This window comes from Pontibacter burrus, from assembly GCF_010686685.1.
GTDB lineage: Bacteria > Bacteroidota > Bacteroidia > Cytophagales > Hymenobacteraceae > Pontibacter > Pontibacter burrus.
The window spans coordinates 976,756-1,033,415 of record NZ_JAAGWD010000001.1 but is presented as its reverse complement, the minus strand read 5'-3'; the positions used below and the strand labels follow the sequence as shown (position 1 = coordinate 1,033,415).

The 56,660-nt window shown below is 45.9% G+C and carries 46 protein-coding genes and 1 other RNA gene (1 of these 47 running past the window's edge); 22 read left to right on the top strand and 25 right to left on the bottom strand.

Annotated features, from left to right (window positions below):
- Positions 1-1,131: hypothetical protein (locus tag GXP69_RS04710; protein ID WP_163912852.1), on the top strand; the 1,131-nt coding region annotated here is incomplete at its 5' end.
- A gap of 2 nt (positions 1,132-1,133) precedes the next feature.
- Positions 1,134-1,631, top strand: a complete 498-nt coding sequence (locus GXP69_RS04705) for a hypothetical protein (protein WP_163912849.1) — start codon at positions 1,134-1,136, stop codon at positions 1,629-1,631.
- Positions 1,632-1,713: 82 nt separating this feature from the next.
- Here GXP69_RS04705 and GXP69_RS04700 read toward each other — a convergent pair whose 3' ends face one another.
- The 7 genes from GXP69_RS04700 to GXP69_RS04670 form a co-directional block, all read right to left on the bottom strand.
- Positions 1,714-2,922: a site-specific integrase gene (locus GXP69_RS04700; protein ID WP_163912848.1), complete on the bottom strand. Its 1,209-nt coding sequence runs from the start codon at positions 2,920-2,922 to the stop codon at positions 1,714-1,716.
- 479 nt (positions 2,923-3,401) lie between these two features.
- The gene (locus tag GXP69_RS04695) at positions 3,402-3,908 is read right to left on the bottom strand and encodes a cupin domain-containing protein (RefSeq protein WP_394367350.1); all 507 of its coding nucleotides are present in this window, start codon (positions 3,906-3,908) and stop codon (positions 3,402-3,404) included.
- Between the two features lie 256 nt (positions 3,909-4,164).
- Positions 4,165-4,410, bottom strand: coding sequence for a DEAD/DEAH box helicase family protein (locus GXP69_RS04690; RefSeq protein WP_204281896.1), 246 nt, complete (start codon positions 4,408-4,410; stop codon positions 4,165-4,167).
- Between the two features lie 313 nt (positions 4,411-4,723).
- Positions 4,724-5,094, bottom strand: a transfer-messenger RNA (tmRNA) gene (ssrA, locus tag GXP69_RS04685).
- Between the two features lie 213 nt (positions 5,095-5,307).
- On the bottom strand, positions 5,308-6,444 hold the full coding sequence (locus tag GXP69_RS04680) for a transglutaminase-like domain-containing protein (protein ID WP_163912844.1): 1,137 nt from the start codon (positions 6,442-6,444) through the stop codon (positions 5,308-5,310).
- Between the two features lie 45 nt (positions 6,445-6,489).
- Positions 6,490-7,875, bottom strand: a complete 1,386-nt coding sequence (locus GXP69_RS04675; RefSeq protein WP_163912842.1) for a S41 family peptidase — start codon at positions 7,873-7,875, stop codon at positions 6,490-6,492.
- Positions 7,876-7,896: 21 nt separating this feature from the next.
- The gene (locus GXP69_RS04670) at positions 7,897-10,266 is read right to left on the bottom strand and encodes an ABC transporter permease (protein WP_163912840.1); all 2,370 of its coding nucleotides are present in this window, start codon (positions 10,264-10,266) and stop codon (positions 7,897-7,899) included.
- Between the two features lie 350 nt (positions 10,267-10,616).
- Here GXP69_RS04670 and GXP69_RS04665 point away from each other — a divergent pair, with 350 nt between their 5' ends.
- The 8 genes from GXP69_RS04665 to GXP69_RS04630 all read left to right on the top strand — a co-directional run bounded on the left by GXP69_RS04665 (position 10,617) and on the right by GXP69_RS04630 (position 24,474).
- Positions 10,617-11,987: a sigma-54-dependent transcriptional regulator gene (locus GXP69_RS04665; protein WP_163912838.1), complete on the top strand. Its 1,371-nt coding sequence runs from the start codon at positions 10,617-10,619 to the stop codon at positions 11,985-11,987.
- Positions 11,977-13,332, top strand: a complete 1,356-nt coding sequence (locus GXP69_RS04660) for a sensor histidine kinase (RefSeq protein WP_163912836.1) — start codon at positions 11,977-11,979, stop codon at positions 13,330-13,332. The genes GXP69_RS04665 and GXP69_RS04660 overlap by 11 nt, the downstream gene beginning before the upstream one ends.
- A 177-nt stretch (positions 13,333-13,509) precedes the next feature.
- On the top strand, positions 13,510-15,147 hold the full coding sequence (locus GXP69_RS04655; RefSeq protein WP_163912835.1) for a catalase: 1,638 nt from the start codon (positions 13,510-13,512) through the stop codon (positions 15,145-15,147).
- 228 nt (positions 15,148-15,375) lie between these two features.
- Positions 15,376-16,365, top strand: a complete 990-nt coding sequence (locus GXP69_RS04650; RefSeq protein WP_163912833.1) for a DUF3667 domain-containing protein — start codon at positions 15,376-15,378, stop codon at positions 16,363-16,365.
- A gap of 164 nt (positions 16,366-16,529) precedes the next feature.
- Complete coding sequence (gene cfa / locus GXP69_RS04645) at positions 16,530-17,651, top strand: cyclopropane fatty acyl phospholipid synthase (RefSeq protein WP_163912830.1); 1,122 nt, start codon at positions 16,530-16,532, stop codon at positions 17,649-17,651.
- A 252-nt stretch (positions 17,652-17,903) separates the two neighbouring features.
- Positions 17,904-19,751, top strand: a complete 1,848-nt coding sequence (locus tag GXP69_RS04640; RefSeq protein ID WP_163912828.1) for a DNA polymerase III subunit gamma/tau — start codon at positions 17,904-17,906, stop codon at positions 19,749-19,751.
- A gap of 48 nt (positions 19,752-19,799) precedes the next feature.
- The gene (locus GXP69_RS04635; RefSeq protein WP_163912826.1) at positions 19,800-22,763 is read left to right on the top strand and encodes a M16 family metallopeptidase; all 2,964 of its coding nucleotides are present in this window, start codon (positions 19,800-19,802) and stop codon (positions 22,761-22,763) included.
- A gap of 223 nt (positions 22,764-22,986) precedes the next feature.
- Positions 22,987-24,474, top strand: coding sequence for an ArnT family glycosyltransferase (locus GXP69_RS04630; protein WP_163912824.1), 1,488 nt, complete (start codon positions 22,987-22,989; stop codon positions 24,472-24,474).
- A gap of 171 nt (positions 24,475-24,645) precedes the next feature.
- On the opposite strand, the gene GXP69_RS04625 is transcribed toward GXP69_RS04630, so the two are convergent.
- The 3 genes from GXP69_RS04625 to GXP69_RS04615 all read right to left on the bottom strand — a co-directional run bounded on the left by GXP69_RS04625 (position 24,646) and on the right by GXP69_RS04615 (position 28,722).
- Positions 24,646-25,563, bottom strand: coding sequence for an NmrA family NAD(P)-binding protein (locus tag GXP69_RS04625; RefSeq protein ID WP_163912821.1), 918 nt, complete (start codon positions 25,561-25,563; stop codon positions 24,646-24,648).
- Positions 25,564-25,633: 70 nt separating this feature from the next.
- Entirely contained in the window at positions 25,634-26,311 is a 678-nt protein-coding gene (locus tag GXP69_RS04620; protein ID WP_163912819.1) for a potassium channel family protein, read from the bottom strand.
- Between the two features lie 182 nt (positions 26,312-26,493).
- Positions 26,494-28,722: an NADP-dependent isocitrate dehydrogenase gene (locus GXP69_RS04615; protein WP_163912817.1), complete on the bottom strand. Its 2,229-nt coding sequence runs from the start codon at positions 28,720-28,722 to the stop codon at positions 26,494-26,496.
- Between the two features lie 474 nt (positions 28,723-29,196).
- On the opposite strand from GXP69_RS04615, the gene GXP69_RS04610 reads away from it, so the two are divergent.
- A complete protein-coding gene (locus tag GXP69_RS04610; protein ID WP_163912815.1) occupies positions 29,197-30,522 on the top strand; it encodes an SGNH/GDSL hydrolase family protein in 1,326 nt (441 codons plus the stop codon).
- 8 nt (positions 30,523-30,530) lie between these two features.
- On the opposite strand, the gene GXP69_RS04605 is transcribed toward GXP69_RS04610, so the two are convergent.
- Complete coding sequence (locus GXP69_RS04605; RefSeq protein WP_163912813.1) at positions 30,531-31,154, bottom strand: phosphoribosyltransferase; 624 nt, start codon at positions 31,152-31,154, stop codon at positions 30,531-30,533.
- Positions 31,155-31,318: 164 nt separating this feature from the next.
- A complete protein-coding gene (locus GXP69_RS04600) occupies positions 31,319-32,002 on the bottom strand; it encodes a dienelactone hydrolase family protein (RefSeq protein ID WP_163912811.1) in 684 nt (227 codons plus the stop codon).
- Positions 32,003-32,130: 128 nt separating this feature from the next.
- Here GXP69_RS04600 and GXP69_RS04595 point away from each other — a divergent pair, with 128 nt between their 5' ends.
- From GXP69_RS04595 to GXP69_RS04575, 5 genes are all read left to right on the top strand, one after another.
- Positions 32,131-32,802 carry a hypothetical protein gene (locus GXP69_RS04595; RefSeq protein WP_163912809.1) on the top strand — a complete coding sequence of 224 codons (672 nt, stop codon included), beginning with the start codon at positions 32,131-32,133 and terminating at the stop codon, positions 32,800-32,802.
- 189 nt (positions 32,803-32,991) lie between these two features.
- The gene (gene nfi, locus GXP69_RS04590) at positions 32,992-33,678 is read left to right on the top strand and encodes a deoxyribonuclease V (protein WP_163912807.1); all 687 of its coding nucleotides are present in this window, start codon (positions 32,992-32,994) and stop codon (positions 33,676-33,678) included.
- A 360-nt stretch (positions 33,679-34,038) separates the two neighbouring features.
- Positions 34,039-34,638 (top strand): YceI family protein, encoded by a 600-nt coding sequence (locus tag GXP69_RS04585; protein WP_163912805.1) that lies wholly within the window; start codon positions 34,039-34,041, stop codon positions 34,636-34,638.
- A gap of 32 nt (positions 34,639-34,670) precedes the next feature.
- Complete coding sequence (locus GXP69_RS04580) at positions 34,671-36,026, top strand: hypothetical protein (protein ID WP_163912803.1); 1,356 nt, start codon at positions 34,671-34,673, stop codon at positions 36,024-36,026.
- A gap of 12 nt (positions 36,027-36,038) precedes the next feature.
- Positions 36,039-36,641 (top strand): hypothetical protein, encoded by a 603-nt coding sequence (locus GXP69_RS04575; RefSeq protein WP_163912801.1) that lies wholly within the window; start codon positions 36,039-36,041, stop codon positions 36,639-36,641.
- A 122-nt stretch (positions 36,642-36,763) separates the two neighbouring features.
- Here the strand turns inward: GXP69_RS04575 and GXP69_RS04570 are convergent, their stop codons facing one another.
- Positions 36,764-37,123: a cupin domain-containing protein gene (locus GXP69_RS04570; RefSeq protein ID WP_163912799.1), complete on the bottom strand. Its 360-nt coding sequence runs from the start codon at positions 37,121-37,123 to the stop codon at positions 36,764-36,766.
- 448 nt (positions 37,124-37,571) lie between these two features.
- Between GXP69_RS04570 and clpB the strand changes: the two genes are divergently transcribed.
- Both clpB and GXP69_RS04560 read left to right on the top strand, forming a co-directional pair.
- The gene (gene clpB, locus GXP69_RS04565; protein ID WP_163912797.1) at positions 37,572-40,190 is read left to right on the top strand and encodes an ATP-dependent chaperone ClpB; all 2,619 of its coding nucleotides are present in this window, start codon (positions 37,572-37,574) and stop codon (positions 40,188-40,190) included.
- Positions 40,191-40,409: 219 nt separating this feature from the next.
- Positions 40,410-41,033, top strand: coding sequence for a DUF4142 domain-containing protein (locus GXP69_RS04560; protein WP_163912795.1), 624 nt, complete (start codon positions 40,410-40,412; stop codon positions 41,031-41,033).
- Positions 41,034-41,093: 60 nt separating this feature from the next.
- Here GXP69_RS04560 and GXP69_RS04555 read toward each other — a convergent pair whose 3' ends face one another.
- Complete coding sequence (locus GXP69_RS04555; RefSeq protein WP_163912793.1) at positions 41,094-41,828, bottom strand: YoaK family protein; 735 nt, start codon at positions 41,826-41,828, stop codon at positions 41,094-41,096.
- Positions 41,829-41,985: 157 nt separating this feature from the next.
- Here GXP69_RS04555 and GXP69_RS04550 point away from each other — a divergent pair, with 157 nt between their 5' ends.
- Positions 41,986-42,582, top strand: coding sequence for a HupE/UreJ family protein (locus GXP69_RS04550; protein ID WP_163912791.1), 597 nt, complete (start codon positions 41,986-41,988; stop codon positions 42,580-42,582).
- 179 nt (positions 42,583-42,761) lie between these two features.
- Here GXP69_RS04550 and GXP69_RS04545 read toward each other — a convergent pair whose 3' ends face one another.
- Entirely contained in the window at positions 42,762-44,108 is a 1,347-nt protein-coding gene (locus GXP69_RS04545) for an NAD(P)/FAD-dependent oxidoreductase (RefSeq protein ID WP_163912789.1), read from the bottom strand.
- A 201-nt stretch (positions 44,109-44,309) separates the two neighbouring features.
- Entirely contained in the window at positions 44,310-44,966 is a 657-nt protein-coding gene (locus tag GXP69_RS04540; protein ID WP_204281895.1) for a carboxypeptidase-like regulatory domain-containing protein, read from the bottom strand.
- A 74-nt stretch (positions 44,967-45,040) separates the two neighbouring features.
- Between GXP69_RS04540 and GXP69_RS04535 the strand changes: the two genes are divergently transcribed.
- A complete protein-coding gene (locus tag GXP69_RS04535; RefSeq protein ID WP_163912787.1) occupies positions 45,041-45,427 on the top strand; it encodes an ArsR/SmtB family transcription factor in 387 nt (128 codons plus the stop codon).
- A gap of 130 nt (positions 45,428-45,557) precedes the next feature.
- Positions 45,558-46,259, top strand: a complete 702-nt coding sequence (locus GXP69_RS04530; RefSeq protein ID WP_163912785.1) for a YjjG family noncanonical pyrimidine nucleotidase — start codon at positions 45,558-45,560, stop codon at positions 46,257-46,259.
- A gap of 50 nt (positions 46,260-46,309) precedes the next feature.
- Here the strand turns inward: GXP69_RS04530 and GXP69_RS04525 are convergent, their stop codons facing one another.
- The 5 genes from GXP69_RS04525 to nuoK all read right to left on the bottom strand — a co-directional run bounded on the left by GXP69_RS04525 (position 46,310) and on the right by nuoK (position 52,222).
- Entirely contained in the window at positions 46,310-46,729 is a 420-nt protein-coding gene (locus GXP69_RS04525) for a hypothetical protein (protein WP_163912783.1), read from the bottom strand.
- A 253-nt stretch (positions 46,730-46,982) separates the two neighbouring features.
- A complete protein-coding gene (locus GXP69_RS04520; RefSeq protein WP_163912781.1) occupies positions 46,983-48,368 on the bottom strand; it encodes an NADH-quinone oxidoreductase subunit N in 1,386 nt (461 codons plus the stop codon).
- Between the two features lie 36 nt (positions 48,369-48,404).
- Positions 48,405-49,868: a complex I subunit 4 family protein gene (locus GXP69_RS04515; RefSeq protein ID WP_163912779.1), complete on the bottom strand. Its 1,464-nt coding sequence runs from the start codon at positions 49,866-49,868 to the stop codon at positions 48,405-48,407.
- A 12-nt stretch (positions 49,869-49,880) separates the two neighbouring features.
- The gene (gene nuoL / locus GXP69_RS04510) at positions 49,881-51,845 is read right to left on the bottom strand and encodes an NADH-quinone oxidoreductase subunit L (protein WP_235925553.1); all 1,965 of its coding nucleotides are present in this window, start codon (positions 51,843-51,845) and stop codon (positions 49,881-49,883) included.
- Between the two features lie 47 nt (positions 51,846-51,892).
- Positions 51,893-52,222, bottom strand: coding sequence for an NADH-quinone oxidoreductase subunit NuoK (gene nuoK / locus GXP69_RS04505; RefSeq protein WP_163912777.1), 330 nt, complete (start codon positions 52,220-52,222; stop codon positions 51,893-51,895).
- Positions 52,223-52,546: 324 nt separating this feature from the next.
- Here nuoK and GXP69_RS04500 point away from each other — a divergent pair, with 324 nt between their 5' ends.
- Positions 52,547-53,632 carry a DUF6929 family protein gene (locus GXP69_RS04500; RefSeq protein ID WP_163912775.1) on the top strand — a complete coding sequence of 362 codons (1,086 nt, stop codon included), beginning with the start codon at positions 52,547-52,549 and terminating at the stop codon, positions 53,630-53,632.
- 790 nt (positions 53,633-54,422) lie between these two features.
- Here the strand turns inward: GXP69_RS04500 and GXP69_RS04495 are convergent.
- The 4 genes from GXP69_RS04495 to GXP69_RS04480 form a co-directional block, all read right to left on the bottom strand.
- A complete protein-coding gene (locus tag GXP69_RS04495) occupies positions 54,423-54,935 on the bottom strand; it encodes an NADH-quinone oxidoreductase subunit J family protein (RefSeq protein ID WP_163912773.1) in 513 nt (170 codons plus the stop codon).
- Positions 54,936-54,942: 7 nt separating this feature from the next.
- The gene (locus GXP69_RS04490; RefSeq protein ID WP_235925552.1) at positions 54,943-55,452 is read right to left on the bottom strand and encodes a NuoI/complex I 23 kDa subunit family protein; all 510 of its coding nucleotides are present in this window, start codon (positions 55,450-55,452) and stop codon (positions 54,943-54,945) included.
- Positions 55,453-55,513: 61 nt separating this feature from the next.
- Complete coding sequence (nuoH, locus tag GXP69_RS04485; protein WP_163912771.1) at positions 55,514-56,569, bottom strand: NADH-quinone oxidoreductase subunit NuoH; 1,056 nt, start codon at positions 56,567-56,569, stop codon at positions 55,514-55,516.
- A gap of 3 nt (positions 56,570-56,572) precedes the next feature.
- Positions 56,573-56,660, bottom strand: the 3' portion of a protein-coding gene (locus GXP69_RS04480; RefSeq protein ID WP_163912769.1) for a 2Fe-2S iron-sulfur cluster-binding protein. It continues 893 nt past the right edge of the window; only the last 88 of its 981 coding nucleotides appear in the window; its start codon lies off the right edge, out of view; its stop codon occupies positions 56,573-56,575.

Below are 56,660 nucleotides of genomic sequence, written 5' to 3'. Positions count from 1 at the left end.
AAGAACCTTTCTATTCTCAATACAGAAATACAAGAAAGCCAAAACATAAAAAACCCAGTCCCTACTACGCTTCCGGGCCCAGAGTATGTGGAGCAAATGTTGAACGATAACATTTGCTATATCTGTGAAAGAGCAGTTGAAGAAGGTACTGATGCTTATGCTGCGCTAAAGAGAAGAATGAATGATTTTGAAGTTAATGCACATAACAAATTACTTCAAGAGAATTATACAGACTTAAATAAATATAAGAGGAGATTACTAAGTGAACTTCCATCTATCAATGATGAGATAACTGAAAATAATAGAAAAAAGAGTAATCTAATCAAGAAACGTAACAAATTAAGTAAAGAGATAAACGATATTTTTACCGACCTAGGTTCTGATCAGAGATCTGATCTAGAAACAGGTGCAACAACTGCTCAACAAAATATAAACAAATTAAAGTCTTATCGAGCTGAAGTAAAAATAAAGACTACTAGACTTCATGCAGTAGAGAATGATTTAAGTAAAGCTAAAACAGCTTTAAATGAAAATAAAGCTATTAGAGATAGCTTTGTAAAAAAGACTGATACTACGATAGTTGAAAGTGTTGCATCTCATTATATACAGATGTTTGTTGATAGCATTGGTAAGTTGAAGGATATCGCCTATAAAAACCTAATTAATGAGCTGCAGTCAGAAAGCAATAGACTTTACGCCTTATATCTAGGCAACAAACAACAGGGAAAAATTGTGTTTGATAAAGGTGCCCGCATTGTGGATGAGAAAACAGGTCAGCAGCTTATAGACCTAAATACAGGTGAACTAGTTGCTGAAAAGCTTTCTGTCGCAAATTCGTTTTTATCATTAAGTGCTAAGAAAATGAATAGGTCTTACCCACTTATTGCTGATGCCCCCTCCTCTGATTTAGATAGCGATAATACTTACAACTTGACTGTTAACATTGGTAAATCTTTCGACCAAATTATTATCATGTCTAAGGATTATTCTCAGTTTACAGATGGTCAGCTAAATAATTTAATTGAGGAAGCAGACATCAAGAACTTCTACAAAATTGAGAATGTAATGATAGATTCAAATGGCCCTAATTCCAGAACCAATAAAAAGTCTGTTACCATAAAAGTAAAATAAGGATGAAGGATAAATTGATATTAGACGTAAACAAAAAGAAGGTTTGGTATGGGGCTGAAGTCTTAAAGGTGAGAGATTTGTTTAGCCGGAAAGAAGAGAAGGGATCGAATATCACAAAAAGTGATGATAAATTCTTCTCTAACTATTGGCAGGTTTATGCTTGGGCTGCAATTATTGGCTTTATAAATAATAAAAGAGTAACAGGTGCAACCCTAGATAATAGGACTTCATTTGAGTATCAAGTAATCTCCAATGCTTCAGAAAGTATTTCTTACGCATTGATTCTGATGGCTATCGGAAAAATTGAAGCTCAGACTTCTGCAGAAATATTAGATGCAAGAGAAATATTAACTATCATTAGTGAATACGCTGAAGGAGGAGCCAAACATGTACTCGAATTAAGAGAAACTCCAGGGTTAGAGTCTAAGTTTAATTATGCTGATGATTACTTTCTAGAAATTTTTGAACGGGTTGCTTCCCCTAAAGAGGTAGAAGCTTAAACTATTGTAAATAATGGTGTTTTAAAACGAGAACTTGTGTGGTAAACAGGGTTCTCGTTTTTTTCTCACCTATTGTATCTTTTTAGTCTTCAAATACATCCATTGCCTTATCAAGCTCTTCTGAAACTATCTTTGCATAAATTTGGGTAGTCTTTATTGATGCATGTCCCATCAGTTTAGAGACGTACTCTATACGCATTCCTTTCTTTAAGGCTCTAGTTGCCCAAGTATGTCTGCTCGAATGAAAACTTAAATTTCCAATTATCCCAATTTGAAGACCTATCGCTCTTATATCTTTGTTAGTGTAAGCAGTAGCAGATGATATTGCTCGGTATAAAACTCTAGGGTTTGTATAATCTTTATGTGGCTTTAAGACAGGAAAAATAAAGTCTTCTTGCCCTCTTCCCTCCTGCCTATACCTATCCAAAACTCCTACTGCTTTACTTGGTAGTTTAATAGAAACAGTGCTCCCCGTTTTATGTGTATCTATAATGATGCGCTCTCCATCGAAGTGCTTCCATTTCAATTGCAGGATATCAGATATGCGAAGACCGCCAGCATAGGCTGCAAACACATACATATTCCTATGGTGATACTTTCTGGTACCAGCTTTTAAAGGTAACTCCTCAATTTTCAGAAGTTGCTCCTCGGTAAGATAAATTTTAGTTGTTTTCTCAAGCTTAAGCTTGAACTTCAAAAATGGGTTCTGCTCATATGGGACGATGTCTTCGCTTACAGCTTCGTTAATGATGCGGCGAAACACTTTCAGGTTAGCGTGAATTGTGTTCGTGGAGTTTCCTACTTTGTCCTTTAAATGGCGTTCATAGGACTTCAGAAAGGTAACGCTCAGCTGGTCGAACAACAGGTCTTTCTTACCTAGAAACTCCCACAGCTTCGAGAAGATAGCTTTTGCTTTTGCAGCGGTGCTTACCTGATTGTTCTTCTCTAGGCCATCGATAAAGGCATCTGCGTATTTTAGGAAGCTTTCAGATTTCTTGCCTAGAACTGCTTCTTTGATCTTTACAGAGGAAACCGCCTTCTCACCTGTTTCCATGGACAGGGCTACACCTTCCGCTTCAGCGATCTTTACTGCCAGATAATTATTCAGTCTCTGTGAATTAGGGTGGGACTTCTTTACCTTTTTCTCCTTTTCGTTCCAGTGCTTGGGGTGCAGCTTGATGCCAAGAGATATATACTTGGCTGCGCGGTTCTTGATGATGCGAAGGTATAACGGGACCTCCCCCTGCGCATTTGCTTTTTCTGTTTTTAGTAAGATTTTTACGGTTGCCATAAGCGATAAATGATAGGTTGTAAAATTAGATTACCCTGTCATCATACCTCTTCACTGGAAAACCTTGAAAAGCGCCGGGATGCGCTTATATAAGGTCTAGTCGTAAAATAGGTAAAACAACAGGTAAAACATTACCTTCATTTACCTGCGTGGTCATGCATTAAACTGCTCCTTTTAAAAGCAAGAAAGCCTCACGATACTGCATTAGAACGCGTTTAAGCTATAGCAAAGGAAATCTCTTTGCTCCCTTCGCGACCACCGACAAAGCCACTTAGAGTAATCTGAGTGGCTTTTTTATTTTATCCTCTAAACTGGGGTGGTCTTCTTGATAAGAATTGATTTGTTTGAAATGTACTTTCAGTTCATACATTTACTACGCCTTACAATTACAGTTTTTAAACCAACACTCCGAAAGCAGATAGGTAGACCATCTATACACCATAAAAAAGCCTCTGTATCAGAGGCTTTCAATGTTGAGTTTATCTTCCAAAATCATCCTGTACCCGCACAATATCATCTTCATCAGACGGGTTGTTAGCATCAGTATGACGCCAGATTTCGGCCAGCACGCCCCAGTTATCTAAACCAACCAGGCGATGGCGTTCACCTTGTTGCAGTGTTATAGTTGTATCCGGGAGCAATCTTTGTAGTTCACCCTCTTCGTCTGTGTTGCTGGTTATTACGCCTACTTCTCCTCGCAACACTTTCCATATCTCAGCACGCCGATAATGGTATTGCCAGGATAATCTTTTATCAGGTGCTACGATTAAGATCTTAGGACTGAGTTTTCCTGAAATTTTAAGGTCTTCCAGAGCCACATTCCCAAAATACTTCTCTGCAAAACGAGGTGCCTGCTCTTCGTTTATCACAAAAAAACCACCCCAGGGTCTGTTAAAGTCTTTACTTGCTATATGAAAGCCCTGGCCGGTAAGTTCTTTCTCAACTTCGCTAAAAAACGTCTCTTTATCTTCTAATAAGGTCATCATGGTAGGGTGCTCTTAAGGGTACTGAAATATTGCTTATGTACAGGACTGTACTTGCACACAGAACTTAAGGTTACTTTGAATATAGAATAATAATTATCCTGAAGTATTAATATGCTTAAAAAAACTTTCAACAGAAATATCACTAAAAGGCCCGCCATTTACAAAACGACGGGCCTCTATAACTACAAAGGTAATACTTCTGGAAGATATGATTATAGTTATCCAGAAAGAAATATTTAGACCACAGGCTGGCTTCCTAAAACTTACGCTTTCTGGCTTTTTTTAGCAGGTCTTTGCGATGTGCTTTAGCAAGGCGCTTTTTCCGATCAGCTTTTTTAAAGAAATCGCTGTGGAAATTTGCTTTAGCCGTTTTGAAAATACCAGTTCCAACTGCAATATCAGATTTATTGGTGCATGCCAATCCTGATTCTGCTGAAACAGTAAATGGGAGAGCAACTATAAACAGTACCGAAACAAAGAGGAATAACTTTAAGGGCTTCATAAGTTTAAGTATATATTGGTTTATATTAATAATCATATACTCAATTAAACTTCATCGCCACTTAAATGTTTCAATATTTATAATTTATTTTATTTTTTATTGGACATATGATATTGCAGTGCAAAATAAAGAGCCCCTTTACCAATATTAATCGCTAAACTAAAGCACAAAAATTATAAAAAGAGAAGGAGTAGCAGGATAGAGCAGAAAGTTTAACTGCTTCAGGGAAAGTGCATTTTCAACAATTAGGTCGGTACTGGATTTTAAACAAAAAAAGCCCGTAGCTTTACGCAAGCTGCGGGCTTTTAATAAATGGTGGAGTAGCAGGGATTCGAACCCTGGTCCAGACAAGGAAACCGTCGTGCCTTCTACATGCTTAGGTTTATTCGGATTGTAGGGAGCTTGCAAGTATAAACCAAACTTATGCGCACTCCTTAGGTGCTTTAGTTTCGCCTGTGCACCACACCTTTACACAAGCTAGTAAATCGGATCGAAGCCTCTGATGTGCAAGCAGATTTACGAAACCTGCACGAGACTATGGCTAGTGCTTAATACCTAGATTAAGCAGCCATGGCGTAGTTATATTCGCCAGTTATTGTTCGAACGGATTTTTAACAGGTGGTACGTTCATCACCCGACATGCTTACACGCAATCTGCACAAGCTGTCAATTCCGGTCTACCCCATAAGTTAAAGAACGAATTCTTGTTGATTTATACTTCAAGAAGTATGCCACAAACATACGCAATTTTCTCTGATCTTGATGCCTGTGCGCTGTAATTTAAACACTTCTATTGTTCGTATAGTTCATCAGTTGCAAATCCTAGACCCTTCCGAAGTACGCATTACACACACATCGGAAGGGTTCAGAATAAACTAAAAACACACTAAACTATAGTTACTTCCGGGCTGTTCCTGTTTTAGTGCTCATTTCCGGAGCTTGATAAAAATCTGCTACAGATGTGGTGTATTTGCAGTAATCCAGCGGATTCACAATCTGGAAAACCTTTGGCTCTTTGGCCCCAACCGGCAGCAGCATCAGCGATTGTTTGCCATCTATCTTTTTACGATCCAAAGCTATGCCTTCGCGGTTATCGAATTTCACATCGAAGTAGTACAAGTAAGGGTATATCCAGTTAATATATTGTGTTTTGCTTGTGCCAGACAGGCTTCTAATCTCTAGTTTGTTGTAGTTATTAGCAATCGCCTGCTGAAACTCTACGGCATTAAGCGGCACATTATTCAGAACAGGCATTACATCAAACTGGCCGTCCAGCATTACCCATTTCTTCAGGTCTGGCAGGTAAACTTCCAGCAGCACGTGACCAGCACCATACTGTGTTGTTTCCACTTCTTTCATCTTCAAGCCTAAGCGGCGTGCAGGCAACCCGATGGCGTTCAGGGCAGCAGCTGTAACGGTGCCATACTCCACACAACGGAACTGCTTCCCAGCTTTGGCCTCGGCAAGTATTGTTAGGGCATCAGGCTTCGAAGGCTCGTTCATACCGTTATGGTTCCATTGCTGGTGCACCCAGTTTACCATGCGCAGTGCCCTTTCGGTATCGTTAGCCGCTCCAGCAACTACAGCATCCAGGTTATAATGCTCACGCAGGGTGTTCAGAAACTCGTTATCCTGATTCTGCTCATATACAAAACTAAAGGCTGGCTTGGTGTTGGCTTTGCTAAACTTAAGCGCATCAAACCCGAAGCCTTGTATCTCGGTAAGGGCGTAATCATTCCCGTTCAGCAGCACATAAAACTTCTTGGAGTCGCCTGGCTTTATTGTGAAGTTGATGGAGTCAGAATCGGTTTGGAACGAGAACTTTACTTTATTATTCGGCACAGACACTTTCAGGATATCCACTTCAAGTTCAGGCATAATGTTCCAGCTGCCTCTCACCCACTCGGAGCCAATTCTATAGTCGGCTTTGTTTGTAGCTGCTTTTATTACAGGTAAGCCTTTGTAGGTATTCTGAGCTATGGCCGGCGCCAGCAGCAACAGCATAGCCAGTAATAAGCATAATGTTTTTTTCATGGTTTTATGTTGTAAATAGATTGGTTATAAATGCTTTGCTTGGTGTTATTTGGCAGCTAACTTCTGCCCTTTCAGGTGTTTCAGGGCGCGGTCCAGCGCAGGGTCTTTTTTCTGAATGTAGTCCTGAAGCGTCATCTTTACTTCGATATCAGGTTTCACGCCATAGCCTACAAACGCGCGGCCGTCGGGGTAAGTGTCTTTTTTAGTACAGATGCGCGCTGTACCTCCTCCTGGTAGCTCAAACATAAAAGGCTGGCCGGTGCTGCCATTCGAGTTCTCACCAATTTTGGTCATGTGCTTCTGGTTATCGGCATAGATCAGGAAATCTTCGGCAGCTGATGTGGTTTTATGCCCGATGAGCAGCACCGTTGGCACAATTACTTTATCACTTTGCTTTACCTTGTTTCGGCTTGGGGTGTAGTCAAACTCATACATCAGTCTGTCCTGAAAAGCATTCAGTGATTTAGCTGCCCAGGCATTGCCCACAGTGTCTTTTGGCTCGGTAAACACGCCCCATGCTTTAAAGCTGGCCAGGTGCTGGCGCGTAGAATTCTTGGAACCATATAGCAGCGTGTCCGGAGAAAGGTAATCCAGAATCTGGCGACCTATGCTTGTAGAACCACCACCGTTGGCACGCAGGTCAACTATAAGGGCTTTGGCTTTGCGAAGTTCCGGCAGTTTTTCCAGGAACAGTTCGTTTATCTTGGGGTCATGGAAGGCATTCAGAGCCAGGTAAGCTGTCTGGTTTGGGTACCACTTCAGCTCCAGCAACTCGCGTTTCTCCATAGTTGGGTAAACTTCCTGCTCTGCTGTTTTGGCATGCGTCAGGGCCAGGTTTTTCACTTTGCCTTTGGGCGTTCTGTAAGTAATGTTATAGCTCTCCCCAACCAGACCACGCAGCATATTTTGTATCGCCCAATCCATGCGCACATACTCCGTTGACGAAGCAATGTAAGGCAACACATTTTTTTTCAAATGTTCGGCAGTCGGCAAACCATTTACTTCAATTATCTCACTACCCACAGGCACTTCATCTTTCGCGCTCAGGTTGATGCTGGTAACTATAGCTTTGTTATCAATATTACTCAGAAAGATCCGGTACTTGCCAAACATGCTGGTATACACCAGCGAGTCTATGCTTTTAGGAAAGTAAACATTGGTGTGGCCATCGTTTAACAAAACACAAAACTTCTGCAGCTCACGGTAATATTCGTAGTCATCTTTAGTTTGCTGTACTTTTGTAATGGCTTCGCGGTAGGCGTTATCCCACATGGTGCGGTCCACTTTATCCAGGTACACAAAGTTATAGTTTACTTCCTGCCAGAATTTAGATAAACCGTACACTTTATCGGCAGCTGAAATGGTGTTGGGCACTTGTGCCTGTGCAACTATAGTTACCAGCAGCAACAAGGGCAATAAGAGCTTTTTCATAGATTGATTTTATACTATAAATTATTCAGTTCTCAGGGAAGTAACCGGGTTGGCTATAGCTGTTTTAATGGCATGGAAGCTGAGCGTAACAATAGCGATAACTATAGTTGACACTAAAGCCATCCCAAAAATCCACCAGCTCAGTTCTGTGCGGTCTACATAATTATTCAGCCAGACGCTCATAAAGTACCAGCCCAGCGGCAACGCGATCAGGTTCGCGATCAGCACCAGCTTTAGGAAATCCTTGCTCAGCATGTAAACTATACTGGCTACTGAGGCACCTAACACTTTGCGGATGCCGATCTCCTTGGTGCGTTGCTCTGCGGTAAACAAGGCCAGGCCAAACAAGCCCAGGCAGGAAATAAAGATGGCAATGGCGGCAAAATACTTGGTCAGCTGGCCCATCACGGCCTCACTTTTGTACATCTTCTCAAAGTCTTCGTCCAGGAAGTGGTACTCAAACGGGAAAGCCGGATTGTGGCGCTTCACTATTTTCTCAACAGCTGCCAGTGCTTCAGGAGTTTGGCCGGGAGCAATGCGGGCATACAAATAGCGCTGGTTGGCATCCTGCAATCTCATAATCAGTGGCTGCATGGTTTTGTGCATTGAGCGTGAATTAAAGTCTTTCACTACTCCTATAATGTGCCCTCTCAGGTTCCAGATGTGAATAGGTTGCCCTACTGGGTCCTGCAGCTGCATCAGGCGTGCCGCTTCTTCGTTTATGATGAAAGCAGATGTATCGGTGCCAAAATTTTTCGAAAAATCGCGGCCATCATGCATCTGAATACCTAATGCATCGGCATAGCTATAGTCTACAGCCATCATCCCGAAAAGCAGATTTGAATTCGGGTCTTTCCCTTTCCACTTCACATCGCCTGTTGAATTGCTGATATCGAGCGGAATCTGGTCAGAGGCGCTCAGACCAACGATGCCCGGTATATTCTGCAGTTCCCGTTTTAGCACTTCGTAGCGTTTATTCAGGTCACCTTCCAGCTCAAAGTAAAGCACGTTTTCCCGGTTTAGGCCAATGTTTTTGGTGCGGATATAATGCAGCTGCAGGTATACGACCAAAGTGCTAATAATCAGCAAACCTGAAAGTATGAATTGGAACACCACCAAGCCTTTACGGAATACAGAAATGCGCTTGCTTACTTTGCCTGTACCCTTCAATACCACCACCGGATCGAAAGATGACAGGAAGAAAGCTGGGTAACTACCCGAAAGCACCCCGGTAACTATAGCCACACCAATTAAAAGGGCAAGTAAAGTTGGGTCAGATAAATCCAGTTCTACAGACTTACCGGTCAGTTCGTTAAAATGTGGCAGCAGGATTCCGGTTAAATTAAGGGAAACAAACAAAGCCAGAAACGCCACCACCACCGACTCTATCATAAACTGGCGCACCAACGATGATTTGCTGGCCCCAATGGCTTTACGCACCCCTACTTCTTTAGCGCGCTTGGCAGAGCGGGCCGTTGCCAGGTTCATAAAGTTGATGCAGGCAATCACCAGGATAAACAAAGCTACTACTGAGAACAGACGCACGGTTTCAATTCTGCCACCATTAGCTGTTTTGGTACCTTTAAAATCGCCGTATAGGTACATTTCGCTAACAGGTTGCAGAAACAGCTCTATGTTTGTGTCGGGAGAGTATCTTTTTACAAATGGGGCTATCTTCTTATTAACAGCCTCCAGGTTGGTGCCAGGCTGTAGCTGCACAAACGTACGGATGCCGTTGTTGTCCCATCTCTTCAGCCAGTGCCCATCCGGGTGATTAACCACATCCATAAGGGGCATCACCCATTCAAACTGCATCGATGAGTTTTCGGGAACATCCTGCATTACACCGGTAACTTTGTAGCTATCCCTGTTATCGATTTTAAACACCTTGCCCATGGCCTCGTTAGGGCTCCCGAAGAACTGGCTAGCCAGTTTAGCTGAGATAACTATAGAATTTGGCTGATCGAGTACCTGTGTCGGGTCGCCGTGCAGGAGCTTGAAAGAGAACATCTCAAAGAATGCATCATCTGTATAGCGGCCATTTACCTTTAAGACCTTATCCTGGTAAGCCAGCAATTTTTTCCACTCCCAGGTAGAGCTACGCACGGCATGCTTAATTTCCGGAATATCTTTCTCCAGCGCTTCGGCCAGCGGACCAGGTGTAGCGTCGGTAGTCAGGTTGTCGGAGCCAGGGTAGCTCTGCACTTCCATCAGACGGTACAGGTTATCTGTATCAGCATGAAAGCGGTCAAAGCTTAGTTCGTCGCGTACCCACAACAATATTAGTATGCTGCAGGTCATACCCAGTGCCAAACCTGATATGTTGATCAGGGAGAAAAGCTTGTGGCGCATCAGGTTGCGGTAAGCCATTTTAAGGTAGTTCTTGATCATAGTCTTAGAATTTTAGCGGCACAGGTAAAAAATCTTTTTTGAACAGCTGCAGGTTATCACCCAACTGGAAGCAGGTTAATGGAAATTAAGATGCCAGTTTTACAAAACATTGATTTACAACATTTAGCACTACATCAACATGCAAAGAGTGTACGCTTCTGATACACTTTTCAAAAGGACACCTGTGCGGATGCGTTACAGCATTTTGAAGTATAAAATGCGTGAAATTGTACTGTAGCAATGCCGGTAGCGAAAACAAATGCTGAAAGTATAGAACCTATAGTTCAGGCTAGTATAAATCCCCGAAATATTTATTTAAATTCGGTATCAGAATAAGAAATGCTTGCACTATGGCCACAGGAAAAACCGGTAGCGTTTTAATAGTTGACGACGAAAGCGATGTGCTTTTTGCGCTGAAGATGCTGCTGAAAACAGAGGTAAAAGAAGTAGTTACAGAGAAAAACCCGGACAACCTGCTCAGCTTGCTTTCTAAACAGAAGTTCGATGCCATTTTCCTGGACATGAACTTTAAAAGCGCCCTGAATACCGGCAACGAAGGTATTTTCTGGCTCAGGCAAATTCTGGAAAAAGACAAAGATGCTACAGTTATCCTGATCACGGCCTATGGCGATGTGGAGTTGGCGGTAAAATCGTTAAAGCAAGGTGCTTATGATTTTATAGTGAAGCCCTGGCACAACGACAAACTGCTGGAAACGCTGCACAATGCCCTGCAGGCCAAAAACGGCAAGAAGAACGGTAAAGCTACTATAGCCACGCAGCATACCACTATACTGGGTCAATCTGAGGCCCTGCAGGAAACCTTGCACAAAATAGAGAAGATTGCCCCCACCGAAGCCAACGTGCTGATACTAGGTGAGAACGGAACAGGAAAGGAATTGGTGGCACGCGCCCTGCACGAGAAGTCGTTTAGAGCCAACAAACCTTTTATAAGTGTGGATATGGGCGCCCTGACAGATTCACTTTTCGAGAGCGAGTTGTTTGGTTACAAAAAAGGCGCCTTTACTGATGCCCGCGAAGACCGCCCCGGCCGTTTTGAAGCAGCCAACGGTGGTACGCTGTTCTTGGATGAGATCGGTAACATTTCGCCGGCCATGCAGGCAAAGCTTTTAACCGTTCTGCAAAACCGCCAGGTAACACCACTTGGCTCCAACACGCCTGTGCCGGTTGATATAAGGTTGATTTCCGCAACCAACGAACCCATCTATGAACTGGCTGCCAAGAATCTGTTCCGCAAAGACCTGATCTACCGCATTAACACTGTAGAAATAACGCTACCACCACTGCGCCAGCGGCACGGCGACATTGAATTGCTGGTAAAGCATTTTGCGGAGATCTACGCACAGAAAAACCACAAACCTGTACCGGAGCTTGCTCCTACTACGCTGCAAAAGCTCAACCAACACAGCTGGCCGGGCAATGTGCGCGAGCTGCAACACGCTGTTGAACGTGCCATCATACTTGCAGAAGGCAACGTACTGCAGCCACAGGATTTCAGCTTCTCACCGATGGAAATGGCAACTATAGCCGCGCCAACTATACCCGCATTTGCTGCAGATGCCGGCATGCCGCTTAGCGAGATCGAGCGCGAAACCATTCGCCGTGTGATCGAAAAGAACAAAGGCAACATTTCGAAAGCTGCCAAAGAACTTGGCCTTACCCGCACCGCCCTTTACCGCCGCCTGAACAAATATGATATCTAAACGTCTGGAGCTCGGGCTGCTTGTCCGTTTTATCCTTTTGCTGGGCATGATGTTCGTCACGCTTCAGTACCTGACACAGTACACTTGGCTGCAGGTAACATCGGGCATACTGATTATGCTGGCACAGGTGTGGGAAATGGCGCGTTACGTAACACGCAGCAACAACGAGCTGGCTAAGTTCCTGGAAGCGGTAAAACAACGCGACTTTACACAACGCTTTAATGAGCACAGTAATTCATCGCTGCAGCAACTGCACCAGGCTTTTAATACTATAAACGATACTTTTAAGCAGCTGCACATTGAGCGGGAGGCCCAGTTCCAGTACATGCAAACCATACTGCAACTGGTAGATACCGGTATTATAGCTGTGGACGCGGAAACCGGCGAAGTGGAATGGGTGAATGATGCCTTTAAGAAAATGCTGGGTGTGCCTTACTTAAAAAGCATCAGCAGCCTGGAGAACCGCTACCCTGCTCTACACGAGTCACTACAAACTATAGCATCCGGCGAAAGTGCTCAGGTTAAGTTGAAACTACCTGCCGGGCAAGCGCAGTTACTGGTATCGGCTACGGCGTTTACCATGCAGCACCGCGACCTGCTGCTTATAGTTCTGAAAAACGTGAGCGCCACCGTAGATGCTACCGAAACCGAAGCCTGGCAAAAGCTGCTCCGCGTGATGACGCACGAAATTATGAACTCTGTGGCCCCTATTGCCTCGCTGGCTGATACGCTGGGCAAACACCTGCACATGGAACGGGAACGCTATAGTTCTGAACCCGATTCACCAGCCGATGTGGAATTACTGGAAGACACAGAAGAAGGAATCGGGATCATTAAAAAACGCAGTGAAGGTTTGTTACGCTTCACGCAGTTTTACCGCAACCTGAACAAGCAACAACACCTGAACCTGACCACCATTTACGTGCAGGAACTCTTTAAAAGCATAGACGCCTTAATGCGGCCGCGGCTGGAAGAAGAAGGCATCAGCTATAGTTGCAAAGTATCGTTCCCAGACCTAACTATAACCGGCGATGTAAACCTATTGGAACAGGTACTTATCAATCTGATCACCAATGCACAGCGTGCCGTACAAGGGCGACTAAATCCTGAAATTATGCTGATAGCCAGGCAACAGGACAGCAAGGTAACTATAGAGGTACACGACAACGGCACAGGCATACCGGAAGAGCTGCTGGAGAACATTTTTATCCCTTTCTTTACCTCGCATAAAGATGGCTCAGGGATAGGTCTCAGCTTATCGAAACACATCATGCATTTGCATAAGGGCACTATTCAGGTTGAGAGCCAGGAGGGTATTGGCACTACTTTCAGGTTGTTGTTCTGAGTGAACCTGTCTGGTTACTGCCCATCTATTTCTACTAAACCCAGGAATAGAATTTAACTATATTTATCATATAATAGATTTATCAAAGTTAAATATAGATAAAATCTATAAACATAACTCATTCGCATAGAGTATACCGTTGTAGTAAACTTATCTTTCCATCAACGGTATCGCGCAATGAACAAAAACAATAAGTACCGCACCGCAAGCAAGGGAAACGGCCAGGGCAGTAAAGGTCGTGTCTTAACAACCCGCCAGGGCCATCCTGTAACCGACAACCAAAACATCCGGACGATAGGCAGCCGTGGGCCGGCTACGATGGAGAACTACCATTTCATTGAAAAGATGTCGCACTTTGACCGGGAACGTGTTCCAGAACGGGTGGTCCATGCCCGTGGTACAGGTGCCCATGGCGTTTTTAAGTCGTATGGCATGGTAGGCAACGACCCGATTGAAAAATTTACCCGCGCTAAAGTATTTAAGAAAGGGAAGGAAACACCAACTTTTGTACGCTTCTCTACTGTAGGCCACCCATCTGGGTCGCCTGAAACTTTGCGCGACCCACGGGGCTTTGCTGTTAAGTTCTACACAGAAGATGGCAACTGGGACCTGGTAGGCAACAACCTGAAGATCTTCTTCATTCGCGATGCCATGAAATTCCCGGACCTGATCCACTCGCAGAAACCAGACCCGGTAACAAACATACAAAGCGCTGAACGTATTTTTGACTTCTTCTCGGGTACTCCGGAGGCAACTCACATGGTTACTTTTCTATACTCGCCATGGGGTATTCCGGCCAACTATAGACAGATGCAGGGCTCCGGGGTAAACACCTACAAATGGGTAAATGCCGATGGCGAAGCGGTACTTGTGAAATACCATTGGGAACCACAGCAGGGCATCCGCAACCTTACCCAGAAAGAAGCACAGGAAATACAGGGCAAAAACTTTAACCACGCCACCCAGGATCTGTATGAGGCCATAGAGCGTGGCGACTTTCCGGAATGGGAGCTAAATGTGCAGATCATGAGCGATGATGAGCACCCGGAACTGGATTTTGACCCGCTGGATGATACCAAACTATGGCCCAAAGAGCAGTTTCCGTGGTACCCGATAGGCAAGATGACACTGAACCGCAACCCTGTGGACTTCTTTAACGAGGTAGAACTGGCGGCTTTTGGAACAGGTGTACTGGTAGATGGCCTTGACTTTTCAGATGATAAAATGCTGCAGGGACGTACCTTCTCTTACTCCGATACACAACGCTACCGTATTGGGGCAAACTACCTGCAGTTGCCTATTAATGCTGCCAAAACCCATGTAGCTACCAACCAGCGCGGCGGCCAGATGGCTTTTGACACCGACTTTGCCGAGGGTCAGAACATACACGTAAACTATGAGCCCTCTATTTTGGGTGGTCTGGAAGAAGCACCGATGGCAGGCAAAGAGTACACTCCGCGCTATGATGCCAACCTGGTACGAAAACCAATAGAACGTGCCAACACATTTAAACAGGCCGGCGAAACCTACCGCAACTTTGAGGATTGGGAGCGCGACGAACTGATCAGCAACCTGGGCAACGACCTGGCTAAATGCGACCCGCGCATTCAGGAAAAAATGTTGAGCTACTTTACCCAGGCTGATGAGGATTATGGCCGCAGAGTAAAGGAAAGCATTGAGCGCGCTGTTGCCGAAGCAAAGAAAATGATGAAGCACGACCTAATTGAGGGCACAGATGGGCCGCTGGGCAACATAACCGGCGAAGAAGGTGTGGAAGATGCGAAGCAAAAATCGCACAGCTCCAAACCATATTAATCTCTAACCAGATGTAAAAAAAAGGAATAGATAACCTGCTACTTATATCCAAAGGCAGTTGCATGCAGCAACTGCCTTTGTCGTTTTATAGTTTGCTACAGAAGCTATAGTTACCTATTTCTTCACTACGGTTTTCAGAACATAGTTATAGTTAAATATTTATTTCTATCTGGTAAATTATAAAGATCCGATTGCTTATTTTAGAGCTTTGTTTGGCTAAAAGCACCTATGAAGAAACACTACCGCTCTGAAAACAACTGTCTTAATTGTGATACTATAGTTGCGGATAAATTCTGCCCGAGCTGCGGACAGGAAAACCTGGAACTGCGTGAAAATTTTCTGCACCTCCTACTACATAGTGTGGGCCATTACTTCCACTTTGAGTCGAAATTTTTTAACAGTATTGTTCCTCTACTTACAAAGCCGGGCTACCTAACCAAGGAGTATTTTGCAGGCAAACGGGCCTCTCACCTCAACCCGATCAGCATGTATATCTCTATCAGCATCCTGTTCTTTTTTCTTTTCACGCTTGACTCAAACTCTAACAAAAAAGATATTCTTAAAGAAGGAGACGCAAAAGAGAACACTATATCCGAACCGGCAAAATCGGCAATAAACAGTACTATCCCTGAAAAATCGGGAGACGACAATATTGAGAACCTACAGAATAATAGCGGGCCGGCCACAGAAAGCACCAGCAACTATAGTGCATCACTCATTTCTACAGCAGAGGAAGACGGAAACACCTCTTCCCTGGTTAATGAAAGTGCCTTGCCGCAATCGTTTAGAGATAAACTAAAAAAATTATTTGATGATGACCTGAACCGGCAGCTTTTTATGAATAAGCTGACAAGCCATTTACCAAAAATGATGTTTATCCTGTTGCCCTTATTTGCCCTTATCCTGAAACTGGTAAATTACCGATCTAAGAAATATTTTGCAGAACACCTGATTTACTCCATACACGTGCATTCGTTCCTTTTCCTGTTCGGGTCAATTTATATTGTCTTAGAATGGATACTGCCTTTCCTGGATGATTGGCTTATGTTTACAGGACTGGCAATTATGATCTGGTATATCTATCGGTCCATGCGAAACACTTACAGAAGCTCCCGCTGGCGTACTGTTTACAAGTTCATTGTGCTGGCTTTTGCTTATACTTTCCTGCTGTTGCTAAGCGGAATTATCGTAGCTATCGGCACGCTCTATACCATGTAGCAACCAAACATAAGCAAATAGACGAACCTCCGGCGGACTCCCCCTTTTCCAGCTATAGTTCCAGGCAGCATAAAAGCACCTTCAACCCTTATTACATTACTCGCGTTCATAGCTTTACAAGTATAAACCAATCAGGTACAACCTCTTATACTTAACACAGTCTCATGAATGTCACCAATTTAAAGCAGCAGGTAATTGATATCCTGGCCACTCCCGACATTAAGATAAACGGCCCGGATGAGTGGGATCTGCAGGTGCATGACGATCGATTTTATAAACGTCTGCTAAGTGAAGGTACCCTCGGGCTCGGAGAGTCTTACATGGATGGCTGGTGGGACTGCAAAAGTATTGACCAGTTTGTGTTTAAAGTAATAAGGGCCGATCTGTACAAACAGGCAAAGCTTGGCTGGAGATCAATGCTTCACTTGTTGCTGGCTAAGCTATTCAACCTACAGGGTAAAGGCAGGGCCGCCCGAAACGCACAGCGCCACTACGACATCGGCAACAGACTATACCAGCTCATGCTCGACAAGCGCATGAACTATAGTTGCGGCTACTGGAAAAATGGCGGAAACCTGGACCAAGCCCAGGAAAACAAGCTCGATCTGATCTGCCGGAAACTGTACCTGCAACCGGGGCAACGCGTGCTGGATATTGGCTGTGGCTGGGGTGGTTTTGCAAAGTATGCTGCCGAGAACTATGGCGTCGAAGTGGTGGGCATAACCGTATCAGAGGAACAGGCAACGCTTGCCCGTGAAATCTGCAAAGGTTTGCCTGTAGAGATACGCCTGCAGGATTACCGCGATGTAAATGAACAATTCGACCACATCGTTTCGGTAGGGATGGTGGAACATGTGGGTTATCGCAATCACAGAACTTTTATGCAGGTATCCCACCGCTGCCTGAAAGACGATGGCCTTTTTTTGCTGCATACCATCGGGGTTAATTTCTCAAAAGTATCTGCTGACCCATTTACCGACACCTATATTTTTCCGAACTGCCTGATACCATCCATTAAACAACTGGGTTCTGCCATGGAGCACCTTTTTATAGTGGAGGACTGGCACAACTTCGGCCCATATTACGACCTGACGTTAATGGCCTGGTTCAATAATTTTAACAATAATTGGCCTGAGCTACAAGGCGAATATGGCGATCGCTTTTACCGCATGTGGACGTATTACCTGCTTTCCAGCGCAGGCTCGTTCAGGGCACGCAACAACCAACTATGGCAACTGGTGCTTTCCAAAAAAGGAACTATAGGCGGCTATAATGCCGTGCGGTAAACTATAGCTTTTAAAGTGGCTGCTCCGTAGGTCCGAACTATAGTTCAACACGATTGAAGACGTTCGCACCATCCTCCGCAGACCCAACTTTCTAACTTTTTAACTTTTTAACTTCCCAATTTTCAAACTATAGCCCCTCTCTAAATCCTAAACTCCCAAACTTTTAAACTATAACTCCGTGGATAACTTTATGGAAAACTGCTGGATAAAAAGCCGTCGCATCTGAGCTTCAGATTGATTATCTTTGTAGTAATGGAAAATTTCGTAGTATCAGCACGTAAGTACCGCCCGAGCACGTTCGATAGCGTGGTAGGGCAACACCATATAACCAACACCCTAAAAAACGCCATCAGCAGCAAGCACCTGGCACAGGCATTCCTTTTCTGTGGTCCGCGTGGGGTGGGTAAAACTACCTGTGCCCGTATCCTGGCTAAAACTATAAACTGCCAGAACATTACCCCGGAGGTTGAGGCCTGCAATGAGTGTGAATCCTGCCGAAGCTTTAACTCCAGCAGCTCGTTCAACATCCATGAACTCGATGCGGCTTCCAACAACTCCGTAGAGGACATCCGTAACCTGGTAGAGCAGGTACGCTATGCCCCGCAAACAGGTAAGTACAAGATCTACATTATAGATGAGGTGCACATGCTCTCGAACCAGGCCTTCAACGCATTTCTGAAGACACTGGAAGAGCCGCCTTCTTATGCTATCTTTATCTTAGCTACAACCGAGCGTCACAAGATCATCCCAACAATACTTTCACGCTGCCAGATCTTTGATTTTAACAGAATCAGGATCGAAGACATGGTACGCCACCTGGGCAATATTGCGCAGAAAGAAAGTATACAGGCTGAGCCGGATGCCCTGCACCTGATCTCGCAGAAAGCAGACGGAGCCTTGCGCGATGCGCTTTCTATTTTCGACCAGATGGTAACTTTCTCGGGTAGCAATGTAACCTACAAAGCCACTGTAGAGAACCTGCACATCCTGGATTATGACTACTATTTCAGGTTAACCGACGACCTCCTGAACCAGAACTTACCAGGCACCCTGCTACTGTTTGATGAAATACTGAAGAACGGATTTGACGCGCACAATTTCCTGATCGGTATTGGGGAGCACTTCCGCAGCCTGCTGGTTTGCAAAGACCCGCAGACAGTACAATTGCTGGAAGTTTCGGATAACATCAAAGCCAAATACGCGGAGCAGTCTGCTAAGTCATCTGTATCGTTCCTGTTATCTGGCCTGAACCTGGTAAGCGCCTGCGACACCAACTATAAGAGCAGCAAAAATCAGCGCCTGCACGTGGAGCTGTGCCTGATGAAAATGGCCCACCTAAATGCTGCCCTGAGCTTTGCTCAGAACGGAGCTGAACCAAAAAAAGCTAAGGTAGCGGCGCCGGCACCAGCCCCTACCGCATCAACAGGTGCCACTTCTGCTCCCGCGGCTGTCGTTCCATCGGCCGGGTTGCAGCAACCGGTTCCGGCAGGTAGCATACCATCTGCTGAATTGCAGCAGCCGCCAAAGCCACAGCAGGTAACCCCTGATGCACGCGTGGCTCCATCGGCGGCTCCAGCTCCTGCTTCATCGGCTCCGGCTGCCCCGTCTAAACCGGGTTTGCCGCCACCAAAAAAGCTGAGCAAACTGCCTAGCTTAAAAGACCTGCAGGCACAACCCGCAGCGCAAACTATAGCTAATACCGCCGAGGAAGCAGAAGAAGCTACTTACGGCGCCTTCGTGCCCGTAGACCAGGCAAAGCTGAAGACGGTATGGCATACTATCCTTCGCCGCAAGAAGGAAGAGAACATGATGGACTATACGCTCCTGAACCGCCAGTATCAGGTAAGCGAGCAAAACGAGATTACCCTGTACCTGGACAATCACGTAATGATGGACCAGTTCTCAGCCCTACGACCAGCCCTGCTTTCTGAACTAAAACAACAATTGGGCAACCGAAGTATAGTGCTGAAAGCAGAAGTAGTTGAAGTGCAGGATGAGCGCAAATTGTATACGTCGGCAGATAAGTTTAATTACCTGGCCGAGAAATTTCCGGTTATCGTCGATCTGAAACAACGTTTTGGGTTGGATACTGATTTTTAAAGAAATAATCCTACATTTATACTTCAGAATATCACCTTAACACAAACTATGACCTCAAGAAAAGAAGTATCGCTTTTCCTGGTGGCGCTTGGGCTTACATTTACGCAATGTAAGCAAGAGACCTACCAGACACAGTCGGCCACTGACACGGCGGCTGTAGCCACCACCGAGAAGGAGTACAAATACGAAACCGCTCCGAACGACCCGCTGAATGCCCGTATTTATACCTTAGATAACGGTCTGAAAGTGTACCTAACGGATTATGAAGATGCCCCGCGCGTGCAGACCTACATTGCGGTACGCGCTGGCTCTAAAAACGACCCTGCCGATGCAACCGGCCTTGCACACTACCTGGAGCACATGGTATTTAAAGGTACCAGCCAGTTAGGCACACAGGATTGGGCAAAAGAGAAAGCAGAGCTGGACAAGATCGAAGCGCTGTATGAGCAGCACCGCAAAACCACAGACCCGGCCATGCGCAAAAAGATCTACCACCAGATAGATTCTATTTCAGGTGTAGCGGCTACGTATGCTGTTGCCAACGAGTACGATAAGATCTTAGGTGCCATAGGTGCGAAAGGTACCAACGCCTATACTTCGGTTGAGCAGACGGTGTATACCAACGACATCCCGAGCAACCAACTGGAGCGCTGGGTAGCTTTGGAAGCACACCGCTTTGGCGAACTGGTGCCACGCCTGTTCCATACAGAACTGGAGGCAGTGTACGAAGAGAAAAACCGCACCCTGGATAACGACGGCTGGAAAGTAATGGAAGCCCTGAATGCTGCTATGTTCCCGACGCATCAGTATGGTACGCAAACCACTATTGGAACTGTAGAGCACCTCAAAAATCCTTCTATCACAGAGATCAAGAAGTATTTTGATGCTTACTATGTGCCAAGCAATATGGCGGTTGCCCTGAGCGGCGACATCGACTTTGACCAGGCAATTCGTGTAATAGATGCCCATTTCGGTAAACTGAAGCCAGCTAAAGCACCAACTTTTACGGTAGCACAGGAGAAGCCAATTGCACAACCTATAGTTAAAGAAATAGTAGGCCCAAGTGCTGAAAACGTATCTATTGCTTACCGCTTCCCGGGCATGAGCTCACGCGATGCCCAGGTACTGAGCATGATCAGCGCCATTTTGTATAACGGCCAAGCTGGTTTAATAGACCTAAACCTGAACCAACAGCAGAAAGTGCTGCAGGCGTACGGTTACGATAATCAGATGAAAGATTACTCCATATTCCGTTTGGGTGGTTCACCGCGCCAGGGCCAGACGTTGGACCAGGTAAAAGAACTGCTACTTGCACAAGTGGAACTGGTAAAACAAGGCAAGTTTGACGATGACCTGATCCCGGCTATCATCAACGATAACAAGATCAGCCTGATGCGTGCTTATGAGCGCAACTCTGACCGTGCGGATGCTTTTGTTACAGCCTTTATCTATGATATTCCGTGGGCTGACTATGTGAAGCGCCCGGAAGAGTTTGCTAAGATCACCAAGAAAGATGTGGTAGAAGTGGCAAACAAGTACCTGAATAACAACTATGTACTGGCATATAAGCGCAACGACAAAAATGCGACTGCCCAGAAAGTAGAGAAACCAGCTATTACGCCGGTACCAGTTAACCGCGAGGCACAATCGGCTTACTACCGCGACTTTATGGCCAAAGATGCTTCTGAACTGAAGCCGGTATTCGTGGATTATAAAACCGATATCAAGGAAGCGAAGCTGAAGAACGACATTCCGTTGTTATACACCAAGAACAAAGAGAATGGCCTGTTCCAGCTGTACTACATCCTGGATATGGGTACCAACAACAACCCGAAACTGGGCATGGCATTAACGTACCTGGAGTTTTTAGGTACAGACAAGTACAGCGCTGAAGACCTGAAGAAAGAATTCTACAAGCTGGGTACTTCGTTTAACGTGTCTGCTTCCGGAGACCAGGTTTACGTAACGCTGTCTGGCCTGGACGAGAATTTTGAGCCTGCGCTGGCCCTGTTTGAGAGCGTGCTGCAGAACCCGAAAGCTGACCAGAAGGCATTGAATGACATGGTGCAGGGTATGTTGAAAGCCCGCAGCGATGCCAAATTGAACAAAGGCGTTATCCTGAACCAGGCGCTGGTAAACTATGCCAAGTACGGCCCTAAAAATCCGTTTACATCAGTAATGTCGGAAAAGGAATTGAAAGCTGTGAAGCCTCAGGAATTGATCAGCATCATCAAGAGCATTCCTACTTACGAGCACCGCGTGTTATACTATGGCCCACGTGAAACAGACAACCTGGTAGCTACACTTAACACTGGCCACATTGTACCAGCCAAATTGAAGCCGGTACCAGCCGAGAAAGTATTCCCTGAGCTGGATATTAAGCAGCCAACAGTTTACTGGGTAGACTATAACATGGTGCAGGCCGAGCTTATTTTCCTGACCAAAGCCGATGCTTTCAACAAAGACATGGTGCCAACTATACGCCTGTATAACCAGTACTTCGGGGCAGGAATGAGCTCCATTGTGTTCCAGGAGCTGCGCGAATCGAAGGCACTGGCCTATTCGGCTTACTCAAGCTATAGTACTGCAGCCAAGAAAGACCGCTCAAACTATATCCAGTCTTATATTGGTACGCAGTCTGATAAGTTGCCGGAAGCAATGGCTGGTATGCAGGAACTGCTAACCAACATGCCGCTGGCCGATGAAAACTTTAACCTGGCGAAGGCATCGCTGCGCAACAGTATTTCATCAGAGCGTATCACCAAATCGTCAATTCTGTTCGATTATGAGCGTGCCAAGCGCCTTGGCCTGGACTACGACATCCGAAGAGATATTTATGAAAGCGCCAACAGTCTGACCTTTGACCAATTACAGGCTTTCCAAAAGCAGTTTGTGAGTGGCAAACCACAGGCTATACTTGTGATTGGCTCGAAAGATCGCCTGAACTTTAAAGAACTGGCGAAATACGGTAAAGTACAGCAACTGACGCTAGAGCAGGTGTTCGGATACTAGTAGATTTAAATATGTATAAAACAGAAGCGGCAGCCATAGTTGGCTGCCGCTTCTGTTTTATACATACATTTAGCCGCTTTTAAACCACAAGCCATTATACTTTTTTGTTACCTATACTTTTATCCTCAATGCATGAACAGCTTTCTGAAAGGTTCGTTTATAAGTTTACATACTTGATAAAATATAGCCAGAAAAATAATAATACAATATACCTACACAATAGATGTCTTTCACTTTCCGGTTAACTTACTGGTGCCTGTACGGTTGCTTCCGAATAGGATTCCTGTTTTCAGGATACAACTTATTTTCGGAAGAAGCTCAGTACTGGCTATGGTCAAAGCATCCGGATTGGGCTTATTATTCAAAGCCACCTCTTATAGCCTGGGTAAATCTGATAACCAGTTCCATTTTCGGGAATCATGAACTCGTGATCAGGCTAACAGCCCTGGCTTTCGGGGCCGCCACGCTCTACATGCTGTATAAGGTAAGCTTGCTGCTTTTCGACGATGAACTGCTCGCGTCCCTGGCCACCATGATCCTCAGCATCATGCCCTACTTCATGCTGGCTTCCACCTTTCTCACCACCGACTCGCTTTTACTTTTCTTTTGGGTAAGTACATTTTACTTCTTCCTGAAAGCTTTGCAGTTCAACACGTTGCGTTATTGGCTACTTACAGGACTTAGCTTCGGGTTAGGCTGCCTTTCGAAGCAGGCTATGCTTTTCTTCCTGCTCTTCCTGCTGGTGCCGTTCTTTCTTCGGGGTGGCAAGCGTTATCTGGCGGGGCAGGCATTGGTACTCATGCTTGTGCTGGCTTTTAACCTGCCGCAGGTTTGGTGGAATTATCATCACAATTGGATCATGCAGCGGCATTTGATGCAATTGGCAGGAGCCGGAACAGAAATGGAGACTTCCCACACAGCAAAGAACCTGGCAGAGCTTTTCGGTGGTTTTATTCTGATGAACTCGCCTTTCTTCCTGCTCCTTCTTTTGCGTGTCTTAAGTTTCAGATTCCGGCCTTTTCCCGCAGCAGATAAACAAAAACTCACTCTCCTTTTTATCCCGACTATCGGAAGCCTGCTACTATTTTCGTGCGTGGCCCTGGTAAAACGCGTAGAAGTTAATTGGTATAACATAGGCTGCCTGCTACTCCCGATCGGGATTGCCTACCTGATAGTTCAAGAAAAACGTTTCGGACAAGCACGTATAGCCTTTTGCCTGACAGGCGCATGCTGGCTGTTTTTCCTCTATCCTATGCTACAGGATTATACAGGGCTGAGTCGTATAGTTCCAGTGCGCCACGATGGCTTAAAGCGACTGGCGGGGTGGCAACAACTAGGGCAACGGGTAAGGCAATTGAGTACCAAACATGCTACACTGGCTCCTTTTCAGATAACCAGTGTAGATTACCAGGTGACCTCGCTACTGGCATTTTATTCGGGCAACACCAACGTGCGCTGTATCTGCGAAGCCAAAAAGTATAACCAGTTTGTGATCTGGTCGGCCACCGGCTGGCCAAGGATTCCCCAAAACACCATTTTTGTAACCGACAGAGCAGACTTGCCAACACATCTACACCTGCACTACGACCTGGTGGAGGCGCAGCAGATGCCCGTTAATTACCGGAAGCAGACGCTCTATACCTACACTATCTACGTGCTGCGGGCTAAGCCCGAGTCTTCCTACACGCTTTCCAAACCAAAGTCATTCTAGGCTATATCCTTCACTGAAATATAAAATATAGCCCCGTGGCAGGCAGGCTAGTTAAGAGCCCAGAGCACTTTGACAGAACGGAGTTACAGATACTGCCTGGGCATTAAGATATTGCTGGATGGTATTTTATAGTTCTAGATAGTAGTTTATCTATAGTTGTAACGAAAAAAATTACCGCTTAGCCAACACTTTGGCTACGCTTGTCCATTTCATCTCCGGGTAGCGGTTGTTATCCAAGGACTCTAGTTTGGGTAAGCCACTGAACATATCGCGCATGTACTGCATGCCTTGCCAGGCCGGGAAGACTTCATTGTTATTGGGCGTAAGCGCCTTTGTTATTCTGATTATAGCATCGAGTAAGCCCAAACCGCCAACCCGAAAAAGCTTAAATTCTACCCCGGTGGCTTTACTGGCAGCTTCCTTCAAACCGTAAGCATTCAACACATCGCCGGCAATGCGCAGGTAACGTGGTGTGGTTGGGTCAAGCGCAGCAGCGGCGGTATAATCAGCTGTGTTTTGTATCGTTGTAAAATCCATGAGTTGGTTGGGGTTGCCGTAGTACATTACCCGCTTTAAGGGGAACAGAACTATAGGTGCCTGCCCTGTAAGCAGATCGGCAAACATGCCGCATAAAATAGAAGTCGCAGCTATAGGAGCTTTGTCTAAGCGTTCTTTAAATTCTTTCCGGAAGTCCAGGTTGCGGTTGTTACCATAAGGCAGCTTTGTGAAATCAATGGCAAAGTCGGAAGGAATAAATCGGGGCACTCCGGCTGCTACTGCTGCATTTAGTAACAAGGTTTGAATACCAACTATAACATAATGCAATCCCGACAGCGCTGAAACAACACAGGTAGCGCCCTCGCAGGCTTTCGCTAGTTCAGCAGCATTGTGGAAATCAACTTCAACTATAGTTGCTCCTGCTTTTTGTAAAGCTTCTATTTTGGCTTTGTCGCTATCGCTGCGAACAAGTACTCTAACTATTGCTCCCTTCTTTAGTAGCGACCTGGCAATGCGCCCGCCTAAATCGCCTGTAGCTCCGGCTAAAACTATAGTTTGTTTCTGTGCTGCTGAAGTAGTGTTGTTTTCCATAGCTGCTCATTTACTTTTTCTGTAGCAGATTTTTGCAGGAAAGGTTACAGCTGTATGCTTATGTCGCAATTTAAGAAGGCTGTTGTGAGGCTAGTCCAACCAATCGGGCAATGACAATTGCAGGAAACAAGATCCCTATAGTAGCCAAACTAGTAGCCACCATTTTAGCAGCCGTACTCACAGGGTAGATATCGCCGAAGCCCACTGTAGTTAGCGATGCAAGGCTAAAATAAATAAAGTGCACATAATCCTGGTCTGCCCCTGTAAGCACTACTCTCCCTCCAATAGAAACGCCTGTAACAGCATGAATTACCTCCAACGTAAGAGCTCCCATCAGAGCAAGCAGCAGGTAAACGTTAACTGCCCCTATTATGCGATACATATTTACGCTTTGGTCACGAAACAGTAGCCGTAGGTTGATATAAAGAAATACAGCCGTATTTGCAATAGCAACCACATTTTCTAAGACATAATAAGAATAGGGGTTGTCGCCAAAGCGAATAAGACGTAGGGTGAGATGCACACCAAAAAGGAAAGCTGAAAGTAACATTACCCAAAAATTATTGGTTGCAAAAATGCCGGACAGGAACACGCTCAGCAGGATCACATTAAACAACAAGACCCCTTTTTTACTTATCTCCATGATAATGGGTAGCACAAACACTACTGCAACAAGCATTACCAACAAGGCTACAAAACTGACATCGCCTAACCAGTAAGCCCGCAATCTCTTTACTAAAAACAGCATATTATTACACAGCTTTGGTTACTCAGTTTTGACAATGGTTTACCTAACCATAAAATAAGCAAACTTACTAAGTCGACATGTCACTTTATCAAACGATAATAATACGCTGAAATAAAAACAATAAACAAAAAAGGCTGCCCGATCTCTCGTGCAGCCTTTCCTACCTATAGTTTAACTTCAGATTAGAAGCTAGCTAAAGCAGCATTCAGCGTTTCGCTTGGGCGCATGGCTTTGCTAGTTTTCTCTTCGTTCGGGTGGTAGTAACCGCCGATGTCAACTGGCTTGCCTTGGGCTGCGATCTGCTCGTCTACGATCTTCTGCTCGTTGTCGGTCAGTTCCTGAGCCAGCTTCGTGAAGCGGTCTTTCAGCTCCTGGTTTTTGGTTTGCTCGGCAAGCGCCTGTGCCCAGTACATGGCCAGATAGAAGTGGCTGCCGCGGTTATCGATGCCACCAACTTTACGGGCCGGCGACTTATCGTTTTCTAGGAATTTGGCGTTCGCCTGGTTCAGGGCTTCAGCCAGTACTTCCGCTTTCTCGTTCTTGGTCTTATAAGCCAGGTCTTCCAGCGATACAGCCAGTGCCAGGAACTCACCTAATGAATCCCAACGCAGGTAGTTTTCTTCTACAAACTGCTCTACGTGTTTCGGCGCAGAACCACCGGCACCAGTCTCGAACAGGCCACCGCCATCCAGCAAAGGAACGATAGAAAGCATTTTAGCACTTGTACCTAATTCAATGATTGGGAACAGGTCAGTCAGATAATCGCGCAGCACGTTACCGGTTACCGAGATGGTGTCTTTACCAGCTTTAGCACGCTCGCACGTATAGCGCATGGCTTCTACCGGCGACATGATCTTGATCTCAAGGCCATTAGTATCGTGGTCCTGCAGGTATTTTTCTACTTTTTTAATCAGGTTGGCATCATGCGCACGCTGCGGATCCAACCAGAAAATAGCAGGTGTGTTGGTGATTCTAGCTCTTGTAACCGCCAGTTTCACCCAGTCCTGGATAGGAAGGTCTTTTGTCTGGCAAGCTCTGAAGATATCGCCCTCTTCTACTTTCTGCTCCATCAGTGTATTGCCGTTCGCATCAACTATACGCACCGTACCGGCAGCTTCTATCTGGAAAGTTTTGTCATGCGAACCGTACTCTTCTGCTTTCTGCGCCATCAAACCGATGTTTGGAACAGTACCCATCGTAGTCGGGTCGAAAGCGCCGTTTTCTTTGTTGAATTTAATCACTTCCTGGTAGATGCCTGCATAAGATCGGTCCGGAATGATCGCTTTTGTGTCGTGCAATTTGCCATCCGGGCCCCACATCTGGCCAGACGAACGGATAGCCGCCGGCATAGACGCGTCGATGATTACGTCGCTTGGCACGTGCAGGTTGGTAATGCCTTTGTCAGAATTCACCATCGCCAGTTCAGGACGCTGCGCCATCTCCGCTTTCAGGTCTGCCTCAATTTCAGCACGCTTCTCAGCTGGCAGGTTCTGGATCTTCGCATAAACATCGCCAAGACCGTTGTTCGCATCTATACCAATCTCTTTGAATGTAGCAGCATGCTTGGCAAAAGTATCTTTAAAGAAAACAGTTACCGCGTGGCCGAACATAATAGGGTCAGACACCTTCATCATGGTTGCCTTCAGGTGCAGCGACAGCAGGATGCCTTGCTCTTTTGCTTCCGCGATTTCTTTCTCCAGGAACGAACGAAGCGCGTTTTTACTCATCACAGATGAATCCATCACTTCGCCGGCCTTCAGGGCTACTTTATCTTTCAGCACTTTGGTCTCGCCATTCGCGCCTACAAACTCGATGCGTACATCGGTAGCGTTATCAACTATAACAGATTGCTCTGTGCCATAGAAGTCGCCGCCCGTCATGTGTGCCACGTGTGTTTTGGAATCTGATGACCATTTGCCCATAGAGTGTGGGTGGCTCTTGGCGTATTGCTTCACGGCATCCGCCACACGACGATCTGAATTACCTTCGCGCAATACAGGGTTTACCGCACTACCTAAGATCTTGGCATAGCGTGCTTTCGCATCTTTCTCAGCATCGTTCTTCGGGTCAGCCGGGTAATCCGGAATGTTGTACCCTTGCGACTGTAGTTCTTTAATAGCCGCTGTCAGCTGCGGAATAGAAGCACTGATGTTTGGCAGTTTAATGATGTTGGCTTCAGGCGTTTTAGCCAGATCGCCCAGGTAAGCCAGGTCGTCGGTCTGCTTTTGCTCTTCGGTAAGGTTCTCCGGGAACGCGGCAATGATACGGCCGGCTAAAGAAATGTCTCTTGTTTCTACTTCAATATCAGCAGCTTTTGTGAAAGCCTGAACTATAGGTAAGAAAGAGCGCGTAGCCAATGCCGGCGCTTCATCGGTAATCGTATAGATTATTCTGGATGCTTTTGTCGTCATTATAAATTGATTATTTGTAAGGCTGTCTGCAATTCAGGAAAAGGCTGGCCTGCATTGTATGGCAAGCCGGATACCAACTTCAAGAACCGCGTTTTGGGCCCGATTGTTTTGGAAAGCAAATATAAAAGACTTTTTGGTAACGCCCTGCTAAACCAGCCCCGCAGTACATGCAATAAGTAAATTATCTTCTGAACTATAACATCACGTAAAACCCCTACTCTGCACCGGAGCAAACTGTTTTTAAAACTATAGACTCAAGCCAGCTATAGTTTAAGATGATGACTGATTTTATGCAAAAAACTACTCATGTAGCTCTGCTATTAAATCCGTTTTTTCTAAACCAGACATCTTAAAAACAGCCTTAAGCCCATAAAACATCACAATATTTCCTAAAAACAGCTTGCCGATATAACCAAACTTCTGCTTCTACGTCTTAATGTGGATGCTTTTTGGTTTATAAGCACCCTTAACGCCATGCCTCTATTTATAGTGAAAATACTGTACGGGCTCATACTGTTTCTGCTTCTTTCCTTTGTACCGCAAACTATAGTTGCGCAACCGGTGCGTATCATGTGCCTTGGTAACTCTATTACACAGGGCGATGGCGAAAAAGCCAGCTATCGGTTCCCCTTATGGAAAAAGCTGGTAGATGCGGGCGTGGATTTCGAGTTTGTAGGATCGCATGACAAGAATAAATGGGGAGTTAATTCTCCTAAACAGAATGCAAGCTACAAAGGCAAAACCTTTACAAACGTAAACGAAGGCCACTGGGGCTGGCGCGCCGACCACATGCTGAACGGAAATCAGGAAACTTACCCCCCAGAAGGTAAACTTTCGGACTGGATGAAGCAGTACACACCTGATATTGCCCTTATTCACCTTGGCACAAATGATATTTTCCAGAATCAGCCTATTGCAGAAACTATAGGAGAACTGGAGCAGGTGATCAGGGGAATCAGAGCTAAAAACGGTTCGGTAAGCATACTGCTGGCGCAACTTATCCCCGCTAACAAAAACGACAACTATACAGATAACGCCATCCGGGATTATAATACCAAAATAGTTGCACTGGCTGAAAAACTAAACACCGCCGCATCGCCGGTTATAGTTGTAGACCAATACTCAGGCTTCGACATCAACACTATGCTGGCAGATGAGGCTCACCCAAACGAGCGCGGCGAAGAACAGATGGCGCAGCAATGGTACAATGCCCTGTTACCTATAGTTAGACCAATGCCAGTTTCGCTTGTGAGCTTTAACGCCCGCGTAACTGACGAGAACAAGATAGAACTGAACTGGAAAACAGCTTCGGAACAGAACAACGCTTACTTCGAGATTCAGCGCACTTTAGATACCACCAAGCAGTTCAGCACCATTGGCAAAGTAAACGGGGCAGGCACTACACAAACGCCAACTACCTACACATTTACGGATGCTACTGCCCCCATGGGCGATCTTTTCTACAGACTGAAACAGGTGGATTTTGACGGTACAACTACTTACTCTAAAACCATACTGGTTTCCAGTTCTCCGGAAGAACGAATGCTGCAGGTATTCCCTACGGTAGTATCGGGCAAACCTGTCACGATTGACATACTGGTACGCATGCCGGATGCTCCGGTAACGGTCTCGATCTATACTATAAACGGCACACACGTAAAAGACCTGCGCGGCTCTACCAGTGCATCAGGCCACTACAGTTATGAACAGGATGTAAAAGAGCTTCGTGGAACCGGTCTGTACATAGTTCAGGCTATAGTTGGCGGGAAAGTGCTTCGAAGTAAATTTATAGTTGAGTAAGCTATAGTTTAGGTGCCCAACTCCTGCATAAGCGCGATCACTTCTTCATCGGTGGTCTGGGTAAACTCCTGGTAAAACTGGCCCACCGCCTGGAAGAAAGGTGGCGTAAGCAGGCAAACAACTTCATCTACCTGCCCATGCAGTTTGGTAATGGCTGATGGAGGCGCTACCGGTACTGCAACTATAACTTTGGCTGGCTTCCTTTCTTTTACCATAGCTATGGTTTGCTGCAGGGTTTTGCCGGTCGCAATGCCATCGTCTACTATAATGACCACTTTATTTTGCAACGCTAGCGGCTCCTTATTCCCTCTGAACAAGGCATACTTCTCGTGCAGGCCTTCACGCACACGCTCGGCTTCGGCCTGCACATAAGATGCGGGCACATCTATAGTTGGGTCTAGCGTAATGCTATCCAAACCTACGGAGCCAATGGCGTATTCGGGGTTGGCGGGATGGCCTATTTTCTTAACCAGAACCAGATCCAGCGGCATGTGCAGGCTTCGGGCAATAGGAGCTGCCACGGGCACACCACCACGGGGTATAGCCAGCACTACTCCATCCTGATTTTTGTACTTCATCAGCTTTTCTGCCAGTAGTGCTGCGGCTTCTTCCCTGTTCCGGATCATGTCCATAGTTTGAGGAATTATGAATTATGAATTATGAATTATGAATTATGAATTATGAATTATGAATTATGAATTATGAATTATGAATTATGAATTATGAATTATGAATTATGAATTATGAATTATTTACTGGAAACTTTAATCTTACACAATCACTTATTCAGAATTGATTAAGGTTTGTCTTGCCGGAGGGGGTGTTGTTTGCTTGGCTGCAGATATTTCCTGAACCAGTCGGTAGCTAATTGTGCAGCCATCTCCAATGCTCCGGGTTCATCAAACAAGTGCGTAGCATCGGGCACTAGTTGTAGGTCTTTTATACCCTGTAATTGCTCCTGCGCCTGCATATTATAATCCAGCACCTGTTCATCTTTCCCGCCAACTATAAGCAGTACAGGAGCGAGCACATCTGCCAGTACTTCCGCAGCCAAGTCAGGCCTTCCGCCCCGGCTAACAACTGCCTGCAGTATAGGCCCTAAAGCGGCGGCAGCTCCCAGGGCCGAAGCCGCACCGGTACTCGCCCCGAAAAACCCGATGTTCAGATCTTTGATCCGTTCATCTTTCTGTATCCAGTAGGTGGTGTTAATCAGGCGCTGGGTAAGCTTGGGTATATCAAAACGGTTGGCTTGTTCCTGGTCCTCTTCTTCTGTAAGCAGGTCGAAAAGCAAGGTAGAGAAGCGGGACCGCTGCAGATGTTCGGCCACAAACCTGTTGCGGTTACTTAGCCGACTGCTTCCACTCCCGTGCGAGAATACGACCAGCCCCTTTGCATTTTCCACCACAGCAAGATCGCCTAAGAGCGTAACATCATCCAGCTCGATTTTGATCGTATCGTTGAAGGTATAGTTTATTTCCATAGTTAGCAGGTTAGGTAAATTGAGGTAAATACGAACTCATCTTTTGTAGTACGCCGCCACTTATGCAGGGTTGGTACACACTATCTCAAACCCGGCGGCATGCGTATGCCTTATAAAAGAACTGTTTTATGGCACGACTGCTCCATTTCGTATCTATCGTTTTCCTGCTTTGTAGCTGCAACTATAGCAACAAGTCCGCCGACAATACTATGCCGCAGCGCACCGAAGACCTGAAAGCAGTGCAGGAAGAGCCGGCACAGAAGCAGGAAACTACAGCCAGCGATTCAACCGATTTTAAGGCTGCGTTCGAGCTGTTCTTTTCAGCACTGCAGGCGGCTGACACGGCAACTATAAACCAGTTTGTACATCCGCAACATGGCCTCTGGATAATTGAGCAGCCGGGTGCGCTACCTAAAATGACTTTCGTAAAAAATATAAACAGCTTTAAAAGACAATACCAGGATCGTTCTTTCCTGACTATAAAAGACGAAGTAAAAACCTGCGACCTGAAACAGGAAGCCTGGCCTACCTTCGATTGCGCTGACGTGGATTATGATGCCGGCACATCCGGCTTTAGCAAGGATGGCTGCTTTGTTGCCGGGCCAGAGCGGTTTGTAAAAAGTGGCTACTGGAATTACGCAGATCTGCCCCCGGCACAGATAAAACAGATAGAAGCTACTTTACCCCTGGTACAGAAATCCGTACTGCATACTGCCACTTCCTTTGAGTTTCATTTTGGTTTTATAGATGGCCGCTGGCGTTTATTATTCGCGAAACTGATCTACCCTTGCAGCGCCTAAGGAGTTAGAAAGTTAGAGAATGGAGCGCTTTCACTTCCGTAACCTACAACAGCTATCACCATTAATAGGAAATAACGTATGCACGTAACATTGAGCTTTTACTTTAATCACAAGCCCATACTTAACTTTCTAACTTTCAAACCTTCTAACTTTTTAATTCCTAAACTCTCAAACTCCTAAACTTAAACCATGTCTTATTACCAGCGCTTCGACTATCCTGCACCCGACCCGGCTATACTTGCCCGTCTCACCGAGCAACAGCGCGAAATGCAGGAGCGCATTGTGCTTCAGAAGCCGGATTTTGATCTAAAGCTGATTGCTGGTTGCGACTCCTCTTTTATAGGGGAAGACAGGATTCTTTCTGCGTTTGTATTGCTGACATATCCCCAACTGGAGTTAATAGAGAAGGTGTATCATGTAGGTTCAGTTGAGCTGCCCTATATTCCGGGTTTCCTGGCATTCCGCGAGGCACCCAACCTGCTAAAAGCTTACGAAAAACTACAGCAAAAACCTGATTTGATTATGGTGGATGGGCATGGCATTTCGCACCCGCGCCGCCTGGGCATCGCTACCCACCTGGGTCTGCATCTGAACAAACCAACTATGGGCGTAGCCAAGAAGGTGCTTGTAGGAAAGTATAAGGAACCTGCAGCTACCAAAGGTTCTATCTCGCCATTGGTGTATAAGGATGAGATAATCGCCAATGTGCTCCGTACAAAAGATAACATTAAGCCAGTGTTTGTCTCGGCTGGCCACCTGATGGACCTGGAGTCGGCTACAACTATAGCCATGGCCTGCGCCACTAAATATAAACTACCCGAACCAACCCGCCTGGCCGACCACTATGCGGCTGTATTTAAGAGCGAAGTAAAGTAGTACCACACCTCCACTTTCCAACTTTCTGCATAAAGTGACTTGGTAAACAGTCTTTAGCTACACTTCCGTCTATGGAAGATAATGCAGTTTAAGCCGTAGCGCACAAACTATAGGCTACCAACCATCGCCTATCAGGTAAGCGCCCCCCCTACTATTTCCTTACCACCAGAGAAATGCGTCTTAAAATCCTCCTCATTCTCGGTAAAACACCTGATTAGGTCAGAAAACAACTTTCGTCATCTTTATAACAAGCTAAGATCACCTATTGGGCTGCGCAATGTCATTCGCTGGGGAGGCGGGCTGCTATAGTTTTGCATCATAGAAATAACACAAATAGTAGTAACCCTTAACGCCAGTATCATGAGAACTTTCAACCCCATAAAACTGATAAGCGTGTTCAGCATCCTGTTAGGATTAAGCTTTGGAAACACGCTGCTTGCCCAGACCCAATTCCAACTGGCCGGCAAAACCGAACTTAAAGTAAACGGCACTTCTACCCTGCACGATTGGGAAATGACATCGGCACAGGCCCAGGGCAAAGCTGAAATGATACTAGAAGGTACCACACTTAAAAACGTAAAGTCCGCTTCTGTGACTTTGAAGACCCAGTCGATCAAGAGTGGCACAGCCAAGATGGATGATATCGCTTATGAAACGCTAAAGGCAAACAAGTTTACAGATATTGTGTTTACCCTGACCTCTTTCCGCGCACTGGACAATAACCGCGCTTTGGCTGTAGGTAACTTAACTATAGCTGGCACTACCAAGCCGGTCACCTTTAACGTGGAGACTAGCACAAAATCTGGTGTGGTGCAAATGACAGGTGAGACAAACATCAAATTCACCGAATTCGGCATCAAACCACCTACAGCGCTTTTAGGCACTGTAAAAACCGGCAACGACCTTAAACTTAGCTTTAAGGCAAGCTTCCAGCCTACGGCTTCTTACACTAAAAACTAAAGAATCTAAAGAACTTAAAGATACCAAACATCATGAAAAAGTTTACACTCTCTCTGGGCCTGTTGCTTGGCATAAGCATGAGCTCTTTTGCGCAGATCACCTTATCTGACCTGCCTTACGCCCGACCTTACGATAAAAGAGGTCTTAATATATTCGAGACTTCTAAAAAGGACACTATAGGCTTTGATGGCATTAAAGTGCGACTTGGCGGTGGTTTTGCGCAGCAATTCCAGGGCCTGAAGCACAAGAACTCGGCAACAGCCCTAATGCAGCAGCAAGGAGGCAGCGAAGTAAACCTGAACCAGTTGATGCCAATTGAGAATGGCTTTAACCTTGCATCGGCCAACCTTAACCTGGATGTAGCGCTTGCCGACGGTGTTCGTCTGAACCTGATCACTTACCTGTCATCAAGGCACCACCCGGAAGCATGGGTAAAAGGTGGCTACATACAGGTAGACAAAGCTGAATTCCTGAACAGCCCGCTGGTAGACAAGCTGATGGAAAACCTGACCTTGAAAGTGGGCCACATGGAGATCAACTATGGCGATGCGCACTACCGCAGATCAGATAACGCCCACACCTTGCAGAACACTTTTGTAGGTAACTACATCATGGATGCCTTCACTACCGAAATCGGTGCCGAAGTAATCTACCAATACAAAGGCTTCCTGGCAGTAGGTTCTGTAACAGGCGGCGAGATACAGGGTGGTATTCAGACCCCAGGCCAGCGCAAGCTTTCTTACATCGGTAAACTTGGCTACGACAGCCAGCTGAACGAAGACCTGCGCGTACGCTTAACCGGCTCTGTTTATACAACTGCAGGCTCTGTTAGAAACACACTGTATGGCGGCGACCGTGCAGGCTCACGCTACCACCTGGTAATGGACCCAGCCAAAGTTGCCAGCGGAGCAGCTGTTACTACAGCCACTCACTTTACATCAGGGCATATTAACCCGGGCCTTACCAACAGCATCACGGCCTTTGTAGTGAACCCATTCGTGAAGTACCGCGGCCTTGAGTTCTTCGGAAACTTTGAGCAGGCGAAAGGCAAAGGCAGACTAGGCGCAGCCGACGAACCAACAGACCGCACCTGGAGACAAGTAGGCACTGACCTGGTGTACCGTTTCGGCAACAACGAGAACCTGTACGTAGCAGGTCGCTACAATGCAGTGGAAGGACGCTTGGCCCCACTGGCCGCAACTCCGGATGTGCTGAACAACAAAGTGAACCTGAACAGAATACAGGTAGGCGGTGGCTGGTTTGTGACGAAGAATATCCTAGCCAAAGCCGAGTATGTGAAACAACAGTACAAAGGCTTCGCTCCTACCGACATCCGTCACGGCGGTGAGTTCGATGGCTTCATGATCGAGGGAGCAATCTCTTTCTAAACCTTAATTACCATGTTACCTGTTCGTATCTTTCTGGTTGCTGTCTCTATGCTGAGCGCCACAGTACTGCCCAAAAATGAAGAGTTTATCGTAATAACGGGCAATAAAGTATCTGTAGCAGCAGGCACCACATTAGGCGACATAAACTGTGCCTATACAGGCAGCACCCAGAAAGATACACTTTTACTTAACAGGCACATTCCGCAGAGCGAAAGACTCAAACTGGCAATACCTGTAAAAGCGTTTAACTGTGGTAACATTCTCCTTAATAAGGATTTCGAGAAAGCACTGAATGCCAGCCAGCACCCTTATACAAAAATTGAAGTTGTGTATCTGAATAAGGAAGGCAATGATTATAAAGGCAACCTTAACCTGATTGTAGCCGGCAAAACCATTCCGCTACGCAACGTGAGCTTTTATGCTCATCCAGGGAACGGTGTCACTTACCTGAAGAGTAATATTTGCCTTAACTTTTCGGAGATAGGCCTGGCTACACCTAAGAAAATGGGCGGCCTGTTTAAAGTGGAAGATGAGCTTCGTGTTACAGTAGAATTGCAGGTACACAAGCAGCCCAAAGCTTATTCGGAGTCAATTGCAACATACAAAAACCGATAGCACAGGCAGGCATGCAGCAGGTTAAATAAATTGTTAATCAAATTTCATAGCCCCGGAAGCAAACTTCCGGGGCTTGTTTTTTTCTGATACTATAGGACCAACGAGAAGGAGAAAAGCCTTGCTTATTTCGATCTGGCATAATCTACCATTCCCTGAAAATCGACCAAGACAACAGGTTCATCTCCAACCACCCATGCATCATGCCCCGGCGGTAGCGTTGAAACATCACCTGCTTTACAGTCAAACTCGGTTCCATCATCCATACGCACTCTCAGCACGCCGGCTATATGGTACTGGAAATGAGCAGCCTGGCAACTATCCGTTTTTGCAATAGGCTTAACCGACTCCGACCATCTCCAGCCAGGTTCCAGGGTAGCTTTTCCAACAAGAGCCCCACCCACTTTAACAAGTTCCAACTTTCCTTTCGGGAAATCTCTCACTTCATCCGGAGTTCCAAAGCTTTTGACTTCAGCTTTCTCCATAGTTACAGCCTTTTCCATTCGTAATTTTAATTAGGGACTGGTAAATCAAATAGCAGAAAATATAACTTCTGCGCTTCAATAGTTCCCTTTCTTATCGCCTATTCCCGGAGGGTCTTAAGTATAGGAGTATAACGCGGTTTTTTCTGCAGAAGTAACTTAGTGTATAGTAGTGATCAGCGAATTTATACTCCTTCCCTACCCTATTATTAGTTTTACTGGATGCACAAAGGATTGTTTGAGAGTTAGCTTATTTAATAAGTGGGATAAGTAAATATTACATGGCTTAAATCGATCGCCACACACTATCCGGTCATTTTGTCCTAATGTTATCATTTACCTCATTCTTACTATGCCATAATTTCAGTAAAATCATATCAAAATACCATTGGTGTATCCTTTGCTGCTATGCTCGTAGAACTAAATACCAGGGGGAAAACGAGTAAAGGATATGAACTTTAATAACTATACCATCAAAGCCCAGGAGGCCATCCAGAAGGCCACTGAGATAGCAGGCGGCAACCAGCAGCAGGCTATTGAAACCGGGCATATTTTAAAAGCAATACTGGAGACAGATGAGAACGTAACCAACTTCCTGCTCCAGAAACTCAACATCAACGGCAACATCCTGCATAGCAAGCTGGATGAGATTGTGGCTGCTTACCCGAAAGTGAGCGGCGGCAGCCCGTACCTGGCTAACGATGCGGCAGCAGCTTTGCAGAAAGCAACATCTTATTTAAAAGAGTTCGGCGATGAGTATGTGGCTATTGAGCACATATTATTGGGGATATTAGCAGGGCGCGACCGTGTAGCCAACCTGATGAAGGATGTGGGCTTTAACGAGAAAGACCTTAAGAAAGCAATAAAGGAATTGCGTGGCGGAGCCAAAGTTACTGACCAGAACGCAGAGGCCAAGTATAACTCGCTGAAGCGCTATGCCCGCAACCTGAACGAAATGGCCCGCAGTGGCAAGATCGACCCGGTAATTGGCCGTGACGAAGAGATTCGACGCGTGCTGCAGATCCTGAGCCGCCGCACCAAAAACAACCCGGTACTGCTGGGTGAGCCTGGTGTGGGTAAAACTGCTATAGTGGAAGGCCTGGCGCAGCGCATCGTGAGTGGCGACGTACCGGAGAACCTGAAAAACAAAACCCTCATGAGCCTGGACATGGGTCTGCTGGTAGCAGGTGCCAAGTATAAAGGTGAGTTCGAGGAGCGTCTGAAAGCGGTAATCAAAGAGGTGGTGGATGCTGAAGGCGAGATCGTGCTCTTTATCGATGAGATCCATACGTTGATTGGTGCCGGAGCAGGTGGCGACAGCGCTATGGACGCGGCTAACTTGCTAAAACCAGCCCTGGCGCGTGGCGAACTGCATGCCATCGGTGCCACTACGCTGAAAGAGTATCAGAAATACATTGAGAAGGACAAAGCCCTGGAGCGTCGTTTCCAGGCGGTAATGGTAGAGGAACCAAGCGTACAGGACACCATTTCTATACTTCGTGGTATCAAAGATAAATATGAAGTGCACCACGGCGTTAGGATTAAAGATGATGCGATCATTGCTTCTGTGGAGTTATCCAACCGCTACATCACTGACCGCTTTTTACCAGACAAGGCTATTGACCTGATGGACGAAGCGGCCGCCAAACTGCGCATTGAGATTGACTCTCTGCCCGTGGAGCTTGATGAGATTCAGCGCCGCATCATGCAGCTGGAGATTGAGCGGGAGGCCATCCGCCGCGAAAACGACCGCGACAAGGAAGCCATACTTTCGAAAGAGATTGCCGAGCTGTCCACCAAACGCGATGACCTGAAAGCCAAGTGGCAGAATGAAAAGCAGATCATTGAGGGCATCCAGAAAGAGAAAGAGAACATAGAGAACTATAAGCTAGAAGCAGAGCAGGCTGAACGCAGCGGTGACTATGGCCGTGTGGCCGAACTTCGCTATGGCAAGATTCAGGAGGCGGAGGCACACCTGAAAGAACTACAGGAACAGGTACGCCAGATGCAGGGCGAAAACCCAATGCTGAAGGAGGAAGTGAACTCTGAAGACATAGCAGAAATAGTTGCCAAGTGGACTGGTATTCCGGTAAGTAAAATGCTGCAGAGCGACCGCGAGAAACTGTTGCACTTAGAGCAGGAGTTAGGCAAACGTGTAGCTGGTCAGGAAGAAGCTATAGAGGCTATATCCGACGCTGTGCGCCGCAGCCGTGCTGGTATGCAGGACCCGAAACGTCCGATCGGTTCGTTCATTTTCCTGGGTACGACCGGGGTGGGTAAAACCGAGTTGGCTAAGGCTCTGGCCGATTACCTGTTCAATGATGAGAACGCCATGGTGCGCATTGACATGAGTGAGTACCAGGAGCGCCACGCCGTGAGCCGTATGATTGGGGCACCTCCAGGCTACGTGGGTTACGATGAAGGTGGTCAGTTAACAGAAGCTGTGCGTCGTAAACCGTATTCTGTGGTACTGTTGGATGAGATCGAGAAAGCGCACCCGGATGTGTTCAACATTCTGCTGCAGGTGCTCGACGATGGTCGCCTGACAGACAGCAAAGGCCGTGTGGTGAACTTCAAGAACACGATCATCATCATGACTTCTAACATCGGTTCACACATCATCCAAAGCAACTTTGAGCTGATGGATGAGATAAACCATGACGAGGTGATTGAGAGGACAAAGGATGAAGTGTTCGAGCTGCTGAAAAAATCGGTAAGGCCGGAGTTCCTGAACCGTATCGATGAGCTGGTGATGTTCCGTCCGCTGAGCCGGGAGGATATCCGCAAGATCGTTACCATTCAGTTTGGCCATATTCAGGATCGTCTGGACGAAGCCGGCATACGCCTGATCGCAACAGACGAGGTGCTGGATTACCTGGCCGAGCAAGGCTACGATCCGCAGTTTGGTGCCCGCCCATTGAAGCGTGTACTGCAGCGCCAGGTACTTAACGAGCTGTCGAAGGAAATCCTGGCTGGCACTATCAACAAAGATTCTGTGGTGGAAGCCGTGCTGGAAGATGGCCGCATCCACTTCAACAACGTGGATGTGCAGATTCCGACAAACGAGTAAATGAGTAATTGATTAGTTTAAAGTATAGCTACATTGAAAGCGCCACTTCTTCTGAAGTGGTGCTTTTTATTTTTCCTGCCACGAAGCAGCTATCCGAAGTATATTGATAGGAGGTCCTGCCTTATAGTTACTATCAAGCATAGGGTTGTATACCTATATCTCAACCACTACCCCATCGGACCGTATACATAGCTGATTTTAACATTTTCCTTAAAAGCTATGAAAAAACTACTATTCTTATTCGCTGCCGGCGCTATGCTAGTGGGCTCCGCCTGTTCCAGCACAGACACTACAACCGATACTACCACAACCGGCGACATGACCACACAGGACACTGGTGACATGACGGGAACAGACACAGGAAATGCAACCAGCACCACCACAACAACCGGCGACATGACTACTATGACCAACATGGATGATGCCACGTTTATGTCGACAGCAGCCAGCAGCAATGCTTTTGAGGTACAGGCTGGTAATCTTGCACAGCAGCGCGCCACCGACCAGAAAGTAAAAGACTACGCCAAGATGATGGTCGACCATCACACGCAGGCAACGCAGGAAATGGGTACTATAGCCTCGCAAATGGGTATGAGCCTGACACAGGCGTTGATGCCGATGCACCAGCAAATGATGGATGAACTGAACAACTATACCGGCAACAACTTCAACGAAAAATACATGGATATAATGGAGCGTGCCCACGAAATGGATATCGCCATGTTTGAAGCGAAAAGCCGAAATGCACAGGACCCGACTGTAAAAGCGTTTGCAACCAAAACTTTGCCTACACTACAATCTCACAGACAAATGGCTTCTGATATTGAAGATAATGTAGATTAATACAAATTAAACTATAGGTAGTGCGCCGGTAAACTATAGTTTGCCGGCGCTTTTATTTTACTACAACCTGAGTCTGTAGCGCAGGTACCGAACCAGTTTTTTAAGTCTCATCCTTGAGATATCGTAGAACATAGCTATAAACAGGAGTCCTGCCGGAATCAGGAAAGTATAATGCCGAAGCAGCGGAAACACATAGCCCCCGGCTATAGCCCCTCCCAAAAAGAACAGGATGATAACGATCCGGAGCACGATCCGCTGTTTTAACCCATGCTTTTTAAGGGCTGCTGGCAAGGTAGCTGCTGCCAGTTCTATACCCAGATCTGTGAAAATGCCTGTGAGGTGCGTAGTACGTACTACAGAGCCTGAGATCATGGACACCATGGCATTCTGCAGGCCCATTGCAAATAACAGGCTACCTGCAAAGAGCTCTGCCTTAATCAGGCTCCCATCGTAACTATAGCCATAAATGCCATTCACTAACAGTATACAAATCTCTAGCAGTATAGGCAATGTATAAGCAAATACCTGATCGCGGCCTATTCTGCTAATTATAAAGCTCGAGGTAAATGCTCCCGTCAGAAACATTAACATCCAGAGGCCGATGATCCGGGCACCACGAAAGTCGCCCTGCGCCAGGTTCTCTGCAAAAAAAGCGACATGGCCTGTAACGTTTGTAGTGAGTACAGCAAATGCAAGCAACCCGGCAATATTTACAAAACCGGCAGTAAGACAAAGTATAGCTGCCAGCTTTATATTATGCCTGAAATTTCTGCGATTGCCTAAGTGCCTTAACATAAATAAAAGGTAATAATTTTTAGACGACTGTGCCTCTTAACAAAGCAAATTTATCTTGTTGCTATAGTTCAGGAAATACGCAACTATATCTTGTTGCACACAAAAGTATAATCCTGTAATTTACCGTCTAACTTTTGCCAACCATACATCAAGCATCTTGTCAACTGTATTTTATACTTACCTGGAGCTGGGTTTTCATCATGTCTTTGACCTGAAAGCTTATGATCATCTGCTGCTCCTGATTGCTTTGTGCGCTGTTTATACTATAGGTGATTGGCGAAGGGTAGTTGCACTCATTACCTGCTTCACCATTGGCCTCTCCATAGCCCTTGCCCTATCAGCATTTCACATTATCCAATTCGATAAAGGGCTTATCCGGTTCCTGATGCCGGCTACGATCTTCTTAGTCTGTGTTATAAACTTTTTCAGGCTGAAAGGTGCCGCCAATAAGCAACACACCATTTTCTCGGTCTATAACCTGGTTGCGGTTCTCATAGGGTTGGTGCACGGTTTAGGGTTCTCGAATCACCTGAAATCATTGTTTCGCCGCGGTGACGATGCCTGGCTCAAAATGCTGGCTTTTAATGTGGGTATAGAACTGAGCCAGTTGCTTTTTGTATTTCTGGTGCTGATCGTGGCGTTCCTAATTCAGAACCTGTTCAATGCCAAACGCCGCGACTGGATAATGGTGCTTTCGAGTGCTGTAGCAGGAATCTCCCTGATCCTGATGATGAAAGCCAATATCTTTTTCTGAAATAAACTATAGTTTACACATAATAGCTAACCTATAGTTCCGTAATTATAACCATTCAACTATAAGATAGTTTTATTTTCTTAGGCAGAACTATAGTGCTATAGTTGCAGCAGTCATTTTCTGAGACCTTCAGAACTATAGAAACAAAAAGAGCAGCTCTCAAAGGCTGCTCTTTTTGTTTATTCTGCATCGAACCGGTCGAAGAACCGTTGTTTGATCTTGTCTCCTTTCCGAACAAATGGCCGGATAATAAGGCGGGTCCCGTTCTCGTAGGTAAAGAATTTGTATACCCAGTTGCTAAGTACCACCAGTTTGTTGCGGAAACCAACCAGCGCCATTACGTGCACAAACAGCCAGATGGCCCATGCTATAAAACCACCAAAATGCATTTTACCCGGCAAGTCGGCAACGGCTCTGTTACGGCCTATAATCGCCAGCGAACCTTTATCCGTGTATTTAAACTTCTCGAGCGGCTTATTTTCCTGCAGGCGCACCAGGTTCTTGCCTAGCAGGCTACCCTGCTGTATAGCAGGCTGCGCTACCCCTGGGTGTCCTTTTGGCCATTCTTCGGTTTTCATCATGGCAATATCCCCGATCGCAAAAATATCAGGATACCCCAGCACTTGGTTGAACTCATTTACCAGTATCCGACCACGTTCTATAGTTTCAGGAGGTAAACCATCTACCAGTGCTCCGGCTACCCCGGCAGCCCAGATAAGCGTGTTGGTATGTATGCGTTTATCGTTCTTCAGCACAGCCCACTCTCCATCGTAAGACTCTACCAGCGTGCCCAGAATAATGTTAACGCCTAGCTCTTTCAGGTATTTATAGGTCTTCTCGCTTGACTTTTCAGACATGGGCGGCAACAAGCGGTTCATTCCCTCTACCAGGTAAATATTCATTTTGCTGATGTCTACGCCCGGGTAGTCGGCGGGTAGTACGTGGCGCTTCATTTCGGCCAGGGCACCAGCCAGCTCCACACCGGTTGGTCCGCCCCCTACTACCACAAAGTTCATCAGGCTTTGCTGCATTTCAGGGTCCGGTGTCATACTAGCCTGCTCAAAACATTGAAGCATCTGGCTGCGAAGGTTCAGGGCATCCGGAATTTTTTTGAGCGGGAAGGAGAACTTCTTCACCTGCTCATTACCGAAATAGTTGGTTTTGGTACCGGTCGCAATAACCAGGTAATCATAAGAGATATCGCCAATAAGTGTGGTAACAGTTTTGGTTTCGGGGTTTACTGAGGTAACCTTAACCAACCGGAAATAGAAATCCTTATAGGTATCCCCACCAAATAATTTACGGAGCGGTTCCGCAATGGCATCAGGCTCAAGGCCGGCAGTGGCAACCTGGTAAAGCAGCGGCCAGAATCCATGGTAGTTCTGCTTATCGAACATCACGACCTGGAAATTTTTTCCGCGTAGTTTTTTGGCAAGGTTAATTCCGCCAAATCCACCACCTATTATAACAACACGTGGCTTCTGTGTTTCGGGTATATTTAATGCGAGGTTTGTTACTGGAAGCATATGATCATTTATTTAGCTTAGGCAGCACCCCCTTAAAGGGCTGGCTGCAGATGTAGCATCTAAAAACAGCTACATTGCCAAATAACGGATCGAATGGTGCATAGTTACCAATTACTGCTTCGGGCAGTTTCTAGATAACTATAAACTGGTTAGCAACATAGCTACAACAACAAGCAAAGAGCAACATACAACACTGCATATCTATTGCTTTTTAAATTCACCATTCTTTAACATATCCAACAGCTTAAGCACCGCAAACGGGCTTATAGTTGGTATCATGTGGCGGTTTTGCTGCTGTATGCGCTGCTGTTGGTTAAACACCCTCGAGTTGGCATTTCCATCCATCGGCACAACTTCAAACAGCTCACGCAAACGTTCGGGGTCCAGGTTCCGGTTGGCCGCAGTACGTCCCTCGTCGGGCAGTTTCAGGGCTAATACTGCTTCCTTAAAATCACGTTCTGTGGCCCATGGTATTACTTTCACCTCCGATAGCTCTATTGCCGCCTCCTGCATTTGCATAATGATGGAGTAACTGTCAGAAGGGTAGGTTTTGGGGATTACCAGCGTTTCCCTTTTATAACCCAGGGCGCTGAAAATAACTGTATCGCCGGTGAGTACCGGTAGCGAGAAAAAGCCATATTGGTTGGTTTGTACACCACGGTTTGTACCAGGCACATACACACTTACACTGCTTACGCCATACAGGCTATCGCCTATAGTTACAAACCCCGACAACTGTACTACCCGCTTACCGCCCTGCGCTTTTGCCTGTTCCGGCATAGCGGCAAAAGCCACTAAAACAAGGATAGTGGCAGCTACTATTTTGTACAACTTCACGTGACTAAATATCGACTTCATGTAGTACAATTATAGGGTTTATTATTTTATTATAGCAGCTTTTGGCTATTTTTGTTTGCGTTGGAAACAGAATCATGCGGTTAAAACATTTTAGTTTAGCTTTTGGCGAACAGATATTTAAGGCACTGGCCGATGAGTCGCGGGTGCGTATCCTGCACCTGATTCTGCGCAACAAGGAAATGTGCATTTCAGACCTGGAACAGGTCTTGGATTACACTCAGACCAAGACCTCCAGGCACCTGGCTTACCTGCGCAATGCCGGCCTTGTAGCTCCCCGTAAACTAGACCAATGGGTTTATTACTCACTTAAAGACGAAGCTGCCGATATGCTGAACCAGATCTTTACTTACCTGGAACGCGACAGCACCTTACTTAAAGACCAGGAAACGTACCAGATCCTGTATTCTAACCGCGAGCTTGCAGTTAATAAGCTCCACAACCGCCACTGGACAAACTTTTAGATCAGCCCTGCACTATAACTCTGCAGACCCGACATTATTGTTGCCAGCTAATAAAACCCACAAAAACGATACAATTTTTAAACATACAGGCCAGCTGCCCGTTTTAATTAAACCCTCACGAAAATCACATATGAGAACATATAAACATCTGCTCTTCGACCTGGACCACACACTATGGGATTTTGAGAAGAATTCCGAAGAAACGCTCTTTACCCTTTTCCATAGTTACAACCTGGCCGACTTCAAAAAGTTTGATTGCGATTCGTTTTACAGAAAATATAAATTCGTAAACCACCTGCTCTGGGACCTGTATAACAAAGGCAAAATAAACCAGCAGGAACTCCGCGAGCAGCGCTTCGTCCGTACGCTAACAGGCCTTGGTTTGAAACCTGAAGAAGTACCGCAGGGCATTTCGGAAGACTACACCACACTTTGCCCAACCAAAACGGCCGTTTTCCCCTATACACACGAAGTACTGAGCTATCTGCAGCCTAAGTATGGTTTGCACATAATCACCAATGGCTTTAAAGAGATACAGGCAATAAAAATGACCGCATCCAACTTGCATGGCTATTTTAAAGAGGTAGTAACATCGGAGTGCTGCGGCTATAAGAAACCTGATAAGCGCATGTTTGAGCACGCACTGAAGCGCATAAATGTAAAGCCGGAAGATTGTTTGATGATCGGGGATAATCTGGAATGCGATATTGATGGAGCACGTGCCGCAGGTATAGACCAGGTTTATTTTAATCCGGAAAAGAGCACCAGAAAACTCAGGCCAAAGCCGACTTTTGAAATACACTGCCTGAGCGAATTACAGGCTATTCTATAAACTATAAAGCCCGGCAATTAGCCGGGCTTTATAGTTTATAGTTAGTAAGGTTAGTCCTTTATGTCCTTTTTAGTTTCAAGGGCACGAAGCTCTGCATGCAACAACTTGATCTTAGCTTTATCGTCAGTAGTCAGATCTTTTTCAACTACTTTACGACGGGCATCCAGCTTCTTCATAATCGCCTGGGCTTTATTCCATTCATCATCTGTCCAGGTATCGCCCTTCTCGCGCACGCCTTCCAGCAACAGAATATATGCCTGACGCAGGTTAGCAGCCGGAATCTTGTTAATATCAGCATGAGGCCCCAGTAATTCCTTTTCCATAGCTGGCACACCCTGGTTGCCCTGTTGGGTTTGTGTGGTACCATTGCCCTGAACTATAGCGCTATAGTTTGCGGCTTCAGCAGCAAAGGAAAAACTTAATGCACCAGCCACTAGAAGCGATAAGTATGTTTTCTTAGTTCTTTTCATAATTCTAAAATTTTATTTCTGTATAAAACAGCAAGCACTTAATACGTGCAACAGTGCAATTTTTGTTTCAGCTCAGCTTTTTAAAAACATTATTAGCAGGTAAACTATGGCAACTATAAGTCAGCCATAAGTATAGTGAGTTTACATAAACAGTGCAACATTTAAGTACATCATATGCTGCAGTTTAACTATAGCTCTAACAAAAAAGGCCGCTCGTTTCGGAGCAGCCTTTCTATAGTTTAATTTTTTTTTCTTAAAGCATGTGGCTTACCAACCCTGGAGCAAGACCAAACAGAATGGTAAGTACAGTACAGATAACCAATACTGCAATTGCAAAACCACTTGCCGATACTTTGGTATTCTCGCCTGCAGGCTGCAGATACATGGCAATTACCACCTTAAAGTAGTAGTAGATACCTATAGCAGCTAGTACAACTGCCAGCGCTACCAGCCACACCAGGTTTCCAGCAGCGATAACAGATGAGAACACGAAGAATTTACCGAAGAAACCTGCCGTAAGCGGGATACCACCCAGCGACAGCATCGAAACAGTCATTACAAAAGCCAGCAGCGGGTTTGTTTTACCCAGGCCATTGAAAGCCGCAAACGAATGGTTTCCGCCACGCTCCTCTTCTACCAGTTTCAGCACACCAAACGATGCAACCGATGCTAGCGCATACGACAATGAGTAGAAGAACAGTGCATTCTCAGAAAAGTCGTTGAAAGAAACCAGCGTCATCAGCAGGTAGCCGGCATGCGAAATAGAAGAGTATGCCAGCATACGCTTAACACTTGGCTGCATAACAGCCCCAATGTTACCGACTACCAGCGTTAATACTGTAATGGCAATCATAGTCGGGAACCAGCTTGCAAGCGAAGCATCAAAAGCACCTGCCATTAGTTTATAGAAAGCTGCCACACCAGCAGTTTTAACCACTGTGGCCATAAACGTTGTAAACAGTGTTGGTGTACCCTCATACACGTCGGGAGCCCAGAAATGGAACGGTGCAGCTGAAATCTTAAACGAGATACCAATGATTGTGATGAGCAGGCCCATTACAAACATGGTATTGGTAGTTCCATCAGCGCCAACCTGTGCAGCACCTATCTCAGTAATATCAAAAGTGCCGGTAGCGCCATAGAGCAGCACGATACCGAAAAGCATCACACCTGTAAAGAACGACCCCATCAGGAAGTACTTTAGGGCAGCTTCGTTTGAACGCAGGCTGTGCTTGTTGCTACCTGCCAGTACGTACATCGCAATCGAAACAATCTCTACCCCGATAAACAGCATGATCATGTTCTCGAAAGCCACCATCATGATAGCACCTACCAGCGAAAACAGCAGGATAGAATAATATTCGGCCAGGTTCTCGTCTTCCGCATCAATGTAGTTCTGCGAAAACGGCAGTATCAGCAGGGTTGTTAAGGTCATGATGCCCGTAAAAGCCACCGCATAGTTATCGATGGTGAGCATGTTGCTAAAGTAGGTCTGGGTGTTGTTCCAGTCCAGCAGGTTTACACCAAACACTACTGCCAGGAACAGCATTACCAGCGGCAGCAATATTCTCTTAGACTTCAGGAAACCTAGAAACAGGTTAATGATGCCTAAAACTGAAAGAAGTATGATCGAGGTCATGTCGTCGTATTTCCTGTTATTTCTGTTAAATTCCGCTTAGCGGTTTATAATGCTGAGCAGGTTACCAACTGCTGGTTCCGATATGCTCAGGAAGGTGTTCGGGAACAAACCTATCCAGAATACCATAATGATGAGCGGAATCAGCACTGCTTTTTCGTTCAGCGTAAGATCTGTAAAGGCGTTTGTATGCTCAGACTTCGTTCCGAACATCACACCCTGGAACATGCGCAGCATATACACTGCAGCTAGTATAATCGTTAAACCGGCAACTGCACCAAACCAGGCATTGTACTTATACACCCCCATCAGTAACAGGAACTCCCCGATAAAACCGTTTGTAAGCGGCAGCGCGATAGAGCCCATCATCAGGATCATGAAGAAGATCGAAAGCACTTTGGCATTCTGTGTTATACCGCCCAGGCTTGTTATCTCGCGGGTGTTGGTGCGGCTGAAGATGATGTCGATGATAAAGAACAGACCAACTACGTTGATACCGTGGCTCAGCATCTGGATAACACCACCCTGCAAGCCTTGTTCGTTCAGGGTAAAGATACCAGCTGAAATAAGGCCCACGTGCGCAATAGATGAGTAAGCAACTAGGCGCTTCAGGTCGTGCTGACGAATAGCGATTATTGATCCGTAGATAATACCGATAATAGAAAGAATCAGCACCAGCTCATCCCACTGGCTTACGCCCAGCGGCACTACTGGTAGCAACCAGCGCAGCACGCCATAGATACCCATTTTCAGCATGATACCGGAAAGCAGCATGGTAGCCTGTGTAGGCGACTCTGTATAAGTATCGGGCTGCCAGGTATGGAACGGGAACACCGGCATTTTAATAGCGAAAGCAATAAACAGGAACCAGAAGATCCAGCTCTGTGTATCGGAGCTCAGGGCCAGCTGGTAAAAAGCTTGTACATCTGAAGAATGTGCCGCCAACTGTGTTGCACCCGTCTGGAAGTACAAGTATACAAATGCAGCCAGCATAAACAGCGAGCCGAAAATGGTATACACAAAGAACTTAATGGTAACACGAATGCGGTTTGCACCACCCCAGATAGCTGCGATAAAGTAGATCGGGATAAGCGCTACCTCCCAGAAGAAGTAGAACAGGAATGCATCCAGTGCTACAAACACACCAATAAGGCCGGTTTGCATGAAAAGGATAAGTGCATAAAACGTGTTCGGGTTCTTATAGTCGTGTTTAAAGGCAGACAGGATTATAAGCGGAACCAGGAATGTCGTTAACAATACCATCAGCAAGCTGATACCATCCATACCAATATGGAAACCGATACCGGCACTTGCTACCCATGGCGTGTTAAGTTCGTATTGCGTTGAACCACTTGCCGAATCAAAACCTAACGTTGCAACCAGTGCAATGGCAAACTCTATGAGCGCTGCCACAAAAGCCACTTTCTTGGCACCTTGTCCTTTAATCAGCAGCACCAACAGTGCAGCTAAGGCAGGCCAGAAAAGTAAAAGAGCTGTTATCATCTTCTAAGAACCTTATCCGATAAAGAAATTTAAAAACAGAATGAGCGCGATGCTAAGCACCATTACCAGAATATAAAACCCGATAACACCGCTCTGCGCGAAACGAAGCGTGCGGCTGCTCAGCATGACAAACTTGGCAACACCATTCACTATACCATCTACTATCACCACATCAAACACTTTGTGGAATACAGATGACAGCCACATAACCGGGCGCACAATGATCGCATTGTATAGTTCGTCGATGTAATACTTGTTGTAAACCAGGTTGTGAACCGGCGCCAGGCGCTCGCCTTCGGCAGCAGGCACTTGTTTCTTGCTTACATACATGGTATAGGCAATACCAGCAGCTACCAGGGCAACTGCAACAGATACGCCCATCAGGATCCACTCAGTAGCATGATCCAGGTGCATTGGTGCTACAGCGGCAGGGTTAGCCAGGCTAGCAAAACTATAGATAGGTGCCAGGTAATTCTGCAACACGTGCAGGTTCTCGCCAAATACCGGAGGCATACCCAGGAAACCACCAATTGTAGAAAGTACTGCCAGCACAATCAGCGGTAACGTCATCGACATTGGAGATTCGTGCAGGTGAGATTTCTGCGCTTCGGTGCCACGGAAAGTACCATAGAAGGTCAGGAACACCAGGCGGAACATGTAAAAAGATGTCATGAACGACACCAGAACGCCCAGTCCCCACAGCAGCTTGCTGTGCTGCCACACGTGCGCCAGTAACTCATCTTTAGAGAAGAAACCGGCAAATGGCGGAATACCAGCAATAGCCAGTGTACCAATCAGGAAGGTGATAAATGTTATCGGCAGGTACTTGCGCAAACCACCCATGTTACGGATATCCTGCTCGTTGCTCATGGCATGTATAACAGAACCAGCACCCAGGAACAGAAGCGCTTTGAAGAATGCGTGCGTCAGAACGTGGAAGATAGACGAAGAAAACGCCATTACGCCCAGTGCCAGGAACATGTAACCCAGCTGCGAAACAGTAGAGTAAGCCAGTACCTTTTTAATATCATTCTGTGCTAAGCCTATAGTTGCAGCCAGCAGTGCCGTAACGATACCAACTATAGCAATAAACTCAAGTGTAGTCGGGGCCAGTACATACAGCACGTTCGAGCGAAGCACCATGTAAATACCAGCCGTAACCATGGTAGCCGCGTGTATCAGCGCCGAAACAGGCGTAGGACCCGCCATCGCATCCGGTAACCAGGTAAACAATGGCACCTGCGCACTCTTACCCATCGCACCGATAAACAGCAACATGGTAATCGTGATCATTACCGTAGAGTCGATGCCACCGGTGTAGCGCGCCGCCTCTGTGAAAACCTGCGGATAGCTAACCGAACCGAACGTGATAAAGATCAGGAAAATAGCCAGCAGGAAGCCCAGGTCACCGATACGGTTCATTACGAAGGCTTTCTTGGCGGCGTTATTATAGTTTGTATTCTTGTTCCAGAAGCCGATTAGCAGGTACGAGCACAGACCAACACCTTCCCAGCCCACAAACATCATTACGTAGTTGGAGCCCATTACCAGTATCAGCATCGAGAACATGAACAGGTTAATGAAGGCGAAGAACTTACCAAAGTTCTCGTCGTGGCTCATGTAACCGGCCGAGTACAGGTGAATAAAGAAACCGATACCCGTTACCATCAGCATCATCAGCAGGGTCAGCTGGTCAATCAGGAACGCGAAACCGATCTGCATTTCACCTACCGAGATCCAGTTGTAGAAATCAACGGTGTACGGACGGCTGCCATTTGCAGTAAAATCAACAAAAAGGTAAATCGAGATAAGGAAGGATGCCAGCACAGTGCCGCAGCCTATCAAACTTACCATACCCTTTGCCAGTTTGCGGTTGCCAAGCCCATTCACAATAAAGCCAATCAGGGGCAGCAGCGGTATGAGCAAACAGAGCAGTGCCATCGCCTGGTTATTGAAGGGCATTACAATCTCTTGCATCTATGTAGTATTAAGTTAAGCTATTGTAGATTATAGTTTTATGGCTCTTACCACTTCAGGTGGTTCAGCAGGTGTACATCTGTAGAGCGGATGTTACGGTAGATCATTACAATAATGGCCAGGCCGACACACACTTCAGCAGCCGCTACCGCCATAATGAAAAACACGAATATCTGTCCGTTAGGGTCTGAGCGATATGCTGATAATGCAACAAGCAGGATGTTTACAGCATTGAGCATCAGCTCCACACACATAAAAATGATGATGGCATTGCGTCTGGTTAGTACACCAATTATGCCGATAACAAATAGAGCAGTGCTAAAGAACAGGTAATATTCCAGCGGAATAGTTCTGATAATTTCAGGTATCTGATTCATTTTTTGTGTAGTCCGAGCGTAGTACTACCGTTAAAGTATAATGCAAAAATTCGTGCCGCAAAGTTATCCCCTTTTCTTAAAAATCCATAACTTATTTCTATACTTCTTGGCGCAAGCCCGCCTATCCGCCACAACTCTCTCCTTTTACTCCAAAACCTATTAATTAAGCCTAGTTTAATGCTTTTGCATCCCGCTTTCCGGCAATTTGCGCGTTTCCCTGAGTTGCCTTCCACAAATACTTTGTTTCTTTACTGACGTAGGCTAATTTGATAGCTGTTTAAGAAACTGTATTGTGTTTATACAGTACCTATACAATACCCCACTATGGAATACAATTTTCGGAACCGACACTTCACAATAAAAGGGCAACATGCCGCCGCAGGAGCTAAAGTTATAGTTTGGTTGCTGGTAACAATGAGTGTTTTATTTATCGTCAGCTGCAACAACGAGCGTAAATTTGACAACAGCGCAGATATGGAGACCACTACGCCTACCGCAACGATAGTTACAACCCAGTTTTACCAGAACATTCCCTCGGGCTCAGGCATAGAAAAGGCACCGGATGGTTATTTTATAGTTGGAGACGACTCCCCTTTCCTGTACCTGATTGGCAAAGATTTCAAAATTAAAGACCAGTATACTTTATTCGACACCTCTGAATTTGTGAATGGCCGCATTCCAAAAGCTGTTAAACCAGACCTTGAAAGCCTTGCAACGCTAAACTATAAGGGCAAAGATTACCTGCTCATTTTAGGTTCCGGCTCATCGGGCAACCGTAACAAAGCCTTTCTGGTGGAATTACCCATAGTGCCAGGTAAGCCTGTAGTAAAGGAGATAAACATAAAGCATCTTTTTGATACCCTGCAACAGGACACAACTATAGTTGGAAAAGAACTGCTAAACATAGAAGGCCTTGCTGTTTCTGAAGACAAGGTTTACCTGTTGCAACGCGCTTTAAAAGATGCCCCTAACCTGGTTCTGTCTTTCGATCTTCAGGACTTCTGTAGCTTCCTGTTCAATAATTTGCCATTTCCCGCTCCGGAGCTTCATTTTTTTGAGCTGCCCATGTTACAAAACTACCAGGCCGGTTTTTCAGGAGCCCATGTACTAGACGATAAATTATTCTTTACAGCCTCCATAGAAAGTTCCCCCAATGCTATACTGGATGGAGAAGTACTTGGCAGCTTTGTAGGTTATATTCCATTACAAGATATTGATAAAGCAACTACAGCAAGCAAACCAACTGTTATTTCTGCCGCCAAAGTAACAGATCAATCAGGTAAAGCCTATACTGGTAAGATTGAGTCGTTAGTGGTTGAAAGAGATGAAGCTAACTATAGGATAATAGCTGTTTCTGATGATGATCAGGGCCATTCTGAAGTTCTGGAAATAGTTTTTGTTGTGGAGTAAAGGGTTGTTTAAGATCAGAAATCAGCTTTAATTTGTTGTCATGTCGAGCGCAGTCGAGACATCTTATTCAGCCTGTAGCCAACTATAGTTGCTACTTGCCACAAGCAGTTCGTGCTATAGTTACTGCTTATCCTGGGAGCTTTACATGCCTATCGTTTCATTTCTAGCTTTAGTGCGCTCACGGCCGCGAGGCCCCGTCTTCGGGCATTGCGCGGTGTACATTTCTTTTGCTCGTCCCTCTCAATGGCTGCGCCACCAGAAATCTACAAGGCGCTCAACCCAAAGACTGAGAACTTTCGATAGCTATAGTTCTTATAGTTTGATAAGCTATAGTTGCTTGGCTTTGCTCGTGGTTGTAGTATCTTGGGGCAGGCTGCGCCGGCCTGCTCGTGGTCTAGAACTATAGAGTTATAAAACTTTGGCGAAGGCAGAAAGTCCCCCTTTGAAGGGGGCAGGGGGATGACTAAAGCTAACTATAGAACTATAAACCAAACTATAGCAATAGCCGAAATTCCCCTCTTGGGAGGGGCAGGGGTGGGTTAAAATACTCTCTATAAAATTGTAACCCCAACTATAGTAAAAGCAGTATAGCTCCCCTCCTTAGACAAGGAGGGGTTAGGGGTGGTTGGACAAACGCCAACTATAGAACTAAAGCTACTAACTATAGCAAACAGCACCATTCTTAATAATCCATTAAATCACCATTAATCTGAAGTTCAAAGCAGCTTTTAAACAAAACGGGCTGCAACTATAAATTGCAGCCCGTTTTGTTTAGTTCTTGATATGTATTTTAGAAGTGTCGGTCTCCTACTTCTTTCTTACCTAACATTACAGCTCCTACCATGGCAACCAGGAACAACACTGATACGATCTCGAATGGCAACAGGTACTTTGTGAATAACACTTTACCCAGGTTCTCTACCATACCAATCTGCGAGTCAAAATTTTCAGCGTTGTAGCTTCCAACTTCGGCATCTTTCAGCGCTGCGATCATTACTATAAAAAGTAAGCCGCCTGCTATTGTTCCGGTTATTTTGGTGATCGTAGATGTTTTATGGTCACGCTCATTTTTGCTTATGCTCAGGAACATGATCACGAACAGGAACAATACCATGATGGCTCCAGCATAAACGATGATGTTTACTGCTGCCAGAAACTGCGCATTCAGCAGGATATAATGACCTGATATGGTAAAAAATGTAATGATCAGAAAAATAATGCTATGCACTGGGTTTTTAGATATTACAACCATCAGGGCGCAAAGCAATGTAAGCGAAGCCAGGAAATAGAACACGTTCTCCATTATGAGATTATTTTGTTTCAGTGGTTTTTAAAGGCTCCACCAGTCGGTCTTTGCCATAAATAAATTCATCACGCTCGTAGCGGGCCGGAGCAATTTTATCGTCCTGCAGGAAAATAGCCGCCTTAGGACAAGCCTCTTCGCACATACCGCAGAAGATGCAACGCAACATATTAATCTCATATGTTACTGCATATTTTTCCTCACGATATAAGCCTTCCTCGCCGGCCTTGCGTTCGCCAGATGTCATGGTGATAGCTTCTGCCGGGCAAGCCACAGCGCATAATCCGCAGGCAGTGCAACGCTCAGCGCCGTTCTCGTCGCGCTTCAGCACGTGCAGGCCGCGCCATACATCGCTTCGCTGACGGGTTTCTTCCGGATACTGTACAGTTGCCTTCTTTTTAAAGAAGTGTTTTAGCGTAATACCAAGCCCCTGTGCAATTGCCGGTAGATATGCCCTTTCTGCAAAGGTCATCTCCTTCTTCTGCACTTTCTTGCTTCTATTTGATAATGGTTCCATTATATCTTTCTCCCTTCTCTTGATCTTACTTATAGTTCAGACAAGTTTTCGGTACTATAGTTTAAAATAAGTGTTCCTTAAGCAGGATGGCAGCACCCGTTAATATCACGTTCAGGATTGCTAACGGAATCAGGATGTTCCAGCCCAGCTTCATCAGTTGGTCGTAACGGAAGCGTGGAAGCGTCCAGCGTACCCACATAAAGAAGAAGATGAACAGGAATATCTTGGTAAACATGACAACTACACCTATCAGCGTCACCACGTTATTGGCCAGTACCGGATCGCTGATAGCAGCTCTCAGGTTCTCCATGAACGGGAAGTTGTAAGCGCCAAAGTATAGCGTAGACATTACCGCCGAGGCCACAAAGATGTTGATATACTCTGCAAAAAGGTACATACCCAGCTTCATGGAGCCATATTCTGTGTGGTAGCCACCAATTAGTTCTGCCTCAGATTCAGGTAAGTCGAACGGTGTACGGTTACATTCTGCAAAGGCGCAAACCAGGAAGATCAGGAAGCCAAGCGGCTGGTACCAGATATTCCAGTTAAAGCCTGCCTGCTGCTCTGCAATCTCTCGCAGAGAAAGAGAGCCTGTCATCATCAGAACGGCGATCAGCGATAAGCCCATTGCCAGCTCGTAGCTGATGTTCTGAGACGCCGCACGGATAGCACCCAACAACGAGAATTTGTTGTTAGACGCCCATCCACCTATCATCAGGCCATACACACCCAGCGACACGACACCAAATACATAAAGCACGCCGATGTTTACATTTATCGCTTGTAGCGCTATCTCGCGGCCGCCAACTATAAGCGTATCGCCAAACGGAATCACAGCACTCGACATAGTAGCCACCAGCATCGCGATACCTGGACCAATAATGAACAGCGCTTTGTTGGCGTTTGTAGGAATAAAATCTTCCTTGAAGAACAGCTTTCCGGCATCGGCTAGCGGCTGTAGCAAACCTGCAGGGCCCGCACGGTTCGGACCAACACGGTCCTGGATAAAGGCTGCTATCTTACGCTCAAAGTAAGTTGAATAGGTAGCGATCAGCAGGGTAATGCCGAAAATTACCAGAATGTAAATAGCTTTATATATTAGGTCTACAGACTCCATATCTTAGGCTTGTGGCAGATTTTTCTTAGTAGAACTTGGTAAGTTTGGCACGATCGGCACATTCAGAACCGGCAATTCGTAGTGGTTTACC

Coding starts and splice junctions, on each gene's coding strand:
- nuoL (WP_235925553.1), bottom strand. CDS start 51,845: ATGCAAGAGATTGTAATGCCCTTCAATAACCAGGCGATGGCACTGCTC.
- GXP69_RS04525 (WP_163912783.1), bottom strand. CDS start 46,729: ATGAAAAGAACTAAGAAAACATACTTATCGCTTCTAGTGGCTGGTGCA.
- GXP69_RS04575 (WP_163912801.1), top strand. CDS start 36,039: ATGTTACCTGTTCGTATCTTTCTGGTTGCTGTCTCTATGCTGAGCGCC.
- GXP69_RS04530 (WP_163912785.1), top strand. CDS start 45,558: ATGAGAACATATAAACATCTGCTCTTCGACCTGGACCACACACTATGG.
- GXP69_RS04695 (WP_394367350.1), bottom strand. CDS start 3,908: ATGATGACCTTATTAGAAGATAAAGAGACGTTTTTTAGCGAAGTTGAG.
- nuoH (WP_163912771.1), bottom strand. CDS start 56,569: ATGGAGTCTGTAGACCTAATATATAAAGCTATTTACATTCTGGTAATT.
- GXP69_RS04580 (WP_163912803.1), top strand. CDS start 34,671: ATGAAAAAGTTTACACTCTCTCTGGGCCTGTTGCTTGGCATAAGCATG.
- GXP69_RS04690 (WP_204281896.1), bottom strand. CDS start 4,410: ATGAAGCCCTTAAAGTTATTCCTCTTTGTTTCGGTACTGTTTATAGTT.
- GXP69_RS04630 (WP_163912824.1), top strand. CDS start 22,987: ATGTCTTTCACTTTCCGGTTAACTTACTGGTGCCTGTACGGTTGCTTC.
- GXP69_RS04560 (WP_163912795.1), top strand. CDS start 40,410: ATGAAAAAACTACTATTCTTATTCGCTGCCGGCGCTATGCTAGTGGGC.
- GXP69_RS04515 (WP_163912779.1), bottom strand. CDS start 49,868: ATGATAACAGCTCTTTTACTTTTCTGGCCTGCCTTAGCTGCACTGTTG.
- GXP69_RS04595 (WP_163912809.1), top strand. CDS start 32,131: ATGGCACGACTGCTCCATTTCGTATCTATCGTTTTCCTGCTTTGTAGC.
- GXP69_RS04635 (WP_163912826.1), top strand. CDS start 19,800: ATGACCTCAAGAAAAGAAGTATCGCTTTTCCTGGTGGCGCTTGGGCTT.
- GXP69_RS04680 (WP_163912844.1), bottom strand. CDS start 6,444: ATGAAAAAAACATTATGCTTATTACTGGCTATGCTGTTGCTGCTGGCG.
- GXP69_RS04605 (WP_163912813.1), bottom strand. CDS start 31,154: ATGGACATGATCCGGAACAGGGAAGAAGCCGCAGCACTACTGGCAGAA.
- GXP69_RS04600 (WP_163912811.1), bottom strand. CDS start 32,002: ATGGAAATAAACTATACCTTCAACGATACGATCAAAATCGAGCTGGAT.
- GXP69_RS04585 (WP_163912805.1), top strand. CDS start 34,039: ATGAGAACTTTCAACCCCATAAAACTGATAAGCGTGTTCAGCATCCTG.
- GXP69_RS04670 (WP_163912840.1), bottom strand. CDS start 10,266: ATGATCAAGAACTACCTTAAAATGGCTTACCGCAACCTGATGCGCCAC.
- GXP69_RS04655 (WP_163912835.1), top strand. CDS start 13,510: ATGAACAAAAACAATAAGTACCGCACCGCAAGCAAGGGAAACGGCCAG.
- GXP69_RS04705 (WP_163912849.1), top strand. CDS start 1,134: ATGAAGGATAAATTGATATTAGACGTAAACAAAAAGAAGGTTTGGTAT.
- GXP69_RS04545 (WP_163912789.1), bottom strand. CDS start 44,108: ATGCTTCCAGTAACAAACCTCGCATTAAATATACCCGAAACACAGAAG.
- cfa (WP_163912830.1), top strand. CDS start 16,530: ATGAATGTCACCAATTTAAAGCAGCAGGTAATTGATATCCTGGCCACT.
- GXP69_RS04610 (WP_163912815.1), top strand. CDS start 29,197: ATGCCTCTATTTATAGTGAAAATACTGTACGGGCTCATACTGTTTCTG.
- GXP69_RS04535 (WP_163912787.1), top strand. CDS start 45,041: ATGCGGTTAAAACATTTTAGTTTAGCTTTTGGCGAACAGATATTTAAG.
- GXP69_RS04500 (WP_163912775.1), top strand. CDS start 52,547: ATGGAATACAATTTTCGGAACCGACACTTCACAATAAAAGGGCAACAT.
- clpB (WP_163912797.1), top strand. CDS start 37,572: ATGAACTTTAATAACTATACCATCAAAGCCCAGGAGGCCATCCAGAAG.
- GXP69_RS04495 (WP_163912773.1), bottom strand. CDS start 54,935: ATGGAGAACGTGTTCTATTTCCTGGCTTCGCTTACATTGCTTTGCGCC.
- nfi (WP_163912807.1), top strand. CDS start 32,992: ATGTCTTATTACCAGCGCTTCGACTATCCTGCACCCGACCCGGCTATA.
- GXP69_RS04615 (WP_163912817.1), bottom strand. CDS start 28,722: ATGACGACAAAAGCATCCAGAATAATCTATACGATTACCGATGAAGCG.
- GXP69_RS04520 (WP_163912781.1), bottom strand. CDS start 48,368: ATGACCTCGATCATACTTCTTTCAGTTTTAGGCATCATTAACCTGTTT.
- GXP69_RS04675 (WP_163912842.1), bottom strand. CDS start 7,875: ATGAAAAAGCTCTTATTGCCCTTGTTGCTGCTGGTAACTATAGTTGCA.
- GXP69_RS04620 (WP_163912819.1), bottom strand. CDS start 26,311: ATGCTGTTTTTAGTAAAGAGATTGCGGGCTTACTGGTTAGGCGATGTC.
- GXP69_RS04660 (WP_163912836.1), top strand. CDS start 11,977: ATGATATCTAAACGTCTGGAGCTCGGGCTGCTTGTCCGTTTTATCCTT.
- GXP69_RS04640 (WP_163912828.1), top strand. CDS start 17,904: ATGGAAAATTTCGTAGTATCAGCACGTAAGTACCGCCCGAGCACGTTC.
- GXP69_RS04665 (WP_163912838.1), top strand. CDS start 10,617: ATGGCCACAGGAAAAACCGGTAGCGTTTTAATAGTTGACGACGAAAGC.
- GXP69_RS04555 (WP_163912793.1), bottom strand. CDS start 41,828: ATGTTAAGGCACTTAGGCAATCGCAGAAATTTCAGGCATAATATAAAG.
- GXP69_RS04540 (WP_204281895.1), bottom strand. CDS start 44,966: ATGAAGTCGATATTTAGTCACGTGAAGTTGTACAAAATAGTAGCTGCC.
- GXP69_RS04650 (WP_163912833.1), top strand. CDS start 15,376: ATGAAGAAACACTACCGCTCTGAAAACAACTGTCTTAATTGTGATACT.
- GXP69_RS04570 (WP_163912799.1), bottom strand. CDS start 37,123: ATGGAGAAAGCTGAAGTCAAAAGCTTTGGAACTCCGGATGAAGTGAGA.
- nuoK (WP_163912777.1), bottom strand. CDS start 52,222: ATGAATCAGATACCTGAAATTATCAGAACTATTCCGCTGGAATATTAC.
- GXP69_RS04625 (WP_163912821.1), bottom strand. CDS start 25,563: ATGGAAAACAACACTACTTCAGCAGCACAGAAACAAACTATAGTTTTA.
- GXP69_RS04700 (WP_163912848.1), bottom strand. CDS start 2,922: ATGGCAACCGTAAAAATCTTACTAAAAACAGAAAAAGCAAATGCGCAG.
- GXP69_RS04490 (WP_235925552.1), bottom strand. CDS start 55,452: ATGGAACCATTATCAAATAGAAGCAAGAAAGTGCAGAAGAAGGAGATG.